This window comes from Nocardia sp. NPDC059228 (assembly GCF_042754245.1).
Classification (GTDB): Bacteria; Actinomycetota; Actinomycetes; order Mycobacteriales; family Mycobacteriaceae; genus Nocardia.
On record NZ_JBHZAL010000010.1, the window covers coordinates 1 to 56,046 of the forward strand.

The 56,046-nt window shown below is 69.3% G+C and carries 57 protein-coding genes (1 of these 57 only partly in view); 25 read left to right on the top strand and 32 right to left on the bottom strand.

Translation table 11 applies throughout. The features are described 5' to 3' along the window. The 4 genes from ACFXKA_RS17455 to ACFXKA_RS17470 all read left to right on the top strand — a co-directional run. The coding region (locus ACFXKA_RS17455; RefSeq protein WP_379427996.1) for a hypothetical protein at positions 1-265 on the top strand (265 nt) is incomplete at its 5' end. An 80-nt stretch (positions 266-345) separates the two neighbouring features. Then, entirely contained in the window at positions 346-903 is a 558-nt protein-coding gene (locus tag ACFXKA_RS17460; protein ID WP_379427997.1) for a hypothetical protein, read from the top strand. Next, entirely contained in the window at positions 900-1,154 is a 255-nt protein-coding gene (locus ACFXKA_RS17465) for a BON domain-containing protein (protein ID WP_354846520.1), read from the top strand. Before ACFXKA_RS17460 ends, ACFXKA_RS17465 begins: the two co-directional genes overlap by 4 nt. 21 nt (positions 1,155-1,175) lie before the next feature. Beyond that, positions 1,176-1,925 (top strand): metallophosphoesterase, encoded by a 750-nt coding sequence (locus ACFXKA_RS17470; RefSeq protein ID WP_379427998.1) that lies wholly within the window; start codon positions 1,176-1,178, stop codon positions 1,923-1,925. A 9-nt stretch (positions 1,926-1,934) separates the two neighbouring features. Here ACFXKA_RS17470 and ACFXKA_RS17475 read toward each other — a convergent pair whose 3' ends face one another. From ACFXKA_RS17475 to ACFXKA_RS17485, 3 genes are all read right to left on the bottom strand, one after another. Then, a complete protein-coding gene (locus ACFXKA_RS17475; protein ID WP_354846536.1) occupies positions 1,935-3,800 on the bottom strand; it encodes a KUP/HAK/KT family potassium transporter in 1,866 nt (621 codons plus the stop codon). A 131-nt stretch (positions 3,801-3,931) separates the two neighbouring features. Further along, positions 3,932-4,459, bottom strand: coding sequence for an ATP-binding protein (locus ACFXKA_RS17480; RefSeq protein ID WP_379427999.1), 528 nt, complete (start codon positions 4,457-4,459; stop codon positions 3,932-3,934). Positions 4,460-4,611: 152 nt separating this feature from the next. Beyond that, complete coding sequence (locus ACFXKA_RS17485) at positions 4,612-4,995, bottom strand: STAS domain-containing protein (RefSeq protein WP_379428000.1); 384 nt, start codon at positions 4,993-4,995, stop codon at positions 4,612-4,614. 258 nt (positions 4,996-5,253) lie between these two features. On the opposite strand from ACFXKA_RS17485, the gene ACFXKA_RS17490 reads away from it, so the two are divergent. Beyond that, the gene (locus tag ACFXKA_RS17490; RefSeq protein WP_379428001.1) at positions 5,254-5,583 is read left to right on the top strand and encodes a plasmid stabilization protein; all 330 of its coding nucleotides are present in this window, start codon (positions 5,254-5,256) and stop codon (positions 5,581-5,583) included. Between the two features lie 89 nt (positions 5,584-5,672). After that, positions 5,673-6,215: a hypothetical protein gene (locus ACFXKA_RS17495; RefSeq protein WP_379428002.1), complete on the top strand. Its 543-nt coding sequence runs from the start codon at positions 5,673-5,675 to the stop codon at positions 6,213-6,215. Positions 6,216-6,410: 195 nt separating this feature from the next. Here ACFXKA_RS17495 and ACFXKA_RS17500 read toward each other — a convergent pair whose 3' ends face one another. Beyond that, on the bottom strand, positions 6,411-6,605 hold the full coding sequence (locus ACFXKA_RS17500) for a LysR family transcriptional regulator (RefSeq protein ID WP_379428003.1): 195 nt from the start codon (positions 6,603-6,605) through the stop codon (positions 6,411-6,413). A gap of 24 nt (positions 6,606-6,629) precedes the next feature. Here ACFXKA_RS17500 and ACFXKA_RS17505 point away from each other — a divergent pair, with 24 nt between their 5' ends. The 5 genes from ACFXKA_RS17505 (at position 6,630) to ACFXKA_RS17525 (ending at position 11,049) form a co-directional block, all read left to right on the top strand. Then, positions 6,630-6,806, top strand: a complete 177-nt coding sequence (locus ACFXKA_RS17505) for a hypothetical protein (RefSeq protein WP_379428004.1) — start codon at positions 6,630-6,632, stop codon at positions 6,804-6,806. Positions 6,807-7,116: 310 nt separating this feature from the next. Further along, positions 7,117-7,614, top strand: a complete 498-nt coding sequence (locus ACFXKA_RS17510) for a response regulator (RefSeq protein WP_354846498.1) — start codon at positions 7,117-7,119, stop codon at positions 7,612-7,614. 353 nt (positions 7,615-7,967) lie between these two features. Beyond that, entirely contained in the window at positions 7,968-8,747 is a 780-nt protein-coding gene (locus tag ACFXKA_RS17515) for a M50 family metallopeptidase (protein ID WP_354846495.1), read from the top strand. Positions 8,748-8,918: 171 nt separating this feature from the next. Continuing rightward, complete coding sequence (locus ACFXKA_RS17520; protein WP_379428005.1) at positions 8,919-9,728, top strand: SAM-dependent methyltransferase; 810 nt, start codon at positions 8,919-8,921, stop codon at positions 9,726-9,728. A 34-nt stretch (positions 9,729-9,762) separates the two neighbouring features. Beyond that, positions 9,763-11,049, top strand: coding sequence for a diguanylate cyclase domain-containing protein (locus ACFXKA_RS17525; RefSeq protein ID WP_379428006.1), 1,287 nt, complete (start codon positions 9,763-9,765; stop codon positions 11,047-11,049). Here ACFXKA_RS17525 and ACFXKA_RS17530 read toward each other — a convergent pair. Next, positions 11,042-11,833: a 3-oxo-5-alpha-steroid 4-dehydrogenase gene (locus ACFXKA_RS17530; protein ID WP_379428007.1), complete on the bottom strand. Its 792-nt coding sequence runs from the start codon at positions 11,831-11,833 to the stop codon at positions 11,042-11,044. The two genes, ACFXKA_RS17525 and ACFXKA_RS17530, sit on opposite strands and share 8 nt — an antisense overlap. Positions 11,834-11,957: 124 nt before the next feature. Between ACFXKA_RS17530 and ACFXKA_RS17535 the strand changes: the two genes are divergently transcribed. After that, positions 11,958-12,962: a hypothetical protein gene (locus ACFXKA_RS17535; RefSeq protein WP_354846483.1), complete on the top strand. Its 1,005-nt coding sequence runs from the start codon at positions 11,958-11,960 to the stop codon at positions 12,960-12,962. Between the two features lie 35 nt (positions 12,963-12,997). Here the strand turns inward: ACFXKA_RS17535 and ACFXKA_RS17540 are convergent, their stop codons facing one another. Beyond that, positions 12,998-14,416: a cytochrome P450 gene (locus ACFXKA_RS17540; protein WP_379428008.1), complete on the bottom strand. Its 1,419-nt coding sequence runs from the start codon at positions 14,414-14,416 to the stop codon at positions 12,998-13,000. A gap of 70 nt (positions 14,417-14,486) precedes the next feature. On the opposite strand from ACFXKA_RS17540, the gene ACFXKA_RS17545 reads away from it, so the two are divergent. Further along, a complete protein-coding gene (locus ACFXKA_RS17545; RefSeq protein WP_379428009.1) occupies positions 14,487-15,134 on the top strand; it encodes a TetR/AcrR family transcriptional regulator in 648 nt (215 codons plus the stop codon). A 15-nt stretch (positions 15,135-15,149) separates the two neighbouring features. On the opposite strand, the gene ACFXKA_RS17550 is transcribed toward ACFXKA_RS17545, so the two are convergent. Beyond that, positions 15,150-16,460 carry a phytoene desaturase family protein gene (locus ACFXKA_RS17550; protein WP_379428010.1) on the bottom strand — a complete coding sequence of 437 codons (1,311 nt, stop codon included), beginning with the start codon at positions 16,458-16,460 and terminating at the stop codon, positions 15,150-15,152. Between the two features lie 21 nt (positions 16,461-16,481). Next, positions 16,482-17,345, bottom strand: a complete 864-nt coding sequence (locus tag ACFXKA_RS17555; RefSeq protein ID WP_379428011.1) for an SDR family oxidoreductase — start codon at positions 17,343-17,345, stop codon at positions 16,482-16,484. Between the two features lie 114 nt (positions 17,346-17,459). Here ACFXKA_RS17555 and ACFXKA_RS17560 point away from each other — a divergent pair, with 114 nt between their 5' ends. Then, positions 17,460-18,455, top strand: a complete 996-nt coding sequence (locus ACFXKA_RS17560) for a pyridoxal-phosphate dependent enzyme (RefSeq protein ID WP_354846468.1) — start codon at positions 17,460-17,462, stop codon at positions 18,453-18,455. Between the two features lie 24 nt (positions 18,456-18,479). On the opposite strand, the gene ACFXKA_RS17565 is transcribed toward ACFXKA_RS17560, so the two are convergent. Next, positions 18,480-19,271: an SDR family oxidoreductase gene (locus ACFXKA_RS17565; RefSeq protein WP_379428012.1), complete on the bottom strand. Its 792-nt coding sequence runs from the start codon at positions 19,269-19,271 to the stop codon at positions 18,480-18,482. A 125-nt stretch (positions 19,272-19,396) separates the two neighbouring features. Here ACFXKA_RS17565 and ACFXKA_RS17570 point away from each other — a divergent pair, with 125 nt between their 5' ends. Beyond that, positions 19,397-20,272, top strand: a complete 876-nt coding sequence (locus ACFXKA_RS17570; protein ID WP_379428013.1) for an NAD-dependent protein deacetylase — start codon at positions 19,397-19,399, stop codon at positions 20,270-20,272. Here ACFXKA_RS17570 and ACFXKA_RS17575 read toward each other — a convergent pair. After that, positions 20,269-20,865, bottom strand: a complete 597-nt coding sequence (locus ACFXKA_RS17575; protein WP_354846460.1) for a TetR family transcriptional regulator — start codon at positions 20,863-20,865, stop codon at positions 20,269-20,271. The genes ACFXKA_RS17570 and ACFXKA_RS17575 overlap by 4 nt on opposite strands. A 104-nt stretch (positions 20,866-20,969) precedes the next feature. On the opposite strand from ACFXKA_RS17575, the gene ilvD reads away from it, so the two are divergent. Then, entirely contained in the window at positions 20,970-22,823 is a 1,854-nt protein-coding gene (gene ilvD / locus ACFXKA_RS17580) for a dihydroxy-acid dehydratase (RefSeq protein WP_379428014.1), read from the top strand. Between the two features lie 81 nt (positions 22,824-22,904). Here the strand turns inward: ilvD and ACFXKA_RS17585 are convergent, their stop codons facing one another. From ACFXKA_RS17585 to ACFXKA_RS17680, 20 genes are all read right to left on the bottom strand, one after another. Next, positions 22,905-24,128 (bottom strand): acetyl-CoA acetyltransferase, encoded by a 1,224-nt coding sequence (locus ACFXKA_RS17585; protein ID WP_379428015.1) that lies wholly within the window; start codon positions 24,126-24,128, stop codon positions 22,905-22,907. Positions 24,129-24,154: 26 nt separating this feature from the next. After that, entirely contained in the window at positions 24,155-25,879 is a 1,725-nt protein-coding gene (locus ACFXKA_RS17590) for a class I adenylate-forming enzyme family protein (protein ID WP_379428016.1), read from the bottom strand. A gap of 68 nt (positions 25,880-25,947) precedes the next feature. Then, a complete protein-coding gene (locus ACFXKA_RS17595) occupies positions 25,948-27,132 on the bottom strand; it encodes an acetyl-CoA C-acyltransferase (RefSeq protein WP_354846448.1) in 1,185 nt (394 codons plus the stop codon). Continuing rightward, positions 27,125-28,333, bottom strand: a complete 1,209-nt coding sequence (locus ACFXKA_RS17600) for an LLM class flavin-dependent oxidoreductase (RefSeq protein ID WP_379428017.1) — start codon at positions 28,331-28,333, stop codon at positions 27,125-27,127. The genes ACFXKA_RS17595 and ACFXKA_RS17600 overlap by 8 nt, the downstream gene beginning before the upstream one ends. 14 nt (positions 28,334-28,347) lie before the next feature. Then, positions 28,348-29,808, bottom strand: coding sequence for a carotenoid oxygenase family protein (locus ACFXKA_RS17605; RefSeq protein ID WP_379428018.1), 1,461 nt, complete (start codon positions 29,806-29,808; stop codon positions 28,348-28,350). 69 nt (positions 29,809-29,877) lie between these two features. Then, complete coding sequence (locus ACFXKA_RS17610) at positions 29,878-30,792, bottom strand: winged helix-turn-helix transcriptional regulator (protein ID WP_379428019.1); 915 nt, start codon at positions 30,790-30,792, stop codon at positions 29,878-29,880. Positions 30,793-30,836: 44 nt separating this feature from the next. Beyond that, entirely contained in the window at positions 30,837-32,789 is a 1,953-nt protein-coding gene (locus ACFXKA_RS17615; protein WP_379428020.1) for an MFS transporter, read from the bottom strand. A gap of 204 nt (positions 32,790-32,993) precedes the next feature. After that, positions 32,994-34,397, bottom strand: coding sequence for an FAD-dependent monooxygenase (locus ACFXKA_RS17620; RefSeq protein ID WP_379428021.1), 1,404 nt, complete (start codon positions 34,395-34,397; stop codon positions 32,994-32,996). After that, positions 34,394-34,999 (bottom strand): TetR/AcrR family transcriptional regulator, encoded by a 606-nt coding sequence (locus ACFXKA_RS17625; RefSeq protein ID WP_379428022.1) that lies wholly within the window; start codon positions 34,997-34,999, stop codon positions 34,394-34,396. The genes ACFXKA_RS17620 and ACFXKA_RS17625 overlap by 4 nt, the downstream gene beginning before the upstream one ends. Further along, positions 34,996-35,805, bottom strand: a complete 810-nt coding sequence (locus tag ACFXKA_RS17630) for an alpha/beta hydrolase fold domain-containing protein (RefSeq protein ID WP_379428023.1) — start codon at positions 35,803-35,805, stop codon at positions 34,996-34,998. Before ACFXKA_RS17630 ends, ACFXKA_RS17625 begins: the two co-directional genes overlap by 4 nt. Before the next feature lie 317 nt (positions 35,806-36,122). After that, on the bottom strand, positions 36,123-37,274 hold the full coding sequence (locus ACFXKA_RS17635) for a serine hydrolase domain-containing protein (protein WP_379428024.1): 1,152 nt from the start codon (positions 37,272-37,274) through the stop codon (positions 36,123-36,125). Positions 37,275-37,381: 107 nt separating this feature from the next. Beyond that, a complete protein-coding gene (locus tag ACFXKA_RS17640; protein ID WP_379428025.1) occupies positions 37,382-38,884 on the bottom strand; it encodes a hypothetical protein in 1,503 nt (500 codons plus the stop codon). Positions 38,885-39,036: 152 nt separating this feature from the next. Continuing rightward, entirely contained in the window at positions 39,037-40,902 is a 1,866-nt protein-coding gene (gene iolD / locus ACFXKA_RS17645) for a 3D-(3,5/4)-trihydroxycyclohexane-1,2-dione acylhydrolase (decyclizing) (protein ID WP_379428026.1), read from the bottom strand. Then, the gene (gene iolB, locus ACFXKA_RS17650; RefSeq protein WP_379428027.1) at positions 40,899-41,801 is read right to left on the bottom strand and encodes a 5-deoxy-glucuronate isomerase; all 903 of its coding nucleotides are present in this window, start codon (positions 41,799-41,801) and stop codon (positions 40,899-40,901) included. The genes iolD and iolB overlap by 4 nt, the downstream gene beginning before the upstream one ends. Beyond that, entirely contained in the window at positions 41,798-42,691 is an 894-nt protein-coding gene (locus ACFXKA_RS17655; protein WP_354846415.1) for an aldolase, read from the bottom strand. Before ACFXKA_RS17655 ends, iolB begins: the two co-directional genes overlap by 4 nt. Continuing rightward, positions 42,682-43,620, bottom strand: a complete 939-nt coding sequence (gene iolC / locus ACFXKA_RS17660; RefSeq protein WP_379428028.1) for a 5-dehydro-2-deoxygluconokinase — start codon at positions 43,618-43,620, stop codon at positions 42,682-42,684. The genes ACFXKA_RS17655 and iolC overlap by 10 nt, the downstream gene beginning before the upstream one ends. After that, on the bottom strand, positions 43,617-44,429 hold the full coding sequence (locus ACFXKA_RS17665) for an ATP-binding cassette domain-containing protein (RefSeq protein ID WP_379428029.1): 813 nt from the start codon (positions 44,427-44,429) through the stop codon (positions 43,617-43,619). Before ACFXKA_RS17665 ends, iolC begins: the two co-directional genes overlap by 4 nt. After that, positions 44,426-45,481, bottom strand: coding sequence for an ABC transporter permease (locus ACFXKA_RS17670; RefSeq protein ID WP_379428030.1), 1,056 nt, complete (start codon positions 45,479-45,481; stop codon positions 44,426-44,428). Before ACFXKA_RS17670 ends, ACFXKA_RS17665 begins: the two co-directional genes overlap by 4 nt. A gap of 20 nt (positions 45,482-45,501) precedes the next feature. Continuing rightward, positions 45,502-46,497, bottom strand: a complete 996-nt coding sequence (locus tag ACFXKA_RS17675; RefSeq protein WP_379428031.1) for a sugar ABC transporter substrate-binding protein — start codon at positions 46,495-46,497, stop codon at positions 45,502-45,504. 18 nt (positions 46,498-46,515) lie between these two features. Beyond that, positions 46,516-47,433 carry a TIM barrel protein gene (locus ACFXKA_RS17680; protein ID WP_379428032.1) on the bottom strand — a complete coding sequence of 306 codons (918 nt, stop codon included), beginning with the start codon at positions 47,431-47,433 and terminating at the stop codon, positions 46,516-46,518. Between the two features lie 252 nt (positions 47,434-47,685). Between ACFXKA_RS17680 and ACFXKA_RS17685 the strand changes: the two genes are divergently transcribed. From ACFXKA_RS17685 to ACFXKA_RS17695, 3 genes are all read left to right on the top strand, one after another. After that, positions 47,686-48,690: a LacI family DNA-binding transcriptional regulator gene (locus ACFXKA_RS17685; protein ID WP_379428033.1), complete on the top strand. Its 1,005-nt coding sequence runs from the start codon at positions 47,686-47,688 to the stop codon at positions 48,688-48,690. A 14-nt stretch (positions 48,691-48,704) separates the two neighbouring features. After that, positions 48,705-49,715, top strand: a complete 1,011-nt coding sequence (locus ACFXKA_RS17690; protein ID WP_379428034.1) for a Gfo/Idh/MocA family oxidoreductase — start codon at positions 48,705-48,707, stop codon at positions 49,713-49,715. Positions 49,716-49,799: 84 nt separating this feature from the next. Beyond that, positions 49,800-50,612: a hypothetical protein gene (locus ACFXKA_RS17695; protein WP_379428035.1), complete on the top strand. Its 813-nt coding sequence runs from the start codon at positions 49,800-49,802 to the stop codon at positions 50,610-50,612. Positions 50,613-50,665: 53 nt separating this feature from the next. Here the strand turns inward: ACFXKA_RS17695 and ACFXKA_RS17700 are convergent, their stop codons facing one another. Then, on the bottom strand, positions 50,666-51,283 hold the full coding sequence (locus ACFXKA_RS17700; protein ID WP_379428036.1) for a LysE/ArgO family amino acid transporter: 618 nt from the start codon (positions 51,281-51,283) through the stop codon (positions 50,666-50,668). A gap of 73 nt (positions 51,284-51,356) precedes the next feature. Here ACFXKA_RS17700 and ACFXKA_RS17705 point away from each other — a divergent pair, with 73 nt between their 5' ends. From ACFXKA_RS17705 to ACFXKA_RS17720, 4 genes are all read left to right on the top strand, one after another. Continuing rightward, positions 51,357-52,235, top strand: a complete 879-nt coding sequence (locus tag ACFXKA_RS17705; RefSeq protein WP_379428037.1) for a LysR family transcriptional regulator ArgP — start codon at positions 51,357-51,359, stop codon at positions 52,233-52,235. Between the two features lie 122 nt (positions 52,236-52,357). Then, complete coding sequence (locus ACFXKA_RS17710; RefSeq protein ID WP_379428038.1) at positions 52,358-53,443, top strand: S-(hydroxymethyl)mycothiol dehydrogenase; 1,086 nt, start codon at positions 52,358-52,360, stop codon at positions 53,441-53,443. After that, complete coding sequence (locus tag ACFXKA_RS17715; RefSeq protein WP_379428039.1) at positions 53,443-54,069, top strand: MBL fold metallo-hydrolase; 627 nt, start codon at positions 53,443-53,445, stop codon at positions 54,067-54,069. The genes ACFXKA_RS17710 and ACFXKA_RS17715 overlap by 1 nt, the downstream gene beginning before the upstream one ends. 168 nt (positions 54,070-54,237) lie before the next feature. After that, complete coding sequence (locus ACFXKA_RS17720; RefSeq protein WP_379428040.1) at positions 54,238-54,777, top strand: DUF4333 domain-containing protein; 540 nt, start codon at positions 54,238-54,240, stop codon at positions 54,775-54,777. A 9-nt stretch (positions 54,778-54,786) separates the two neighbouring features. Here the strand turns inward: ACFXKA_RS17720 and ACFXKA_RS17725 are convergent, their stop codons facing one another. After that, positions 54,787-55,098: a hypothetical protein gene (locus ACFXKA_RS17725; RefSeq protein ID WP_379428041.1), complete on the bottom strand. Its 312-nt coding sequence runs from the start codon at positions 55,096-55,098 to the stop codon at positions 54,787-54,789. 181 nt (positions 55,099-55,279) lie between these two features. Between ACFXKA_RS17725 and ACFXKA_RS17730 the strand changes: the two genes are divergently transcribed. Beyond that, positions 55,280-55,615, top strand: a complete 336-nt coding sequence (locus ACFXKA_RS17730) for a TfoX/Sxy family protein (protein WP_379428042.1) — start codon at positions 55,280-55,282, stop codon at positions 55,613-55,615. A gap of 152 nt (positions 55,616-55,767) precedes the next feature. Beyond that, positions 55,768-56,046: the start of an amino acid-binding protein gene (locus ACFXKA_RS17735; RefSeq protein ID WP_379428043.1), read on the top strand. Its footprint extends 525 nt past the window's final position; 279 of the gene's 804 nt are visible here — the first part of the coding sequence; its start codon is at positions 55,768-55,770; its stop codon lies off the right edge, out of view.

The following is a 56,046-nucleotide window of genomic DNA, read 5'->3' on the forward strand; positions in this document are numbered from 1 at the left end:
CCTCGGGGCCTGCGAGCAGGCGAAAGAGGCCGTCAACAAGGGCGGCAACACCCCGTGCAGCGAATTCATGGCACAGGACCAGAGCAAGCAGCGGGGCACCGTCCGCAAATACCTCGAGCACGACACGAAGGTGACACCGACGGCGGATCCGGACACCGTCGACGCATCCATCGCGGCCATCACACTCATGTGCCGAGCCCAGCGCAACCCGGACACCCCGATCCGGGACGCCGACCTGACCGGCATCCTCGTACCGAAGAAATAGCGTCGATCGTCCTCCCACTCGCGCGGGATACGGACGCACCCGCAGCGATTGATCGAGGCCGCAGCGGGTACCGCGCCAGTATGGCGACCTCCGTCGACAAACTGCTGCACACGCTGACCAGGGCGGTGAACACGCTCGCGCAGACCGATATCCGATTCGCGGTGGCCGGCGGGTGCGCGGTGTACGCCCGCGGCGGTCCGGGATCCGAACACGATGTGGATCTGTTCATCAAGCCCGCCGATGTCTCCCGGGCCCGCAGCGCCCTGGTCGCGGGCGGTTTGCGCATCGCCGACGCCCCGGAGGACTGGCTCACCAAGGCATACGACGGAGACGTCCTGATCGACCTGATCTTCCGCCCCAGCGATCGCGAGGTCACCGACGAGATGCTGGATCGCGCCGAGGTCATGCGCGTCGGGTCCGCAGTGGCGCCGGTCATCAGCGGAACCGATCTGATGATCGACAAGATGCTGGTGTTCGACGCGCACCGGCTGGATCTGGCGCCGCTGCTCCGGATCGCCCGGGACCTGCGTGAGCAGGTCGACTGGGCCGAGGTGCGCACGCAGACCCGGCACTCGCCCTACGCCCGCGCATTCCTCGGCCTGCTGGCCGACCTCGAGGTGATCGGAGTGCCGTCATGAGCGAATTCCCGCAATATGACACGGCGCACGTACATCGAGCGCTGGCCGAGGATCCCCGCACCTCCGAACTCGGCGTCCAGGTGCGGCTCCAGGCGGGCATCGTGGTGCTGACCGGCACGGTGGCCACCGAGGAGCGCCGGCGGCAGGTGGAACTCGTTGTACGCGAACAACTTCCCGAATCCCGAATCCGCAACGAGGTCCGCGTGACCCCGCCGAGGACACCCGGGACCGCCGAAACGCTCGGGACGTGACCCGGGAAAGGACAGTGGCACATGCGGATAGCGGCCGTTGGCGATGTACACGTGGGCACCGATTCCCAGGGCCTGTACCGTCCCGCGCTCGAGGACCTGCACCGGCACGCGGATGTCCTGCTCCTCGCCGGGGATCTGACGAAGTGCGGCACCGTGGCCGAGGCCCAGGTCGCCGCGCGCGAGTTCTCCGGGCTCGGCATCCCGGTTGCGGCGGTACTCGGCAACCACGACTATCACGGGGATGCGGCGGAGGAGGTCGCCGCCGTCCTCGCGGATGCCGGAATCGTGGTGCTCGAGGGCACGGGCGTCGCTTTCAGCATCGACGGGACAGTGCTCGGCGTCGCCGGTACGAAAGGCTTCGGCGGCGGCTTCGCGGGCCGGTGCGCGAGCGTCTTCGGCGAACCCCTGATGCGGGAATTCGCCTCGCACACCGTTGATCTCGCCAACGCACTGCACACGGCGCTGAGTGCGCTCGACACCGATATCCGCATCGCCCTGACCCACTACTCGCCCATCGAGGCCACCCTCGCCGGCGAGCCCCGCGAGATCTATCCCTTCCTCGGTTCCTACCTGCTCGGCGAGGCCATGGACACGGCCGGCGCCGACCTCGCCCTGCACGGCCACGCCCACGCGGGCACCGAGCACGGCGAGACGCCCGGTGGGATACCGGTCCGCAATGTGGCCCAGCCCGTGCTGGGCACCGCATACGCGGTCTACGAGCTCCATCCGGCCCCGCCCGTGCCCGCCACCCGCTTCCGCGCATCCAGCTGACCCCCGGCGTCACACCTCGATCCGCTCGCCCAGGACCACCGTGCGGTGGCGGGGCAGCCGGAAGTAGTCGGCGACGTCGGCCGAGATATAGCTGATGGCGATGAAAAGCCTTGTGCGCCATCGGGACATGATGGGCTTCGCCGCGGCGCGCAACTCGATCTCGGACAGGAAGTAGGATGCCCGGTCGAGGTCGAGTTCGCCTTCTGTCTCGTCCGAATCCAGCCCGGCCAGCGCCGCCGGGACATCGGGGTGTTCCATATAGCCGACCCGCACGGTCACGTGGACGATGCCGTCGTCGCGGTAGCCGAGGTGATCGACCCGCACGCGGTCGTCCGGTGGAACGCGTGGCACCGGCTCGGTGTCGACCGACACGATGACGGTCTGGCGATGTCGGACACCGTTGTGCTCGACATTGGCGCGCAGGGCCAGCGGCACGGTTTCCTTGCTGCGGTTGAGGAATACCGCCGTCCGGTCGATGATCGTCAACCGCGACCTGTCGTGCCACAGCTCGTCGACGAACTCACGCAGCGAACCTTCCATCCGGTCCCGTTCGTCGGCGACCACCTCGCGTCCACGCTGCCAGGTCGTCATGACCGTGAACGCGGCGAGTCCGATCAGCAGGGGCAGCCAGGCCCCGTGCACCAGCTTGGTGAGATTGGCCGCGACGAACAGCAGGTCCACCGCGAGCAGCGGCGTCCAGACCACGGCGACCAGCCACAGCGGCAGTCGCCATTTCGCGTGCGCGAGGTAACCGAGCAGCAGGGTCGTGATGGTGATCGTGCACGTCACCGCCATGCCGAACGCGAAGGCCAGCGCGGTCGAACTGCGGAAGGCGAAGACCAGCGTGAGCACCGAGACCAGCAGCAGCCAATTGATCCACGGCACGTAGATCTGCCCGGGCGTCGACTCCGAGGTATGTGCGATGCGCAGCCGCGGCAGATACCCGATCCGGGCGGCCTGCGAGGCCACCGAGTACGCGCCGGTGATCACCGCCTGGGAGGCGATCACCGTCGCCGCGGTGGCCAGCGCGACCATCGGAAGCCGCCCCCAGCCCGGGACCAGCAGGAAGAATGGGCTCGCGACGTGCCCGTGGTTCCCGAGCACCAGGGCGGCCTGCCCGAAGTAGCTGAGCAGACAGGCGGGCAGCACCAGGAAAAGCCAAGCGGTAGTGATGGATCGGCGACCGAAGTGCCCCAGATCCGCGTACAGCGCCTCCGCCCCGGTGACCGCCAGCACGATGGCGGCCAGTGCGAAGAAGGCGATGGCGAAGTGGCCGGCGAGGAAGCCGAGCGCATAGCCCGGCCACAACGCCTTCAGGATTCCCGGCTGCTGCCGGATTCCACCGATGCCGCACGCTCCGATCGCGAGGAACCACACCACCATGACCGGACCGAACAACCGGCCCACCGACGCCGTCCCGCGATGCTGAAACACGAACAGCAGCACGATGATCAGTGCGGTGATCGGCACGACGGCCTTCGCCAGCGGCGGTTCCACCACCTCGATTCCCTCGACCGCGGACAGCACCGAGATGGCCGGGGTGATCATGCTGTCGCCGAAGAACAGTGCCGCGCCGAAGATTCCGAGCGCCGCCAGCACGGCCGCCGGGTGCCGGCCGCGCGCGGCCCAGCGCCGCACCAGCGTGATCAGCGCCATGATCCCGCCCTCGCCGTCATTGTCGGCCCGCATCGCCAGCAGCACATAGGTCACCGTCACGATGATCAGCACCGACCAGAACACCAGTGACACGACGCCGTACACATTGACAGGATCCACCGGGACCGGGTGCGGATCCGACGGATCGAACACCGTTCGCAGGGTATAGATCGGGCTGGTCCCGATGTCCCCGAACACCACCCCCAGCGCCCCGATCACCAGACCCGGGCGGACGACGTCCCGCGCGCTGAAACCGTTGTCGGTCGGCGCGCCGGACTGCCCGGCTGACCCTTCGTCATCCGAGATCGTCGAATCGTGGCGCTGGGACACCGAACGAATTCCTGCCCTTGCTATCCCGGGCGCGCTTCCCCACGGAGCCGGGTGAGCTCCACGACGACCGGGTACCCGCACTGCACCACGTCGAATTCCGCACTGCTCACCGCGATCGAATCGGTCAGTGTTTCCACGAAATGCCAGCCGAAACTGTGCTCGATCAATCCGGCGTCGCTCCCGGTCACCGCGCCCACGCGCACCCGGACCCGCTGCTCGTCGAACCGGAATTCACACTCGATCGAGGCGTCCGGCACGGCGGCCGCGATCAACGTCGTCGCCACCTCGTCCAGTGCGACCCGCACATCGGTCACCACGTCGATCGTGAAATCGGCTGTGAGCATGATGGTTTCGGCGAGCGCACGCAGCATCGCCAGTTGTCCGGCGTCGGCCGGGATTCGCAGCGCCACCCGACCGGCCGGAGCGGGCGACTCCAGCGACGCGGAGTCGGTGAACCGGTGCGCCTTACCGTTGTTCTGCCGGTCGGTGAATACCGGGCTCGGCGTTCGGCCGTCCCCGATCCTGTCACCCTGTGGCGATTCACTCATCGGTCACCACCCCATCGAATCAATCCCGTTTTGCGATCGGACCCCGTTTCGTTCATCGCGTACCCCGCGAAGCGGTCGGGAAACCGGCGGAATTCATCAATCGGGTATTTGCTCGTGCGCGGTCGAGAGCAGGACCGGGCCGGATCTGCCGATCAGTTGCTCGACAGGTCCTGCTCGCGATGGACCAGGGTCCTGACCCCGGTCACGTCGAGTACTCGTTCGACGGCGCGCGGCGCGTTCGGTACGAGAATGCCGACACCACACCGGGTGGCACGCTGAACGGCATCGAGCAGCACGACCGCATTGCGCACGCTCAGAAATCGCGCACGACGCAGATCCACGATCACCGCGGGCGGCGCGGCATCGACGGCGACGGACAGCGCGGTCCGGAACGCGGGCAACCCGTTCATGTCGAGTTCGCCCGTGACCGCGATGATGAGGCAATCGGTGATTCCGGTCCCATCGGGCGTGCGGCGCGAGCGGCGGCCGGGCATCTCATTCGCAACATGGCTATGTGCGAGGGACACCGTTGACATGACATACCTCCCAGCAGGGAGTGGCCGATCCGCCTCGACGAGAGAGCGTCCGAGCGCAGGTCGTATCGACGACACGCTCGAACTGCGAGAAGGCATGGGGGGATCGGGATCGGCTGGAGTCTCAACCTGCACTCAGTCTGCCACCTGACCGCCGGGGTGGCTACTCCCAGCCCGTTTCACCACGCCCTGTCCGGGTATCGCGGCATCGAATGGACCGACGAAACCGATGGCCCCCTCCCCTGACCGAAAGGCGGAATCATGCCCAAGGAATGGACCGGCAAAGAGGAACGTCAGTACGAACACATCCGCGATTCCGCCGAGGACCGCGGCGCATCGCCCAAGCGCGCCAAAGAGATCGGTGCTCGTACCGTGAACAAGAACCGCGCCCGCGCCGGCAAGACCGCGACCGCGAGCCGGACGTCGCTCGAGGGCAAGTCCCCGCAGCAGCGTGGAGGCCAGCGCTCGGGGCGCCGCGGTCCCAAGGGACTCACCCGGGACCAGCTCTACAACGAGGCCAAGCAGCGCAATATCAAGGGCCGATCCGGCATGTCCAAGGCTCAGCTCGCGCACGCTCTCGGCCGCGACTGATCCATCGAAGGAGGCGAACGACGATGCCGCGCTCGGCGTCGCTACCCGTTCGGATCCACCGGAACGCGCCGTGGAGCCGCAATCGGCTGATGCGTTCCTCGGACCGTCTGCAGGCGGCCTGGCGGCTGGTCGCGGTGCTCGTGGCCGTGGCCTCCATTCCGCTGGCGGTCGTCGTGGGAATCTCGGCCGCCACCACCACCGGCGCGCACATCCGCGCCGAGAACGCCGCCAAAACCGCGGTGACGGCCACGGTCGTCTCCGATCCCCTCCGCATCGCGGTTCCGGTCGGCCAGGGGGTGGTGGCGTCCGGACCGCCGCAGGCCACCGTGGCGTGGAATTTCCACGGCCGCAACGATATCGCCGTGGTCGTCGTCCCGAACTCGGCGAAGCGGGGCAGCACGGTGACCCAGTGGCTGGACTCCTCGGGCCGGGCCACCACCGCGCCGCGGCCCACGTCCGACGCGGTGGTCCAGGGCATCGACACCGCCATCCTGACAGTGATCGCAACCTGCTGCGGCGCAACCGTTCTGGTCTGGTGTGCCGACCGCATCCTCCTGCACCGCCACCACACCGCCTGGGCGCGCGAATGGCGAGACTTCGCCCCGGGGATCGGACACAACAAACCGTCCTGACGGCGGCACTCCCGCGAGCCGACACCGAAATGAGGCCCCCCGCACCGGTTCCCGCGCTCCGGACAGACGTCAGCCCACAGCGGCAGTGCGGAGGGCGGCAGCGAGACGCGCAGCCGGGTCGGGCATGGATGCGGGCGGCGTCCATCTGGTCGATCACCGCGGCCGCGCGCCGCGCCACCACCTGACCGGCGGGCGTCAGCCGAACCCCGTCGTGGCGCCGCTGCAGCAGCGCGGTGCCCGCCGCCCGCTCCAGCGCCGCGATACCGCCGACTGGGTGTACCCGAGCGCGGTCGCCGCGGCGGTGAGCGTTCCGCGTTCGGCCACCTCCCGGAAGACACGCAGCGCGGTCAGGGACGCATCACCGAAGGCCACGACATTCACGCGTACCACGTCCGAGGGATTCTCGCCGGCCACATGCCCGGGCCCTTTCCCACCTCGGCGCTCTGGTGGGACGTCACCCGCGCACCCACTCCGGCGCAGGCCGCCGCACAGCTACTCGACCTCGCGTGGAAATCAGCCGAGCCGCAGCACTACGGGCAATTGATCCGCTACGGCAGCGTTGTGCCGTGGTTCCCCGGCGAGAGCAGATAATCCCGCCGATTCCGGTCCTGAGCGGGCGATCCGCTTCTGGCCTTCACCATTACACCTGGTCACAAAGCCAACTGGGCAGTGAATTTGAAGTGTACGGTAAGTGAACGGCCAGTGGCCGAGCCCAGAAGACTTCAGCGATCATTTGGCAAATTCTTGCATTTTCCTGGCATAACGGACGGGCAACGAGATAGCGTCGGGTTCCGTCGATTGCACAAAGGGCAAAGTCGGAACGAATTGCCCACGTGGTGATGTTTCGCTCGACGGTTGACGGCATGGGTCGGGGGATCCCGCCGAGCGGAGGACCGCAATCATGAACAGAGTTCAGAAATCGACAACTACGGCACATGCGCGTTCACCACAGAGTGAGCGAGCCACCGCGCCGGCGAAGATCCTGGTGGTGGAGAGCAATCCGGCCGTCGCCGAGATCACGGTGCTGGTGCTCGCCGCGGCGGGCTACCACACCTTCCAGACGGCCAGCGGACGGCAGGCCCTGCGCACCCAGGACCGCCTGAAACCCGATGTCATCCTGCTGGACCGGGCGGTGCCCGATGTCGCGGCGGCCGAGCTGTGCCGCGATCTGCGCGCGCGGACCACCGCGCCCATCATCGCGCTCAGCACCGACCACAACCCCGAATTTCTGGAAACGATCCTGGCCGCAGGCGCTTCGGAATGCCTGCTCCTGCCGGTCCACACCCGCGAACTGCTGGAATGCATCGCCTTCCGGCTGCGCGCCCACCGGGCACCGGGCGCGAGCGCCGACGCCAAGCACGAAACCACGCCGGATCCGAGGCCCTACGCCGCGGCCTGAACCGCGGCCGGCGAAACCGACAGACCCCTGCCCGGCGATGCCGCCGGAGCAGGGGATGGGATTCCGGCGGCATCAACTATTCGGGGACCATGCCTCGGGATACCGACGAGACCCACCCGGGCAGTACCGGACGGGCACCCGGTGTCACTGCCGATATGCAGAGTAGTCCCCAAAACGGCTGTGCGCGTTGATATCCGCCGTCCGGAACCTGACATCTTCGTGAACTGAATCCACCTGTGCCGCTGCTGCTCCGCGGCGCCGCGACCCGGCGGATCCGCACCGGTGCGCCGCCGGGCCGGCCGGCCGGGCCGCGAGCTGTGGTCGCTCCCGGCCCGAGTCGATAGGGTGCGGCGGTGAATACAGCGGAATTCGTTCAGCGGGGCAGCACGGTCGTGGATCGGCTGTCCACCACACAGTCACCGCCGCCGTGGCAACTGGTGGTCGGGACCGGAGTGGTGGCGCTGCTGCTGGTGGCGTTCCGGCCGACGTGGCGGATTCTGCGCAATGCGGTGACCATCGCCCACGAGGGCGGGCACGCGTTCACGGCGCTGCTCACCGGGCGGCGGCTCAACGGCATCCGATTGCATTCGGACACTTCCGGACTCACGGTGTCGAGCGGGAAACCCTATGGGCTCGGCATGATCCTGACGACCGCGGCCGGCTACCCCGCGCCCGCGCTGCTGGGACTGGCCTACGCGGCGCTGCTGGGCGCGCATCGCCTCACGCTCATGCTGTGGCTGACCATCGCGCTGCTGCTGGTGCTGCTGGTGAAGGTGCGCAACTGGTACGGTCTGCTGTCGATCCTGGTGACCGGCGGCGTGGTGTTCGCGGTGTCCTGGTTCGGCAGCGACACCACCCAGGCGGCGCTGGCGTATCTGGCGGCCTGGTTCCTGCTGCTGGCGGCGGTGCGGCCGGTGATCGAGCTGCAGCGCAATCGCGCACACGAGCCGAACTCCGACGCCGACCAGCTGGCCCACCTGACCCGGATCCCGGGCCTGCTGTGGGTGCTGGCCTTCGGCGCGATCGCGCTGTGCTCACTGGCCTTCGGCGCGCGGCTGCTGCTCGCGGATGTGACCGGGGTCTGTGTTCCCCCGCTCACGCACAGCACCTGCGCGGCGTCAACCGCCGGGTGAGCATTCTCCCACCTCAGGGCGAGAGTGGTATCGCTGCAAGGTTTCTGGTGAACGGGGACTAACATTCGCCCTACACCGTCCGGGTGATCCCGAACACCGGATTTGCCCGGATCTTTGGCCCGCCCGCACCGCCGGCGGGCGCTCCATCGTTGCGGCAAGGAGGGATTCGGGATGGAACGACCGGCATGGGCCCCGGAGGGCGTGGATATGACCCGGCCCAGCCCCGCGCGCATGTACGACGCGCTACTGGGCGGCTCCCACAATTTCGAGGTCGACCGGCAGGCCGCCGCGGCGGGCAAGTCGCTGGTCCCCGACCTGCCGCGGCTGGCGCTGAGCAATCGGGCCTTCCTGCGGCGCGCGGTCCGCTTCCTGGTGGATTCGGGTGTACGGCAGTTCCTCGACATCGGTTCCGGCATTCCGACCGCGGGCAATGTGCACGAGGTGGCGCACGCCATCGATCCGGAGTGCCGGGTGCTCTACGTCGATATCGATCCGGTGGCCGTGGCCCACTCCCGTGCCATCCTGCGGGGAAACGACCGGGCGGCCGCCATCGAGGCCGACCTACGCGAGCCCGCGGCGCTGCTGGAGCAGGCGCGGGGCACCGGCATCATTGACTTCGACCAACCCGTCGGCATCCTTCTCATTGCGGTCCTGCACCTGATGAGCGACGACTACGCCCCCATCGACAAGGTCAACGCCCTCCACGACGCCGTGCCCGTCGGCAGCTACGTCGCGATTTCGCATCTCACCTCGGCCACGCGCCCCGACGACGCGGCGAAGCTGGTGGAGAACTCGCACAATGTCAGCAAGATAGGACTGCAGTTCCGCAGCCGCGACGAGATCGCCGCGCTGTTCGGCAAGTGGGAGCCGATCGAGCCCGGTGTGGTGGAATTGCCGCTGTGGCGGCCGGAATCCGACCGTGACCAGCATGAGGCGCCGGGCCGTTCGCTAGGTCTGGCGGGTGTGGGCCGCAAGGCCTGAGTGGTTCGGACGAGTCAGGGGCAGGGGGTCACCGGTGGCAGCACACGAGTTGGCGGTCCGATGGGCCGACGCTCTCGATGGCGCGGTCGCGCCGACGCTCACCCGGGCCCAGGTGGAGGAGCTGCTCGACGGTTTCGGTGACCGCCTGATCGCGGCCGTGCGCGGCACCGGGGACATGTCGGTGGCGCGGGAGGCCGCCGTCGCCCTGGTGGCCGCCAACTACCGCGACCCGCTGGCCGTGCACCGCTCGGTGCTGGTGCTGTGCAAGGACCTGGTGACCGACGCCTGCCCCGACCCCGGCTGCGCGGACTACGGGCCGGTCCGCGATCGCGCCATCGAACTGGCCGCGGAATTCGCCGCCGAGTTCACCGCCGGGCTGCGCAATGTGGCGCTGGCCGAACAGGAGACGACGCTCGGCGCCGCCCTCACCGCGGTCCAGGAGGCCGAGGCGCGGCGCCAGCTGTCGGAGGCGCGGTTCCAGGCCATCTTCGAGGGGGCGTCGGTGGGCATCGGCACCGTCGATGCCGCCACCGGCAAGGTGGTCGACGTCAACAACGCCTTCGCCGAGACCCTGGGCGTGCCCGCCGAATCCATGCCCGGCCGCACCGTGTCCGACATTCTCGGCCCCGAGAACATCGGTGAGGCGTTCTCCCTGTTCCAGCGCCTGCTCTCCGGTGAGATCGACCGCTTCCGCTTCGAGACCCGGCACACCAAGCCGGACGGCACGCACACCGTCATCGACCTGTCCATGACGGTGGTCCGCGACAGCGAGGGTAAGCCGCGCTTCCTGATCGGCGTCACCGTCGATGTCACCGACCGCAAGCAGCTGGCCGATCAGCTCTGGTACGACGCCCACCACGATTCACTCACCGGCCTGCCCAACCGCCTGCTGTTCTTCGACCGTCTCGCCGCGGCCACGGGCCAGGTCGGGGTCTGCTACCTGGATCTGGACGGCTTCAAGGAGATCAACGACCGCCGCGGCCACACCGCCGGCGACCGGGTGCTGTGCGAGGTGGGCCAGCGGCTGCGCCGGGCCCTGCCGCCGAATGGGGTGGCGGCGCGGCTGGGCGGCGACGAGTTCATCGTCCTGGTCGAAAACTGCACAGGTCAGGACGAATTGGACACCGTCGCGGACGGCCTGCTGGCCGCGCTGCGCGATCCGTTCGACGTGGCGGGGCTGCTGGTGCAGGTGGGCGCGAGCATCGGCACCGCGCTGGTGGACACCGATTCCACCGCCATCGACGAGCTCATGCACGCCGTGGACGTCGCCATGTACCGTGACAAGGCGCTGCGCCACGGCGTGCTCGGCGACCCTAGATGACGAATGGCACCAGCGCTTTTCGCTCCGCCGGGTAGTCCTCGAACTTCTCCCGGTACCAGGTGTGGGTGGCGAAGGCGCGCGGCACCAGATTGCCGAAGGTGATCAGGAAGATGACCACGCCGGGCAGCGCCCAGGTGAGAATGGCGAATCCGGCCCAGGCGACCAGTTCGCCGAGATAGGTGGGGCTGGTGACGAATCGGAATCCCAGACCGTACGGGATCTTGTATTCCGTTGCCCCCGGGTTGTTCTTGTCGCGCAGATTCCGGACGATCCACTCCGAGCTCACCAGCAGCGCGAAACCGCAGAGGTAGACGATCAGCCCGATGATGAAGCGCGGGTCGGTCAGCCAATTCGTGTCGTACTGCCCGAGATAATCGTGGCTGAAGAGCGCACCATTGAGGTAGCCGTGCAGCGCGGTCACGAACATGCCCATGCCGAGCACGGAAACATTGAAACTGCTGGTCTTGCCGGGCACTTGGCGAATGGAGAGGGGGAAGAACCAGCCGCGGTTGCCGTAGTGCAGAATCCAGATGGCCGCCAGCACCAGGGAAGTCGGCTCGAAGCGGCGCGGACCGCTGAGGTACGCGACGGCGAAGACCACGGTGGCCGGAATCTCCATCAACCACCAGCCGAGCTTCGGATTGAGATTGAGTCCGAGTTTGGCGGTGGCGAAGCGGCCGTAGGGACTCTGCCCGAAGAGGCCGCCGATCAGCACGAAAGCTGCGAACGCGAAAGCGATCGTGAGCACGGTGTCGTAGACGGTATTGCCGGTGTACCAGTTCATTCGCGGTCCTTCAGGTCGAAAAACTAGAACAGGTTCTACCACAGTGCACGGCCTGGCCGGTACTTACCGGGGGGCGCGAACGGTGTCCGGCGGGTAGTTTGGCGAGAACCCGGAGGGAGGCAAGGTGGGTTCGCAGGGATGGGATGTGCTGATCGAATGGATGCCGTTTTTTCTCGAGGAGGACGAGGACGCCGACGAGTCCGGACTCGGATGGAACCCGCGCTTCGTTCAGGTTCGTGACGAACTCACCGGCCGCCGTGTGCATTTCGCGCAGCAGGGCACCGAGATCGAGGTGCTGATCGCCGTCCCCGACGACGCCGCCGAGGCCGAAGCGCTGCTGACGGTGCTGCGCGCGCAGCCCGACGGCACCTGGGATCCGGTGCCGCTGCCCTCGGAATCCGATGCCACCGCACCGGATCCGCAGTGGCGGGCCATGCAGCGGGTGCACCAGCAGCCGCGGCTGGCACGCGAATGGAGCACCGGATGGCAGCGCGGGGAGTCGGTCGATCATCGGCGCGGCGTGGCCGAATCCGTGGTGGCGGTATTGCGCGACGGGCTCGACATGGACGGGGACCGGCTGCGTTTCGCCACCTGGAGCATGGACGCGCCCGGCAGCGGCAGCTACGGCCTGCCCGCCGACCGCCCGAGCGAGCGCGACGCGCCGGTGGCGTGTTCGAACTGGGCCGACTTCGAGGACAGGCTGAGCTGGGCGCTGACCACGCTGCCCTGGGACGGGGTGATCAACCTCAGCACTCCGCACCCCGGACCGGACCCGTGCTTCGTCCAATTCCTGCACGGCAGGCAGCTTTTCAACGAGGCCAGCGGCTGGGATGTGGCCGGACTGGGCGCGGGCGAGTTCGACCGGCGCATGCGCGAGCTGGGCTGGAGTTTCGCCCCGCACAGCGTGCCCGGCGGGGCGGCGCTCATCTGGGAGGGGCCGCTGGCCAAGACCGGGTTCAATCCCAGCCTGGAGGGCGCGCCGCGGCGGACGGTGGCCACCTTCACCGAGGTGTTCACCGTCGGGCATCCGCAGGATCTGGTGTTCCGCGCGTTCCGCAACGGCCGCCGCCGCGATCCGGAATTGCGCTATCTGGATATCGAACTCGGGATTCCGCGCGACGTCCGGTGACCCGCCATTCGGCGGTCGCCGGGCGCGGGTGAGCCTCAGAGCCGGCGCAGGCGGATCGGCAGGCCGTCCGCCGGCGTCGGGCCGGTACCGGCGACCAGGGGCACCTGGTAGCCGTCCGGCACACTCCAGCGGTAGTTCAGCAGCATGCGGTGCATGGTGGCCTTGACGGTCATGCCGCCGAAGTACCGGCCGATGCACTTGTGCGCGCCGCCGCCGAAGGGCGGCCAGGCGTAGCGGTGCGACTTGTCCTCGGCGCGTGCGGGATCGAAGCGTTCCGGATCGAACACGTCCGGGTCGTGCCAGTACTCCTCGCTGCGCATCATCGAGTACGAGCCGACCATGATCAGCGCGCCCTTGGGGATGAAGTACCCGGCGATCTCGGTGTCCTCCAGCGCTTCTCGCACCATCTGGCCGACCGGGGCGTACATGCGCAGGGTTTCGCGGAAGGCCATCTCCAGGGCGGGCAGCCGGTCCAGGTCGGCGTAATCGAGGGTGGGTTTGCCCAGCGCCCGCGATTCCTCGCGCAGCCGCTGCTGCCATTCCGGGTGCCGGGCCAGTTCGTAGGCCAGCATGGAGATGGCCAGGGTGCTGGTGTCGTGGGCGGCCATCATGACGAAGATCATGTGGTCGACGATGTCGGCGTCGGTGAAGGATTCGCCGTCCTCGGTCTCGGCGTGGCAGAGGACGCTGAACAGGTCCTCGCCGTCGCCGGCGCGCTTGGCGGGCAGTTCCCGGCGGAAGTAGTCCTCGAGCAGCCGGCGGCCGCGCAGGCCCCGATTCCACACGCCGCCGGGCATATTGGTGCGGATGATGGCCTTGCCGCCGTGCACAGCGTCCTCGAAGGCCTGGGACAGGCGCGTGCCCTCGGGACCGAGTTCCGCGCCCGCGAAGACCACGGTGGCCTGTTCCAGCAGCATGCGCTTGACATGGTCGTAGAGCGGGAAATCGGGGGCGGGCTGCCAGGAGTCGACGCCGCGCACGATGCGCGGCGTGGTGAGGTTGAGGTAGCCGATGAGCCGCGGGCGGGTGAAGGCCTGCTGCAGGATACGGCGGTGGTAGGCGTGATCGTCGAAGTCGCGCAGCAGGATTCCGCCGCGGAAGAACGGGCCGATGAGGAATTCCCAGCCCTGTTGCGCGGAGAGCACGTGCTTGCGGTCCAGCAGCACCTCCTCCACGGCGGCCGGGCTGCCGATGCCCACCACCTGCCGCCCGAAGACGCCCATCCACTGCACGGGGCCGTAGCGGCGCATCCGGTCGCGGCCGAAGGTGAGGGGGTCGGCGAGAGTGCTCACCACGTGGCCGATGCCGGGCGGGCCGTAGTCACCCATCACCGGTTTGAGCCCGCTGCCCGGCGGCGGTGTCGCGAGTGCCCGCGGCACGCTGGGATAGCGCTCCAGTACCCCGGCGGCGCGGCACTGAATTCGATGGTTCACCACGGCTTTTCGCACAGCCATGCCTCAACGGTAGCGGAAACGATAGTTTCCGTAAACGGTCGTTTCCCGATTTCTGTGCCAAGCTGTCAGGGTGACGCGAGCTTTCAACGGGACCTATCGCGGCACCACGACCGACGAGCGTCGGGAGCAGCGCCGGCGGCGGCTGCTGGACGCGGCCCTCGAGATCGTCGGCACGCAGGGGCTGGCCGCGCTGACCGTGCGCGGGGTGTGCGAACAGGCGAAGGTGGGGCCGCGCTTCTTCTACGAATCCTTCACCGGCCTGGACGCGCTGGCCTCCGCGCTGCTGGACGAGGTGCAGGGCGCGGCCCTCGAGCAGGCTCGCACGGCCATGACCGAGACCCCCGGCGGGCCCGAGGAGAAGCTGCGGGCCGGGGTCGCGGCGCTCATCATCACGGTGACCGACGATCCGCGCCGGGCGAACATCGCCTTCGCGCAGGCCTACGGCAGCGAGTTGCTCATGCGCCGCCGCTTCGAGGGCATGCGCCGGGTGGCGCAGCTGCTCATCGAGCAGACGCGGGTGCTGCTCGATATTCCCGAGGGCGACGACACCGCCCTGACCGCACTGGCCCAGCTGATCACCGGCGGCGCGGCCGAGCTGATCCTGGTGTGGCTCGACGGCGGCCTGAAGGTGGAGCGGCCCGTGCTGATCGGGATCGTCGCGGATTACGTTGTGGCCATGGTGGACCGGCTCCCCGGAATCACCGAGAAGCTCGGCTGAGCGGGTCCGCAGGACTCAGGACGCGCGGCGTCCGATGCCGCTGGCGATGATCTCGTCGACGACGATCTTCGCGGTCTCGGTGCAGGCGGTGATGCCGCCGTTGGCGTACTCCTTGACCGCGTCGCCGACGTTCCAGAGATTGGCGATCGGGGTGTCGTGGGGCAGGTCGTAGCCGGCGACCGTGCGCTGGGGTGGCCAGTCGTCGCGGGTGACGGCGATGGACAGGATGCGGGCCGTGTCGAAGCCCGGGATCTCCTCGCGCAGATCCTGGAGCACGAGCGCGGTTTCGGCCTCGGAGTCGAAGTCGCCCACCGACGGCTTGGGCACCCCGGTGCCGACGTAGAGGTGCCAGCCCTCGGGGGCCATCTCCGGGCAGGTGGCGGTGAAGTTGGCGACGTAGCACAGCCGCCTGGTGCGGGCGAAGCTGAGCAGGCCGGGCGCGTCGATGAGCGGTTCCCGGCTGGCGAAGTTGACCGAGATCATGGCGCACGGCAGATCGCGTTGCAGCACCGAGCCGACATAGTCGGACGGAAAGTGTTCGGGGCCAACGAGATCCAGTGTGGCCGACGGCCCGATGTCGCTGACCGCGAAAGCACAGGAGACATCGGAGGTTTCACCCCCGCGCCGGATGCGCGCCCCGACAACGCGATCGTCCTCGACGAGCAGCTGCTGCACCTCGCTGCCCATGCGCACCTGTCCCCCATTGCGTTCCACCACCTCCGCCAGGGCCTTCCAGAGGCCGATGGTGCCCTCCGGGCAGAAGCCGAGCTTCTTGAACGCCGACGCACGGGTGAAGTAGGTGAGGAACACGCGCGCGGGGAGCTCCTCCGAGCCGACCGCGAAGATCGAGCCGCACATATTGCGGAAGATTCCTTGTACCGCATCGTTTTTGGTGTACCGCCGCACCCAGTCGGCGGTGGACAGCTCCCGGTCGGACAGCCCGCCGTCGGTGCGGGTCGCGCCGATTCCGGTGAGCAGCTTGGCCCCCTGGCGGGTCAGCTGGGAGATGAGCAGCCCCCAGCCGCCGCTGGTGACATCCACGTCACGGCCGTTGATGCGGTACAGGATCGGCGGATCCGCCGGGCGCACTTCGAATTTCGCGCCCACCTCCTCGAAGGTCCGTTCGGTGATGCCGCCGAGTTCGACGACGACCGCGCCGGTGTTGACGATGAAACCGTCGAGTTCGGTGGTGGAGGCTCGTCCGCCGATCCGGTCCAGGCGTTCGACCACCAGGGTGCGGTAGCCGTGGTGCGAGAGCCGGGCGGCCGCGCACAGCCCGCCCGCTCCGGCTCCGACAACCAGTGCGTCCCACGTGTTCTCGCTCATGGCGAGCCCCCTCGAGCAGGCTCAGCCCGCTGGGTTCACCCCGGGCCGAGCGTCGGACATATCGGTAATACGACTCCAATTCTCTCGCACCTGGTCCATCGTCGGGACCTCACTGAAGAAGACGGGCTGGTTGGCGAACAGCTGGGTCCGGTGCACCGAGCCGCCGCCGACCACCAGCACCATGCCGGAGTCGGTGCAGTCCTCGCTCATCAGGTGGCCGACGATGGGCGCGACCTGGGCCGGCGGCAGCTTCTCGAGCATCTCGGCCGAGGCGATGTCGGCGGTCATGCGGGTGGCGGCGATGGGCGCGACGGCATTGACGCCGATATCGTATTTGCGGCCCTCGATGGCGAGGGTGTTCATCATGCCGACCATGCCGAGTTTGGCTGCGCCGTAATTGGCCTGGCCGAAGTTGCCGTACAGGCCGGAGGTGGAGGTGGCCATGACGACGCGGCCGAATCCTTGCTCGCGGAAGTGCGGCCAGGCGGCGTGGGTGACGTAGAACGAGCCGAACAGGTGCACGCGCTGCACGGCCTCGAAGGCCTCGGGGGTCATCTTGACGAAGCTCATGTCGCGCAGGATGCCCGCGTTGTTGACCACGCCGTGCACCGCACCGAAGCTGTCGATCGCGGTCTGGACCAGCGCCTTCGCACCCTCCTCGGTGGCGACGCTGTCGTAGTTGGCGACCGCGGTGCCGCCGGCCGCGCGGATCTCCTCGACCACGGCGTCGGCCATATTGTGCCCGGATCCGGAGCCGTCGCGCGCACCGCCGAGGTCGTTGACGACGACCAGCGCGCCCTCGCGGGCGAGCAACAATGCGTACTCCCGGCCCAGTCCGCCACCGGCTCCGGTGACAATGACGACGCGATCGGTTACACCAGGCATGAACTCTCCTTGCCGAAGTTGATGACAGTTCGGAACGTAGCAGGAGCGAATTCGGCGCCCGTGTGCTGCCTGCCACACTCGTCGAAAAACTGGACAGTCGATATGGTTGGCGTGATGACCCCGCACCTGCATCGCCACTATCCCGAGCTCCAGCGGACCCTGCCCCATGTGAGGCTGGGGACCGGCCCGACGCCGGTGCGGAGACTGGAGGCGCTCGACACGGCGGGCGCGGACATCTGGCTCAAGGACGACAGCGCTTTCGGTGACGGCGGCTGGGGCGGCAACAAGGTCCGGAAGCTGGAATGGCTGCTGCCCGACGCACTGCGCCGGCGGCGGACCACCATCGTGACGGTGGGCGGGCTGGGCACCAACTGGGGACTGGCGACCGCGCTGTACGGGCGCGAACACGGGCTGAAAACCGTGCTGGCGCTGGTGGATCAGCCGGTCGACGAGCATGTGCGGGCGCAACTCGAGCGATTGCGGGCCTCGGGCGCCGAGCTGCACTTCACCCACTCCAAGGCGCGCACCATCCTGAGTGCTCCGTACCTGCTGGGCCGGCATTTCACCGGCCTGCGACCGCCCTATTTCCTGCCCGCGGGCGGGTCGTCGCCGGTGGGTGCGCTCGGATATGTCGAGGCCGCACTGGAATTGGCGGATCAGGTGAGCATCGGGGCGCTCCCGGAACCGGGCCACATCGTGATCCCGGTCGGGTCGGGCGGGACGGCGGCGGGGCTGTCACTCGGCTTGCGGCTGGCCGGATTGCGCACTCGGGTGGTCTGTGTGGTCGTGAACGACACGCTGCGCCTCGACGAACCGGCGCTCGCCAAGCTGGCGGGCCGTGCCGAGCGGCTGCTGCGGGCCCGCGGCGCGCGGTTACCCGAGAACCTCTCCCCCACCGCCAATCTGGATATCGTCACCGATTACCTCGGTCCCGGATACGGCTATCCGATGCCGGAAGCAGCTACGGCACAGGCGCTTTCGGAGGATCGGGAGCACATGCGGCTGGAGCCGGTCTACACCGCGAAGGCCATGGCCGCGCTGCTGGACATGAACGCGCACGGCCGGTTCGACGGTCCGGTGGTGTACCTCAACACCAACGGACCGCGCTGACACCGGTTTCCGCACGTCGTCCGCTCACGCGGCCGCGAACTTGGCGGCCAGGAATTCCTCCCAGGTGCGGCCGCCGACGGCGTGCTCCGGGGTGAGGTTGCCGCCCGCGGCGTAGGCGCGGGCCGCCTTGCCCGGGGCCTTCATGGTGAAGACCGGGCGATGGCGACCGGTGGCCTCCAGGTAGCTGCGCTCGAGTTCCTTCATGGTGTAGACGCGCGGGCCGCCGATCTCGTCGACCAGGCCCGCGGGCTCACCCAGGGCCAGTTCCACCAATCGTGCTGCCACCTCGGCGGTTTCGATGGGTTGGAAGCGGAAGTCGAAGACCGGCACCAGCGGCATCCTGCCCAGCGCCGAGACCATGGTGAAGAGCAGGTCGTGGAACTGGGTGGCGCGCAGGGTGGTCCACGGCAGGCCCGAATTCTCCACCACCAGTTCGGCTTCCCGCTTCGATGCCATGTAGGCCATGGTCTGGCGGTCGATGGCGCTCTCGACCGGGATCCGGTCCGCGCCGACCACCGAGATGTAGATCAGGTGCGGGAACACGCCCGCGGCCTGGATGGCCTCGACCAGAATGCGCGCCTTCTCACCGTCGCCCTTGGTGGTGCCCGCCAGATGCAGGACGGTGTCGACGCCGGCGACCGCCTCGGCGATACCCGCGCCGGTCTGCAGGTCGCCGGCCACGTACTCGATGCCGTCCTGCGCCGCCCGCGCGGTGCGGCTCAGCACGCGCAGGTGCACGCCGGCCTCCCGCAGCAGCGGCGTGACCAGGCTGCCCAGGGTGCCGGTGCCGCCGGTGACCAGAACCGTCTTCGCCATGATGACCATCTCCTTCGTCTCGCGCCGCCGCTGTGGTGGCATCCTGCCAAGCTGACGACGCAGCGCCGGCGGATGTGACACGACGTGACCGGCGGCACCCGACGGATGCGTCGTAGGCTGGCCGCATGCCCGATTCCGGTTCCGCGCAGCAGCTCGATCGCCTGCTCGACCTGGTCTCCGGGCGCCGGGTCGCGGTGCTCACCGGTGCGGGCATCTCCACCGACAGCGGGATCCCCGACTACCGCAGCCCCGGCGCACCGCCCCGGACACCCATGACGTATCAGCAGTTCGTCGGCGATCCCGTGTTCCGCCAACGCTATTGGGCCCGCAATCATGTGGGCTGGCGGCGAATGGACGCGGCCCGGCCGAATCCGTCGCATCGCGCGCTGGCCCATCTGGAACGGGCGGGCATCGTCACCGGGTTGCTCACCCAGAACGTGGATCTGCTGCACACCAAGGCCGGTCATCGCCGGGTGATCGACCTGCACGGCGTCTACGCCCGGGTCCGCTGCCTCACCTGCGACGCGCTCACCTCCCGCATGGCATTGGCCGAACGGCTCGAGGCCGCCAATCCCGGCTTCGCCGAATCGGTTCCCCTCGACGGTCTCGAGGTGGCGCCCGACGCCGACGCGGTCGTGGCCGACACCGGCTCATTCCGGATGGTCGACTGCCTGCACTGCGGCGGCCTCCTCAAACCGGACATCGTCTACTTCGGGGAGTCCGTCCCCAAGCCCCGTGTCGCCGCCGCGTTCGACCTGGTCGATGCCGCCGACGTCCTGCTGGTCGTCGGCTCCTCGCTGACGGTCATGTCGGGACTGCGCTTCGCCCGCCGCACTGCCAAGTCGGGACGTCCGGTCGTCATCGTCAACCGCGGCCGCACCCGCGCTCACGATCTTGCCGCCCTCACGCTCGACACCGGCTGCGCGCCGGTTCTCACCGCTCTCGCGGATGCGCTCGCGTCCGGCGAGGCCGGAGCCTCGAGGGCATTGGCGCGGCGCTAGTCCCGTACCTCGAGTCGGCGCACCAGGGTGACGAGCGCTGCCCGCAGGGCGTCGGGATTATCGGTGTCCGCGCCCAGGATCATCCGGACCACCTGCGGGGCGGCGAACCACCAGGCGGCCAGGGCCGCGACCGCGTACAGCAGATAGCCGGGCGCGACGTCGCCGGGGAGGGTCCCGGCCCGCTGTGCGGCCGCCAGCGCGGCGACCTTGTCCGCGTAGTGCGAGGCGCGGGCGGACTCACCCGGCAGCTGACCGTCCTGCGGTTGCAGCCCTTCCCAGTACATGAGGCGCAGGAACTGCGGGTGGGTGCGGTGGAAGTCGAAGACGTGCCCGGCGTACTCGGCCAGGTCGCCGGCCTTGTCGGCGGTCAGCGGGCTGGCGGCGGCGAGCTGCTCGAGCTGATCGGTGAGCACGGCCTCGAACAGGCCGCGCTTGTCGCCGAAGTACTGGTAGATGCGTTCCTTGTTGATCCCGGCACGGGCCGCGATGGCGTTCACCCGGGCGCCGTCGAGTCCGCGTTCGGCGAACTCGAGTACCGCCGCCTCGAGCAGCAGCCGTCTGGTCCTCTCGGTATCCCACGCCATGGCGTCCATCCAACCATCTCCAACCACACGGTTGCGTTTGGGCCCACGGTCGTGGCAAACTCCAACCACACGGTTGCAACCATCCGGTTGCGGATTGAGGAGGAGGTGGCATCGTGCCCGAGTTGCGCTCCCGTACGGTCACGCACGGACGGAACATGGCCGGGGCCCGCGCCCTCATGCGGGCCAGCGGCGTGCCCTCGGCGGATATCGGCCGCAAGCCCGTCATCGCGATCGCGAACAGCTTCACGGAGTTCGTGCCGGGCCACACCCACCTCCAGCCGGTCGGCCGCATGGTCTCCGAGGCGGTGCGGGCGGCGGGCGGTATCGCGCGGGAGTTCAACACCATCGCGGTCGATGACGGAATCGCCATGGGGCACAGCGGCATGCTGTACTCGCTGCCGTCCCGGGACCTGATCGCGGATTCGATCGAGTACATGGTGAACGCGCATTGCGCCGACGCACTGGTGTGCATCTCCAACTGCGACAAGATCACTCCGGGCATGCTCATGGCGGCCCTGCGACTGAACATCCCGACCGTGTTCGTCTCCGGCGGACCGATGGAGGGCGGCACCGCGGTGCTGGTCGACGGCACGGTGCGCAGCCGGCTCGACCTCATCGTCACCATGGCCGAGGCGGTCTCGCCCGAGGTGTCCGACGCGGATCTGGAGCGCATCGAAGAGAACGCCTGCCCGACCTGCGGCTCGTGCGCGGGCATGTTCACCGCCAACTCCATGAACTGCCTCACCGAGGCGCTGGGCCTGGCGCTGCCGGGCAACGGCACCACGCTGGCCACCCACACCGCACGGGCCGAGCTGTACCGGGCGGCGGGACGCACGGTCATGGAGCTGGCGCGCCGCTACTACGACGAGGACGATGCCTCGGTCCTGCCCCGGAATATCGCCTCCCACCAGGCCTTCGACAATGCGATGGCCCTGGACCTGGCCATGGGCGGATCCACCAACACGGTGCTGCATCTGCTCGCGGCGGCGCAGGAGGCCGGGCTGGACTACACGCTCACCGAGATCGAGAAGATGTCGTTGCAGGTGCCGTGTCTGTGCAAAGTGGCGCCCAACGGCGACTATCTGATCGAGGACGTGCACCGCGCGGGCGGCATCCCGGCCCTGCTCGGCGAGCTGAACCGGGCCGGACTGCTGCACCGCGATGTGCATGCGGTGCACGCGGATTCACTCGGCGCCTGGCTGGCCGAGTGGGACGTGCGCGCCGAGCGCCCCTCCGCGGCGGCGCGGGAGCTGTTCCACGCCGCTCCCGGCGGCAAGCGGTCGGCCAGCGCCTTCTCCCAGTCCGAGCGCTGGCACACCCTCGATCTGGATGCCGCGGCGGGCTGTATTCGCGATGTCGCCCATGCCCATTCGCGCGACGGCGGTCTCGCGGTGCTGCGCGGCAACCTGTCTCCCGACGGAGCGGTGGTGAAGTCCGCGGGCGTGGCCGCGCACATGCACACCTTCACCGGTCCCGCCGTGGTGGTGGAGTCGCAGGAGGATGCGGTCGAGGCGATCCTGTCCGGCCGGATCAAGGCCGGCGACGTGCTGGTCATCCGCTACGAGGGTCCGCGCGGCGGGCCGGGCATGCAGGAAATGCTGTATCCGACTTCATATCTCAAGGGCCTGGGCCTGGCCCGGGAGTGCGCGCTGATCACCGACGGCCGCTTCTCGGGCGGTTCCTCCGGCTGCTCCATCGGCCACATCTCCCCAGAGGCAGCGGCGGGTGGCCCGCTGGCGCTCGTCGAGGACGGCGACACCATCACCATCGACATCCCGTCGCGCTCCCTCACTCTCCACGTCGACGACGCCGAATTGGCCATCCGCCGCACAGAATTGGAGTCGAACGGCGGCTACCGGCCGCGCCACCGCGAGCGTGAGATCTCGCTCGCATTGAAAACCTATGCTCTGCTCGCCACCTCGGCCGATAGGGGCGCGGTGCGCGACCCCGCCAAACTCGCCGGATGAGAGCCGAACTCGCCGGGTGAGAGGTAACCCTGGTTCGCACGGCTCGCGTCCGGCGCAGCGGCGATTCCGGGCCGTCCCGGGTCAGCCGGCCACGGATTCGACGATGAAACTCGCGACCGTGGTGGTGCTGCCGCCGATGTTCACGGTGCCGTAGCGGGTGACGCCGGGGAGCTGGCAGTCGCCCGCCCGGCCGGTGACCTGCTGGTACGCGTCGAGGAGCATGCGGACGCCGGTCGCTCCGACCGGGTGGCCGATGCCGATCAGCCCGCCGCCGGGGTTGATCGGCAGGCTGCCGGTGCGGGTGATGTCACCGGATTCCACGGCCTTCCAGCTCTCGCCGGGCGCCGTGAGGCCGAGGTGGTCGATGGCCACGTACTCCGACATGGAGAAGCAGTCGTGGACCTCGAGACCGCCGAGCTGGTGGATATCGGCCAGACCGGCGCGGGACAGCGCGTCGAGGACCGCGGTGCGCAGGTGCGGGAAGACATACGGTTCGGCGGCGGAGGCGCGGAACTTCGCGTCGAGCGAAAGGCCGACCGTGCGGTGGCCCCAGCCCGAGATCAGCGCGGTGGTGTCGGGGCGGATGGGGCTGTGCCGCTGCAGGAACCGGTCCGAGACCAGTATCACGGCCGCCGCGCCGTCGGTCATCTGGCTGCAGTCCTGGCGGCGCAGGACGCCGGCCACCGGTGGGTTGGCGGTGTCGTCGGCGGTGAAGCTCGCGTCGGTGTAGGACCAACTCCTGGTCTGGGCACGGGGATTCGAGCGGGCATTCGCGATATTGAGCGCGCTGATGGCGCGCAGGTGCGCGGGATCGAGGCCGTAGCGGCGGTCGTATTCGGCCGCGATGGCGGCGAACTGGGTCGGCCACACCAGATCGGTGTCCTGCGTCTCGTGACCCGCCCAGGCCGCCGCGCCCATGTAGGCGGCCGCCTGCCCGCCCGGGACGGTCTTCTCCAGCTCCGCGCCGATCACGAGTGCGCAGTCGTAGCGGCCGGATTCGAGATCGGCCATGGCGGCGAGGGCTGCCATGCTGCCGGAAGCGCAGGCGGCTTCGTGGCGGGCGGCCGGAATGCCCCACAGCTCCGGATGGATGGTGGCGGGCATGCCGCCGAGCTGGCCCTGGCCGGTGAACAATTGGCCGAAGGCATTGCCGACGTGGATCACCTCGATCGCGGTGGCGTCGAGGCGGACGGCGGCGAGCGTCTCGTCCAGGACGGCGCGGATCAGGGCGTCGAAGCCGAGGCCGACGCGGTGCCAGTTGACGGCGAAATCGGTTTGGCCGCCGCCCAGAATGTGCACGGACACGGGGTCCTCCTGCGATCGAAGAGTGGTCAGAGCCGGGCGCGTAGTTCCCGGCGCAGCAGTTTGCCGACCGGATTGCGCGGGAGCGTGTCGGTGAGCTCCAGGCGCTCGGGCAGTTTGAACGAGGCGACCTCGCGGGCCCGCAGATGCTCGACCAGGTCGGTGAGGGTCACGGTGGCGCCGGGCGCGGGAACGACCACGGCACAGCATTTTTCGCCGAGCACCGCGTCGGGGTAGCCGACCACGGCGACATCCGCGATCGCGGGATGGTCGATGAGCAGGCCCTCGATCTCGGCGGGCGCGATGTTCATGCCGCCGCGGATGATGATCTCCTTCACGCGGTCGACGAAGCGCAGGTACCGGCCGCCGTCGCCGCATCGTTCGAAAACGTCACCGCTGCACAGGTATCCCTCGTCGTCGAAGGGTTCGGCGGTGGCGGTGCCGGGCAGGTAGCCGCCGAAGACGGCCGGGCCGCGCAGGCGCAGTTCGCCGCGTCCGCCGATCTCGGTGACCGTCGCCCCGGTGGTGACGTCGACCAGTTTCACCGCCGTCCGGTCCGCCAGTCTGGTGGACCAGCGCACGCCTGCCGCACCGTAATACGGCAGATGCTGGGCGCGCAGGGTGGGATCCGGTAGATCGGCCGGTGCGCCCAGCAGGCTCACGCCCTCGTTGGATCCGAAGAAGTTGATCACCTGGATACCCAGTTCCTCCTGCCAGCGGCGTACCACCGGCGGCGGCAGCGGCGCGCCGCCGGAGCCGACCGTGCGTAGCGAGGACAGGTCGGCCCGGGCACGCAGGGCGTCGTTCTGCAGCAGCATGGTGAGCAGCGCGGGCGGCATGCTCGTGTGGGTGACCCGGTGCTCGGCGAGCTGCCGGAAGAACACGGGCAGATCCAGCGGGTGATGCTGGACCAGATGCCCGCCCGCCAGCAGCCACGGCAGGAACGAGCCCGCGAATCCGGCCATGTTCACCATCGGAAAGGGGTTGAGCACCACCGAATCCGGGGTCATGCCGAGCCCGTCCTGGACGCCGCCCGCCACGGCGAGCCAGTCGCCGTGGCAGCGCGGGATGCCCTTGGGCGCGGCCTCGGTGCCGCTGGTCCAGCAGATGGTGATGCGATCGTTGACGGTGACGGGGAGCGTGCTGGTGTAGTCGCGCACCCGCTTGCGGGCAGCTGCGCCGACCGGGCCGTCGAGGGCGGTCGCCTGCTCGGGGACTCCCGGCCCGAAGGCGAAGACAGCGCCGTGCCCGCCGAGAATGGTCAGGGCCTCCGCCGCGAGTGCCCGATCTCCCAGCGCCCCAACGGTAATGACGGCCTCGGCCGCGGTCGCCGCGACAATGCCCGACAGCTCGTGCCGCCGGAACGACGCGGGCATCGGCGTGGCCACCGCGCCCAGCCGCCACAGGGCGAGGTACACGGCGGTCAGGGCGATCGAGTTGGGCAGTTGGATCGCGACGGTGGACCCCTGGCGAATCCCGTTGGCCAGCAGGACCGCCGCGATATCGGTGACGTGGTCGTCGAGTTCGCGCCAGGTGAGGGTGCGTGGGTGCGCGCCGGTCAGGTCCGCCAGGTTGGCCGGGTCGGTGATGGCGGGCGCGTCGGGGGCCTCGGTGACGCGGTGGCGGAAGACGTCGGGAATCGTCTCGGGCTGCCACCAGCCGCGCTCGAGGTAGGTGCGCACGGTGTCCGCCGGATGGCAGACGTGCACCGGGCGGGCGGGGGACGTCGTTGCGGAGGAGGAGATTTCGACCATCGGAGTTCCCTGGTGATGAGTTGGTCCGGTGACGGCGCAGCTGGTCCGGTGACAGTGCGGGCGGTGGGTCAGGTCATGCGGCGCAGCACCACGGCCGAGCCGAGCCCGAGCGCGGCGGGAATGGCGACCAGCGCGTGCTCGCCGTCGCGGCGGCGCAGTTCGTCCAGCGCCTGGGCGATGAGGATCCCGCCGGTCGCGCCGAGTGGATGCCCGACCGCCACCGCACCGCCGGACGGATTCACCCGCGCCGCGTCCACTCCGAGCTCACGCATGAGCACCAGCGGTGTGACGGCGAAGGATTCGTTGACCTCGATCACATCCAGCTGTGCGGGCGAGATGCCCGCCCGCTGCAGGGCCACCCGGGCCGCACTGGTCGGCGCGGTCAGCAGCGGTGAGCGGACGGCCGTCTGGGCCGTACCCACGATCTGCGCCACCGGCGGCCGCCCGAGCATGTGCTCGGCGCGCCGATTGCCCAGCAGCAGCGCCGAAGCCCCGTCGGCCAGTTGCGGCGCGGTGGCAATGGTGTGCAGGCCGGCGACGGGCCGCCGCGCCTGCGGCGTCCGGCGGGCCACCCGCTCCCAGGACGGATCGGCTCCGAACAGGGTGGGCAGCGCGGCGAAGGCCGACGCGCACGCGTCCGGCCGCGCCCCCTCGTCGGCGGCGAGGAGCACGGTGCCGCCCTTGCGTGCCGGGATCACCGACGCCGATGTGGCTGCGCTGCTGGCCTTTCGATGTGACCGCACCGCGAAGGCGTCCAGCTCCGGCCGGGTGATGCCGTACTCGGCCGCCGTGAGATCGGCCGACACCCCAATGGTGACGAACCCGGTCCGCTCCCCCAGATCGGCGTCCCCGGCGATGGCCGGCCGATCCGCCAGCATCGGCACCCGCGACATCGACTCCACCCCGCCCGCGACGATCACATCCGCGAATCCGGCCGCCACCCGCGCCGCCGCGCCCTCCACCGCGTCCAGACCGGAACAGCAGAGTCGCGAAACCACCGCCCCCGGTACGGAATCCGGCCATCCCGCCCACAACACCGCGGCCCGGGCCACATTCGCACCCTGCTCCCCCACCGCGGTACTCACCCCGACCAGCACGTCGTCGACCGCCGCGGGCGGACAGCCCCGCTCCTCCAGTGCCGCCAGCAACTGCCCGAACAACTCGTACGGCGGAACCTCCGCCAAGGTGCCCCCACCCTTGCGCACCCGCCCCCGCGGCAACCGCACCGCGTCATAGACGAACGCCTCACTCATCGATATGCCTCCGCTTTTCTGCCGACTCCGGGTCGGACTCTTCTCCGCCAGTCTCCGGCACTCCGGGGCCCGAACCCGTAGCGATCCCGGTGAGCGCGTCGAGGGTCCGATATCCGGCCGGGTCGTCGGCGGTCGTCACCGGCACGATAACCACCTCGTCGGCCCCCGCGTCCCCGTACTCGCCGAGGCGTGCAGCCACTGTTCGCGTATCGCCGAACATACCTACGGCCGCGGGCAATTCATCCGGAATGGCCGCCAGCACCTCACGCGGATGGGCTCCGCCGTGCGCCAGCCGGACCACGTCTGCGAACCCGGCCTCGGTGAACATGGCGTCATACCCGGGGGCGCGCAGGTATCCGACGACACCCTGCCGGACGGTCGTGTACATGTCCGGGTCGGGATCCGCGGCCGCGATCACCCACACCGAGACCGGCGGCGCCGCGCGCCCGGCCCGCGCGGCGAATTCGCCTATCGCGGTGACACATCGGGCAACCTGGGCCGGGGTCACCAGATTCAGCACCACCCGGTCGGCGCAGCGCGCGGCGACCTCCAGCGCCCGCTCGCCGAAGGCCGCGACAATGATCTCGCCGCCGGCCGACGGGCCGACCGTGAGGACCCGCGACCGATGTTCTCGGGCATGGCCGTTCGAGGACGCCCGGCCGTGCTCGGATCCCACACTGGGCCAGCCGACCTCGGCCGACCCATCCGGTCCGTACCCGCTGCGGGCCGGGGTCGAGCGCAGGGCGGGCAGGCGGAGGCGGAATCCTCGTATGCGTTCGATCAGGCCGTCGTATTCGACCTTCTCCCCGGCCAGCAGAGCCCGCACGATACGGGTCGTCTCCTCCAGATGCCGTGCGGTGCGGTGCCTTCGGCGGCCGTGCCAGTCGCGGACCACCACCGTGCTGGAGGCGCCGAGGGCGATGTCGACCGGGCGGCCGGTGAGGGCGGCGACGGTGGCCGTCCCCATGGCGATGGTCGCGGGGCTGCGGACGCCGACGGCGAGCGGGCCGAGGCACAGCGGGATCCGGCCCGGGGCCCGGCCGATGGCGGTGGCCAGGGCGAAAGCGTCGAAGGTCGCCATCTCGCCGACCCAGAGACGGTGGAAGCCGAGCTTGTCGGCGGCCTCGGCCACCAGCAGGGCGTCCAGGGGTTCGCGGTTCTGCCAGTACGGGAGGCTGACACTCAGATGCGGAAGGGGCACGCGGGCAACCTTTTTCAGGAGAGCGGGCGGGCGGCGGCGCGCATGCGGTCCCCACTGACCCAGGTGGCGTGGAAGCCGAGCGGCACCTGGACCGGCAGGCCGAGGCGGCACGCGGGGCCCGCGGTGAGGTCGGCGGCGTCGTAGATCCACACCTCGCCGAGACCGGTGTGATTGTTGTGGGCGAACATGGTGAGCCAGGCGTCGTCCTCGGCGGTGCCGCCGGGGCGCGGGACCACGGTGAGCTCACTGCCGAAGATGCCGTCGCCGAAGGGCGCGGTCTGCTTTGCGCCCGTGCGGATGTCGTATTTGATGACGGCGTCGAAGATCATGGTGCGATCGACCGACAGCCGCATCTGATACGAGTAGCGGCCCGCGCGGCCGGTGCGGCCCTGATCGATGGCGGGGAACTCGGTGTTGACGTCGTCCATGACCTCCTCGCTGGTGGCGCCCGTGCGGAGGTTGAAGCGGTACCTGTGCAGCTTGGCTTCCGGGCGCAGATAGGCCAGCAGCTGGGCCAGGGGGTGAGCGCGGTCGGACACCGGGCTGGGTTCGGAGACCCGGCAGACCACCAGGACGATCTCCTCGCCCTCCTCCCACGAATTGACGGTGTGGTAGATGTAGCCGGATTCGGCCTCGAACCACTTCGCCTGCGCCCCTTCGCCATACCGCGGCAACACCGCGAACCGGCTGGGCAGCGTGCGGTCGAAGAAGATCTTGAAGCGCCCGGCCGCGGCCGCGCGCGGATCGTTGTAGAGCGGCAGATCCATGAGGATCGAATGGTTCTCGGTGATCGCCATGTCGTGCGGCAGGCGCGGGCCGGGTAGTTCCAGCCCGGTGAAATGCGTGACGGTGCCGCCCGGGTCGGCCACCCCGTAGCGCAGATACGGCGAATGGATGCCGTAATCGAAGAACAGCAGTTCCTCGGTGCGCTCGTCCACCTTGGCGTGCGCCGACACCTCGCCGTGCAGAGTGCCCCCGAAGGTGTCGACGCCGCGGGTCTCGAGGCTGACCGGGTCGAGCGCGTAGGGCTTGCCCGCCCGGTACCACAGGGCCAGCAGATTGCCGTGGTGGTAGACGACATCGGTATTGGCCGCATTGCGTTCGCGGCGGTCACCGGGCGGATTGTGGTCCCAGGGTTCGATCACGCCGCGCCACAACGCGGTTCCCGCCGCGTGCTCGGCATCGAACTCGCCCGTGCGGATGAAGCGGTTGCGGTAGGTGGCCCGGCCGTTCTCGAAGTGGACCGCGTGCAGCATGCCGTCGCCGTCGAACCAGTGGTAGCGGCCGATCGGGGCGAACTGCGGATTGGGGCCGTTGCGGACATAGACGCCGTCGAGGTCGGCCGGCAGTTCCCCGTGCAGCACAGTCAGATTCGTGGCCGTGGTCTCCTGCGCGCAGGGCGCGTAGGGGCCTTCCAGATACGGGTTGGTGAGCGCCTCGGCGGCGGGCGCGACGAGTTCTTCGTTGAGCGGCATGCGAAGCCTCCAGCAACCGGGAGTCGACACCCGGCGAGATTCACTACAGTTAATGAAGTGATACGCGTCTCACTGAGGGCTGTCAAGAGCCGGGCGCTCGGCCGGCGGCTCGAAGCGCACGTCCCGCCGGCCGAGCACGGCCGCGCAGCCCCGGCAGCGCAGCGCGGGTACCAGCACCGCGCCGCATTCCTTGTGCCGGAGGCTCAGCCCCGGTTCCGGGGTTTCCGGATGTGCGCGCTGGGACCAGGCCAGCAGGAAGGCGAAGACCCCGAACAGCGCCCGCCCGCGCGGGGTCAGCCGATAGTCGCGCCCGTCCGGCTCGGGCCGCTGCAGGATGCCCGCGTCCACCAGGCGCGCCAGCCGTTCGGTGAGTGTGGTCGGCGAGATGCCCAGTGCCGCACGGAAATCCGAGAACCGCCGCGCCCCGGCCAGGGCCAGCCCGGTGACGGCCGCGCTCCACCGGTCGCCGATGGCCTCCATGATCTCGTCGAAACGCGCGTCGCCGCGGGCGAGCGCGGCCGCCCGCACCGAGCGCCGGCGGCCGGAGGTGAGGCGCCACAGCGCATCCCGATCCAGTTCCACCTCGGTGTCGTGGGCGGTGACGTCGCGGCCGCAGCCCCGGCACATGACGACCGGCGGGCCGCGATGCCCGCACCGGGTGTGCGTGAACTCCGGCAGCAGCGCCCACTCGGCCGTCCACTCCCGCTGCCACGACCAGACGCACACCAGGATCTCCCAGGTCGCCAAACCCAGGTCGGTGAGCCGGTATTCGTAGCGATCGGCCGAGCCCGGCCGCGGCGTGCGCACCAGCACCCCGGCATCGACGAGCGCCGCCAGCCGGGCGGAGAGCACGGCGGGCGGCGCTGCGGTGCGATCGGCCCACTGGGTGAACCGGCGCGCATGGTCGACGAAGGCGTGCCGCAAGATCGTCAGCGTCAGGCGATCACCGAGCAGATCGAAGGTCGCGGCTACCGGATTCGTCACTTCAATAACTGTACTTCATGGGCGGGGACCTGCACGGTTTCCGCCTACTCGGTCATGGTCGCCAGCTCACGCTCCACGGCCGCGTCGTGCTCGGCCGCCTCCTCGGCCGCCTTCTTCGGGCTCCAGTGTCCGGCCATGATGAACACGAACGGGATGAAGCAGATCTGCGCGACCAGGCAGATCCACCACCAGCGCTTCCACTGCTTGGGCGAGTCGATCTGGGCCTGCTTCACGTCCTGGCCGTGCGCGGACAGATAGGCGAGATCGTCGGCGGGTATGGCGCTCACAGCCTCGAGCTTGGCGCTCGCCGCCGTCAGGGCCGGTCCGGTCTGAGACGCCACCGCGAGCTGATCGACCGGAACCTTCTGCGCGGCGGCGATCCGGGCGATGGCCTGATCCGGCGGGATATTGAACTTCTTCGCGACCTGGCCGACCGCGGTCGCCGCGCTCGCCTGATCGTTCGGGTTCGTCATCAGCTTCACCAGGACCTGCGTGTCGATCGCCTGGAGCGTGGCCAGCTCGTCCGGGTACTTGGCATTGAGTTCGACGGTGGTCTTCACATCCGAGGCGGAATCGCCCGTCAGCTTCACCAGCGCGGCGACCTGTGCCGCTTCGTCGTTCGGATTCTTACCCAGGGCCGTGAGCGTATCCGCGCCGACGGTCTGGATGGTGGCGATCTCCTCGTGGTACTTGGCATTGATGGTCTGCAGCCGCGGTCCGTAGTTCACCAGCGTGCCTGCGGCGGTGACCACGAACAGCAGACCCAGCAGCACGAACGTCACCACGGTCCGCAGCACGCCGCCCCACACCGCGAGCCCGACCGCCGTGGCCGCCGGATTCCGTTTCTCCACCGTCTCGGTGAAACTCGCCATCCAGGTGGAGTAGGCGATGCCGGTGCCGACGGCGGTGAAGCTCATGACTGCCGCGAAGGTGTAGTAGTCGGTGCCCGGTTTGTCGGTGTAGCTGAGGAACAGGTAGCAACCGATGATGCTGATGATCGCGCCGAAGACCATGAACGGTTTGCGCACCTTCATCGCGTCGGACACGATGCCGGTCAGCACCAGTGAGATGGCGGAGGCGATCCAGTACCAGTTGCCCAGCGAATTGGCCTGTGCGGCGGTGAAGCCGAAGTTGGTCGCCATATAGACCGGCAGGAACGAGACGATGGTGTAGAAGAACGCCAGGAAGATCGAGATGGCCAGCGCCGAGCCGACGATGTCGAGATGCATCATCTGCTTCCACTGATTGCGTTCCAGCGCCTCGACATCCAGTCCGCGCGCCCGTGCCTCGATCAGCGCCTTGTCGCGCAGCGACACCATGATCTGGTCGCGCAGTCTCGGACTGAGCTCACGCAACCCGATCAGGCCGAACACCGAGATCACCGTGCAGATCACTCCGGCCAGCCGGTAGTGGAACTGCCAGTCCGGGTGGGCGTCGAGGGTGTGCGTCGAGATCTCGGTGGTGACCAGCGCGCCCAGCACCGGGCCGAGGGTCCAGAACCCCATGGCGGAGGCGCGATCCAGCTGCGGCGAGAAGTCGCGCACCAGCGCGGGCGTGGCCACCAGCACCGCGCCCTCGACGATGCTGATCATGCAGTAGACGGCCAGGTATGCCTCTTTGGTCGTGCACTGCGGTTGCGCGAACAGCGTGAGCAGCGAGGTGATCACCGTGCCGTAGGCGACGATATTGGCCCGCCCCCACCGGTCGAGCACCCCGGTCACCACCGAGGCCACGGCCCCGAAGGCCGCGCCGATGATGAAGATGCCGACGAAGTACCGGAAGCTCAGATTGAAGTAGGCGATCAGCTGGTTGCCGACCGCGCCGGACACGAACAGCTGGTAGTACAGCGCGACCGACACGACGACAACGAGGAACAGATACCAGGATCGGGCGGGCGTTTCCGGATAGTGCGGCAGCTTGCGCCGCCACAGCCCGGTGACCAGCGTCGGCGGGGGAAAGTCCGCGGCCGGGTGTACCGCGGTCGATGTGCTACTCATGTTCGAGACGCCTTTCTCTCCACGGCGTTTCGTGCAGCCGAAATGCCCTTCGCGACGCAGCACGAGCAGCCGGGTGAAAACAGGGTAGCGGTCATGAGTGACTTGAATCACTGTTACCGAAATCCGCACTGGACAGTTGCGACAAATTGCGTGTTCCAGGCACTCGCAGCGAAGGTGCCGAGTGGCCCGGAAACGCCCCCGAAGTCAGCGCCGCAGGTATTTCCCGATGACTTCGGCGGATTCGCTGATCGCGCCGACATAGCCGTCGGGGCGAACCAGGACGTAGGTGCCGGGTGCCACGTCGTAGCCCTCGCCTACCGGCACCGCGATCGCGGGGACGCCGAGGTCGGGGGTGGGGGCGTCGAAGGCCAGCAGGGTGTGATGCGGTCCGCGGAAGGCGTCGAAAAGCCTTGTGCCGGAGGAGGAGAGTCCGTCGGGGGCACGGTCCCCGGCGCGGAGCTCGCCCGGTTCGCTGCGGTCGTCGAGCGCCAGCGGACCGTTGCGGTAGGTGATGTCGAGCTGGTGGATGGCCGGTGCCCCGCCGCCGTGGAAGTCCTGCCGGTGCAGCTGTGTGGTCAGGCCCAGCACGGCCAACGCGACCGGCATTCGTTCGGCCGTATAGGTGTCCAGCAGTTGCGGGTCCGCACCGGCCTGCACGGCCGCGAGTTTCCAGCCGAGGTTGTAGGCGTCCTGCACCCCGGTGTTGAGGCCCTGTCCCCCGGCCGAGGAATGCACGTGGGCGGCGTCGCCCGCCAGCAGCACCCGGCCCACCCGATACCGGTCGACCATGCGGACGCTCACCCGGTACAGCGAGATCCATCGCAGATCGTGCAGGTGGATGTCGGTGCGGCCGGAGCGGTCCGCGCACAGCCGGCGCACCCCGTCCAGGGTCAGGTCCGGCACCTGGTCGGCGGGCATCGAGGCGACGAACTGGTAGTGGTCGCTGTCCGGCAGGTTCCACAGCGAGAAGCGGTCGCCCACCGCGCCGTTCCCGGTCAGGATGTGACAGAACCGGCCGTCCAGGCCGTCGGCGCGGACGTCACCGATCAGGGTGCGTTCGGTCTCGAAGGTGTCGCCCGCGAAACCGACGCCGAGCGCCTTCCGTACGGTGCTGTGTCCGCCGTCCGCGGCGACGAGATAGTCGGCGCGAATCTCACCGTCCGCAGTGTGCGCTGTGACGCCGGTGGAATCCTGTGTGACACCGATGATTTCGGTGTTCCACTCGACCTGCCCGCCGAGTTCGGTCAGGTGGGCGTGCAGGATTTCCTCGGTCCGCCATTGCGGAATGAGCCAGGTGTCGGGATAGGGCACCGCCGGTGAGGCAGTGAGGCGGGGGGAGCCGAGCATCTCGGAGACCGTGCGCTCCCACACCACCTCCCGCCCGTGGTACAGGCGGAATTTCGGGAAGGGCTCGCCGCCGGCCTGGATGGCGTCGAGCACGCCGAGGTCCTCGAACACCTCGAGGGTGCGCGGTTGCAGACCCTTGGCCCGGGAACCGGGGAAGACTCCGGCGGCCTTGTCGACGATGCGGAACGGGACGTGATGGCGGGCCAGGTCGCAGGACAGGGTGAGCCCGGTCGGGCCGGCGCCGACGATCAGAACGGTCACTGCGTGGTTCCTCGATGCTGGAGTAGGACGAGTAGGACGTCGTCGACGAGGCGGTCGATGAAGGCGGTATCGAAGGGGGCGCCGATCTGCAACTGGCGCATGATCATTGCCTCGGCCACGTCGTGGATGAGTTCGGTATCGGTGTCCCCGGGTAGCTCGCCACGGGCGATCGCGCGGTGCAGCGCGTCGTGGAACGGGGACAGTTCCTCGTTCTCGGTGTGCTCCCGGAGCGCGGCGGCCAGCTCCGGATCATGACGCATGGCGGCGATCAGGCCTTCGATCATCGCGGCGATCTGGTCGGACGCCTTGTCGCGCAATGTTTCCAGCACCGCCACCAGATCGCCGCGCAGGCTGCCGGTATCCGGGATGTCGGCATTCTGCCGGGCGTCGTGGGCGTCCAGCGCCGCCTTGATCAGCTCGGCCTTGTTGCGCCAGCGGCGATAGATGGTCGCCTTGCTGGCATTGGCCCGCGCGGCCACCGCGTCCATGGTCAATGCCGGGTAGCCGCGCTCGGCGACCAGGTCCACGGTTGCCGCCAAGATCGCGTCGACACGCTGTTGTCCTCGAACCACGACTGAAGAGTACGACACGGTTTCGTTCATTCCGCTGATCCCGGCACCCGTGACAGGCCCCGATCGATCCCGCCGGCACCGACGACGAAGGCGGCGATCTCGTCGAGCGCCCGCCGCGCCTCCGGAATCGGGAACAGCGGCCAGACGTGCGGCATCCCCGGATACTCGTGCCAGGTCAGCGGAAAGCCCAACGCTGTCGCCTTCGACCAGAGCCGATGGGCGTCGGCGCCGAGGATCTCGCGCGTCCCGCTGAAGAGGGCGATCGGGGGCAGGCCGTCCAGACTCCCGAACAGCGGGCTGACCACGGGGTCGCTCAGGTCGAGATGACCGGCGAACATCCGAGTCAGTACGCGTAGCCCGCGGGCGGGGATGATCGGGTCGATCCGGTCGAGTTCGTCGATCCGCGGATCACTGACGGTCGCGTCCACCAGCGGCGAGAGCAGGACCAGCCGCGCCGGTGCGGGGAGTCCGCGGTCGCGGGCCTGCATCGCCAGGGACAGTGCGAGGTTGCCGCCCGAGGAATCGCCCATGAGCGTCAGCTCGTCGCCGGATGCCCGGTCGGCATAGAGGGATATCAGCCACGCGAAGATCTCCCGGGCGTTGTGCTCGGGTGCCAGCGGATACATCGGAACAGTGACCGAACAGTCCAGCAGCTCCACCAGTTTCGCGATCGTCTCCCAGTGCGGGTCGGTGATCGGCCGCACCCACCCGCCCCCGTGCAGGTACAGCACTCGCCGCCGAGGCTGCCCGGATCGCGGACCCAGGACATAGACGCCGTGTCCCCCGAACTCCCCCTCCCGCACGTCCAGCCGCGCCCGGAGCGCGGCCGATGGCACGGCGGGACCCTTCCGCCGATCCGCCGCGATCGACCGCCGAATCCGCTCGTCTCCGTCGAGACGACGCCGAACACACAGCGCTCGCATCGCGCACATCATCAGATGCGCTCTAACACTGGACATTTCAGCCCTCCCCGCACTGCCGATCATCAGGACCCCAGAAGTGTACGAAACCGTTTCGTACACTTCAACCCCATACGCACTTTGCTGCTCAACAGGTGCTCGGCGCGCATCGAGACTTCCTGACGGAGTGCCCGGACCGCGCCGCGCGCAGGGGCGCCGGATGGCTTATGCCATCCGGCATCCGGGCCTGCCGGCTACAGGGCGCTGTAGGTGGCGGCGACCAGGTCGTGGGCGCGGCGATCGCCAGAGAGCCAGTCGCGGCGCAGGTTCGGGGTAAAGGCGATCGCGACACGGTTGTCGAGGTCGCCGAGGCCGAGTGCGCCGCCCGCGCCCGGGTGGCCGAACGCCGAGGACCGGGCAGGCCCGGGGAGGATGAAGTTCTCACACGGGAGCATATAGCCGAGCCCGAAGGCGCTCTCCAGCAACAACACCGAGTCGGGACCGCGCACCTGCTCACGCACCGCGTCGCGCAGCACGGCCGTGGGCAGCAGCGTGCCGCTCACCAGGTCGCTGTAGAAGCGGGCCAGCGCGCGAGCGGTGGCGACCAGGCCGGAGGCGGGCCAGCCGCCCGCCAGGACCTCCGGCTTGTTGTACGAGCCAACGGGATTCGTGGAGGCGCGCATCGCGAGTGAGCCGGGGTCGCGGTAGGCGGCGGCCATCCTGGTGACGGTATCCGCGTCGATCGGCCCGGGGTCGGTCCAGGCCATCTCCCGAGCGGGCGGGAAGGCGGTGCGCGCGGACCGCTGCGCGATGTGGGGCGGCGCGCCGATCCACAGCTCCGCGCCGAAGTGACGGCGCACGTAGTCGCCGACCGTGGATTCCGTGTGCCTGCGGACGAATTCGCCGACCAGCCACCCGAAGGTCAGCGCGTGGTAGCCGTGTTCGGCGCCGGGCGACCAGATCGGCTCCTGCGCCGCCAGCAGCGCCGCCATGGCCGCCGGATCCGCGGCCTCCTCGACCGAGACCGGGCGGTCGAAGGCCGGCAGGCCGGCGCGGTGGGCCAGTAGGTCGGCGAGCGTCGTCGATTCCTTGCCCGCCGCACCGTATTCCGGCCACCAGGTCGTCACCGGTTCGTTCCAGCCGATTCCCCGGTCGTGGGCCACGGCGAGGGCGGCCGTGGCGGTGAGGGCCTTGGTGCAGGAGAAGGTCACCACGGGGGTGTCCCGCTCCCAGGGCCGGTTCGCCCGCGCATCCGCCACGCCGCCCCACAGATCGACGACCGCCTGCCCGTCCACGAAAACGGCGAGCGCCGCCCCCGCGTTCCGCCCGTCGGCGAAGCTCGATTCGAACACCTCGCGCACAGCCCGGAAGGCGGGATCGACCTCGCCCTTCACGAATCCGTTCATGACCGAATTAGAACATGTTCTAGTTTTGCAAACCAGTGCCCAGCACGACATGCACCGGCACCGGGTACCTCGTGGAGATATCCGGTGGGGTGGCGAACAGCTCGCGACTACTCGTCGGCGCCGCGGAAATACAGGATGTTGGAGCCGTGCGAGGCGAGCGGCCCGGCCTCGGCGGCCTGGCGGATACCACTGCCGGGCAGGCAGGTGAGTTTGGTGAACATGGTGGTATTACCGAACGCGGAGCGGACCTGGGTCTCGGAGGCGTAGTCCGCGCCGTAGTCGGACAGGGCCTTGAAATCCAAGGGGGCCAGCGGCTTTTCGAGCGGCGCCTGGGCCGCGGGAAGACCGAGGGCCGCGTACTGGGTGGCGGCGCCGCCTTCGTACCAGCACAGCTCGTAGGACATCTGCTCGGTGGTGGTGACGCTGACGACCGGCCACTCCCGCGACAGCCGCAGCGCCAGCGGGTGGCGGCCGACCGGAGCCACCTCCCAGTTCAGGCTCTTCACCGAGACCCAGTGCTCGGAGACCTTCTCGATCAGCACCACGTCCCCGCCCAGTCGTTCGGCGCGGTTGGACTCGGGTTCGGGTGTGCTCCAGTGCTTTTCGTCGACACCGAGATACGCCGAGCTGGGCACCGGTTGCGCGCCGTCGGCGGTGTAGGCGGCGAGGATGGCCGCGCGCACCAGGGTGACGGCATTGCGCGAGGAGCAGCGCACGCTCAGCGCGCCGAAGGAGGTGCTGATCTCCACCGGTTTGGACGGCTGGTCCGGCAGCGCGCCCGCGGCGATCGGCTTGAGGCCGACCAGCGCCAGCTGCCAGTTGATCTCCTCGATGGTGGCCAGATCACCGGCCGTCTGATAGAGGATCTGCTGCTGGGTCAGGTAGCCCGCGCGTTCGAGGGTGGCGCACTCCAGCTTGCGCAGGGCGGTGACGGTCTTGCTGGTGAATCCGATGTCCTCGACCCGGATTTCGCGCAGCCGCTGCGTCATGGCCGGGGTGGTGACACCCGCGTAGCACTCGCGGTACATGGCCAGCGCCTGCTTGCGCTGGCGGCCCACCATGAGGGTGCGCAGCAGGGTGTTCAACGAGGCGAGGTAGCGGTTGGCCTGCTCCGGGTCGGCGGCGAAGAGCCCGGCGCGGATGCGCACCGCGTCCTCCCCCGCCGCGACCGCGGCCTTGGGGTCCAGCCGGCACAGCCACACGCTGCACTTGGACAGCGCGTCCGCGGACGCGCCCGCCGCGAGCGGATAGTTCTGCGCCACATGCCGATACGCCTGGCAGGCATTGCGGATGGTGGAGGTGGCCAGCTCCCGGTGCCCGATGGTGCGGGCGGCCTGCTCGAACAACCGCAGCGCCTCGGTCACCTCGGCGGCGAAGGGCGCGGTGACATGCCCGGCGGTGAGCCAGCGCAGCCGGATGAGCACCGCCTCCTGTGCGGGCTCCAGAGCCGACGCCGACCGATCCCGCTGGGCCGGGTCGTTCTTGGTGGCCATGAGCGCGCGGGCGAGCTCGCACAGCGAGGTGGCCAGTGCCAGCTCGGTTTCGGGCGTCCGGTCCCGCGCGGCCCCGCGATCCGCGGCCACCTGGCGCTCGATGGCGCTGAGATCCATTGCGACCTTCAAACTCCCGTAACCCGTGCACGCGCCTTCCCGATCGGCGACCGTCCGCGTGTTTGCGCCGAGTCTGCCATATATTCGGCGCGCGGGTCGCCCCAACCGGCGGGATGCCCGGAGTTCCGAGCGCCCGGGCGTGGCGGCGTCGATCATCCGGAACGTGTGTAGCGCAGTTGCCCGGGCTTGTTCCGGTCGTATTCGGCACGGCCCGAGAGATGCTGCGGCACACCGACTTCCCACCACGCGCCGGCCTCGGTCCAGGTCGACGGGCGGGTGCGGACCACTACGACCGCGGGCCGCTGCCCGGTGCGGGCGGCGTCGCGCGCGCCGGTGTAGGCGTCGCGGAACTCGCCGAGTTCGCTCGCGGTGAACACCGCGCAACCCAATGCCCGCGCGTGCGCGGCGAAGTCGACCCGGGGCGGGGTGGCGTGATTGGTGCGGCAATCCGCGTAGAAGTTGTTGAAGGGCTCGGCCCCCTGTCCCCGCTGCAGTCGCGCGATGACCGCGTACCCGTCGTTGTCGCAGACCACCGCGACCAGCGGATGCCCGGCGAAGGCGGCGGAGAAGAGCTCGGAATTGAGCATCAGGTAGGAGCCGTCCCCGAGCAGGGTGGTGACCAGACCCTCCGGTTCCGCGGCGCCGGATTGCACCCGGGCCAGCGCCGCACCCCAGGCGCCGGCGAGCTCGTATCCCATGCAGGAGAAGCCGTATTCGACATCCATGGTCGGTACGCCGCCGGCCGCACGCCAGCCGCCCACCAGCTCGCCGGGCAACCCGCCGGAGGCGGTCATGACGTAGTCGGAGGCGCCGCTGAGATCGTTCACGGCGCCGACGATCTGCGCATAGCTGGGCGTCCCCGGCGTCGGCGCGCGCAGTTTGTCGATGTGCGCGTCCCAGTCCGCCCGGACCGCGGCGGCCCGTGCCGTCCAGTCCGGGTCGGCGAGCCACTCGCCGACTTCGGGTTCCAGATCGCGCAGGGTGGCGTCGGCATCGCCGACCACGGCCAGCGCGCCGTGCTTCACGGCGTCGAAGCGGGCGGTATTGATGTGGACCAGACGGACTTCCGGCGCGAAGACGGTCCAGGACGCGGTGGTGAAGTCCTGCAGGCGGGTGCCGACCGCCAGCACCACGTCCGCCGCCGCCGCGAGGGTATTGGCCGACGCCGCCCCGGTGATGCCCAGCGGTCCCGCGTACAACGGATGGTCGTGCGGGACCAGGGTGCGGCCCGCGGTCGTCTCGGTAACCGGAATCCCGTGGCGCTGAGCGAATTCCAGCGCCTGCCCGCCCGCACCGGAGTACCGGACGCCACCGCCGAGGACGAGCAGGGGGCGCTTCGCGTCGCGCAGGACACGGGCGGCCTTGGTGATGCCGCGCCGATCCGGCCGCGGACGCGGCACGTGATGGACGACCGGCACGAACAGAGCGTCCGGAAAATCGTAGGTCTCGGCCTGCACGTCCTGCGGCAGGGCCAGCACCACGGGCCCGGCCTCGGCGGGGTCGGTGAGGATCCGCGCCGCCTGCGGCAGGGTCGCGAGCAGTTGCTCGGGCCGGGTGATCCGGTCGAAATAACGGCTCACCGGGCGAAACGCGTCGTTGACCGTGACGGTCGGGTCGCCGAAGTGCTCGACCTGCTGCAGCACCGGATCGGGCGCGCGGCTGACGAAGGTGTCCCCGGGGAGCAGCAGCACGGGCAGCCGATTCGCGTGTGCCACACCGGCGGCCGTCACCATGTTCAGCGCGCCCGGCCCGATCGAGGAGGTGGCGATCCCGACCTGCCGCCGCTGCGTGGCCTTGGCCAGCCCGACCGCCGCCAGGGCCATGCCCTCCTCGGTGTGCCCGCGCCACAGCGGCAGCTCGTCGCGATGCTCGGCCAGCGCGGTCCCGAGGCCGAGCACATTGCCGTGCCCGAAGATGCCGAAAGCCGCGGGGAACAGCGGCACTTCGTCGCCCTCGAGGGTTTCCGAGCGCTGGGCGATCAGCCAGGTCACCAGGGCCTGCGCGGTCGTGAGCTTCATGCGAGCCGTCCTTCGTGGGAGGTGACCGGGCACCGCGGATCCGCCGCCTGGCTCGCCCATGCCGCCCGTATCCAGGCGTGCGCGGGGTCGTCGCAGAAGGCCATGGATCGCTCGGGCGCGGGCCCGGCCAGCACGTTCAGGTAGTACATGGGGTATCCGGGCGCGGCCGTGCACGGACCGTGATAGCCGTGCGGCACCAGGAACACATCGCCGTCCCGGACCGCCACGGTCTCGTCGAGTGAGCCGTCGGCGGTGTAGATGTGGTGCATCCCGAAACCCTCGGGCCCCGTGGCGATTCCGTCGCGCCCCGCAATGCGGAAGTAATAGATCTCCTCGTTGACGACCTCGCACTCGGAGGCCTCGTCATGCTTGTGCGGCGGATACGAGGACCAGTTCCCGTCGGGCGTGAGCAGCTCGCACGCGTTCAGCTTGTCGGCGTGCGTCCACGCGCCCGGCGTCCCGAAGTTGGTGACCTGCCGCGTCGCCCGCCCCGCCCCGCGGACCTCGACCGGAACCCGCTCGGCCGGACCGTATTTCGGGTCCAGCCGTTTCGTGCAGCGCGCCATCGGCAGCGCCAGCTCGATCCCCTCCACGGTCGTCAGCTCCACCTCCGCGTCGCGCGGCACATAGGCGAAGTCGGTCACGCGGGTGAAAACCGAATCCCGCCCGGCGAGTTCGAACACCAGCCCGTCCACCCGCACGGTGCACGCCCCGGCCAGCGGCACCACGAACGCCTCGAAGTCCCCGGTCCTCACCACCCGCCGCTCCCCCGCCGCCAGCCGCAGCACCCGCAACCCGGCGTAGGCCCAGCCCGCGTCCTCCGGAGTCAGCAGCACGGGATCGCCCGAATCCACCAGCGTTCCGGCTGGTCGATGCAGGTCCTTCGGCGTCGAGCTCATCGTGCCGCCTCCAGCACCTGGGCGGCGGCCTGCACCGCGCCGGCGACATCCCCGTCCGGTGGGTAGAGCAGGCTGCGGCCCACCACCAGGCCGCGCGCGACATCGTGGCGCAGGGCCGCGCCCCAGGAGGCGAGATCGGATTCCGGGTCGCCGGAGGGCGCACCGCCGAGGATGACGACGGGGAGTGTGGTGGCGTCGAGCACCGAGACGTCGTCGGGCGCAGGTATTTTCAGCCAGGTGTAGGCGGAGGTGACCCCGAGGCCGGAGGCGACGGTAATGGCTCGCTGCAGTGAGGCGGAGTCCTTGTGCATGGTCAGCGCACCGTCGGCGTCGCGGGCGTAGGGCAGGGGTTCCACCATGGCCATGAGCCCGTGTTCGGCCAGTTCGGAGACCGCGCGGGCGCAGGCCTCCAGGGTCGGGATGGTGCCGGGATCCGAATCGACCAGGCGCAGTAGCATTTTCCCGCCGTCGAGGCGGTACTTCACCAGCGCTTCGGCGTCGTACCCGGTGAAGCGGTCGTCGATCTCCCAGTCGGCGCCCGCCAGCCCGCCGCGGTTCATGGAGCCGATGACGATCTTCTCGTGTACGGCGTCGAGCAGCAGCAACTCCTCCACGATGTCGGGCGAGCCGAGCACGCCATCGACGGCGGGGTTGGCCAGCGCGATGAGCAGCCGTTCCAGCAGGGTGCGGCGGTCGGCCATGGCGGTGCGGTCGGCACCGACGCCGAGCGCGCCGCGGGCCGGGTGGTCGGCCGCCACCAGGAACAGGGTTCCCCGGTCCGACAGCAGGTTCGCACGTCGCCGCCGGTCGGCGTAGGCGCGCCGGACGGCCTCGGGGTCCGTGGCGCGGGTGTGCAGCAGTTCGTACCACCGCGCATCGTTCAGGTGCACAGCATCTCCTCGATCTCGGCATCGGTCGGCATGGCATCGGCGCAGGCCAGCCGCGATGCCACCAGCGCGCCGGCGGCATTGGCGTAGGCGGCCAGGCGATGCGGAGCCCAGCCGGACAGCAGCCCGTGGATGAGCGCGCCCCCGAATCCGTCGCCCGCGCCCAGCCCGCACAGCACCTCCACCCGGCAGGGCGGCACCGTCCAGCGCTCGGACTCGGTGGCGATGAGCACGCCCTCCGCGCCGCGTTTGACCACGGCCAGCCGGACTCCGCGGGCCAGCAGCCGGTCCGCGGCCGCGTCGGGATCGGCGGTGCCGACCGCCACCTCCACCTCGGTCCGGTTGCCCACCACCACATTCACGTGATCGACCATCCAGCCGATCTCGGCGCGCGCGGTCGCCGCATCGGGCCAGAACATGGGCCGGTAGTCCAGATCCAGCACGGTGTGCCCGCGCCGGGCCCGGCGTTCCAGGATGGCCCGCTGGGTGGTGCGGCCGGGTTCGGCGCTCACCCCGGTCCCGGTCACCCACAGCAGCGGCACGGAATCGACCACGTCCCAGGGGACCTCGTCCCCGGTGAGGGTGAGGTCCGGCGCGATGGGCGCGCGATAGAACAGCAGCGGCGGGTCCGCGGGCGGCTTCAGTTCGCAGAACACCACCGGCGTCTGCAGTCCCGCCGCCGTCCCCACGTACCGTGCCGACACCCCGAATCCTTCGAGGGCGTCGCGCACGAAATCTCCGAACCCGTCCGGCCCCACCTTGGTCAGCACCGCGGCGCGGCGGCCCAGCCGCGCCGCCGCCACCGCCACATTGGTGGCCGTGCCGCCCAGGAATTTCGCGAAGGTCGTCACCTCGGCGAGCGGCACCCCGCTCTGCTCGGGGTAGAGGTCGACGCCGACCCGGCCGATCGTCAGCACCTCCAGCTCGGTCACGGCACCACCCGCTCCAATTCGTGTTGCAGCACCTCGAGTTCGGCGCCGCCGGCCATCTGCCGGGTCAGCTCGGTGAGGTCGATCGCGGACTTCTCGTAGCTGCCGAGCGTGGCGCCCCGTTTGAGGAGCAGGAAGCGGTCGCCGACCGGGTAGGCGTGATGCGGGTTGTGGGTGATGAGCACGACGCCCAGTCCGCGATCGCGGGCCTGCACGACATATCGCAGCACCACACCGGCCTGCTTCACGCCCAGGGCCGCGGTCGGCTCGTCGAGGATGAGGACTTTGGCCCCGTAGTGCACCGCCCGCGCGATGGCCACGCACTGGCGCTGACCGCCGGACAGCGTGCCGACCGGCTGCTCCAGATCGGGGATGTCGATCCCCATGTCCGCCAGACCTTTTCGCGCGATGTCCTGTGCCTGCCCGCGGTCCAGCAGCTCGAGCGGGCCATAGCGCTTGACCGGTTCGGAGCCGAGCACGAAGTTGCGCCACACGCTCATCAGCGGCACCACCGCCAGATCCTGGTAGACGGTGGCGATGCCGAGGTCCAGCGCCGCACGCGGCGAGGACAGCCGCATCGATTGCCCCTCGATGCGCAGCTCCCCGGTGTCGTGCTGGTGCACGCCCGCCAGGATCTTGATCAGCGTCGATTTGCCCGCGCCGTTGTCGCCCAGCACGCAGGTGACCTCACCGGCTTTCACCACCGTCGACACGTCGCGCAGCGCCACCACGCCGCCGTAGCTCTTTCCGATGCCGGCCGTTTCGATGAGCGGCACCGCGGTCCCGGCGCTGTCGTTGTCCGTCGCGGTCATCGGCGTACCCTTTCCGCCCGCTTCTTGAATGCGTTGTTGACCAGCACGGCCGAGAACAGCAGCACGCCGAGGAACAGCATGAACCAGTCGCTGTTCCAGCCCGCCAGCACGATGCCCTGCCGCGCCATGCCGAAGATGAGCGCCCCGATGGCCGCGCCCACCACCGAACCGAACCCGCCGGTGAGCAGGCAGCCGCCGATCACCGCGGCGATGATGTACTGGAATTCCAGTCCCACACCTTGATTGGCCTGCACGCCGGCGAACCGCAGCAGGTTGCACGCGCCGACGATCCAGCCCGCGAACGCGGTGGTCATGAACAGCAGGATCTTGGTGCGGGTGGCCGGCACGCCCACCGCGCGGGCGGTGGGCAGCGAGCCGCCGACCGCGAAGATCCAGTTGCCGAAGCGGGTGCGCGCCAGCACGATCGCCGCGATGGCAGTGACCACGATCCACCACACGACCGATGCCTGGATGCTGGCATTGCCGATCTTGGTGGTGGAGGCGAAAACCCAACCGGCGGACTGATATCCGTCCGCGCCGCGCACGCCCGACACCTGCACGGTGCCGGTGGCCCAGCGCGTCACACCGAGATTCAGGCCCTGCAGTGCCAGGAAGGTGCCCAGCGTGACGATGAAGCTCGGCAATCCGGTGCGCATCACCACCCACCCGTTGAGCGCACCCACCGTGAGCGCGAAGGCCAGCGAAACCACCAGCGCGAGCCAGACATTCCAGCCCGCGTGCACCGCCAGCAGCCCGGTGATCAACGCGGTGGAGGCGGTCATCACACCGGTGGACAGGTCGAATTCGCCGCCGATCATGAGCATGGCCACCGCCACCGCCATGATGCCGAGCGTGGAGGCGTCGTCCAGCCAGGTCGAAATACCCAGTGGCTTCAGGAATTTCGTGGTGACGAGACCGAAGAACACGAAGACCACCACCGCGCCCAGCAGCGCGCCCACCTCGGGGCGCGCTACCAGCCGGTTGAGAATGGCCAGCCGATCCGGCGGCGGCGCGACCGTCGTGGTCTCGGATGTCGTTGTCGTCGTTGTCATCTCATCGTCTCCCGGCCGGTTCACCGCGTGCCCTGGCCGACCAGCGCGGCGACGGCATCGACATTGCTCTTGTCCACGAACGCGGGGCCGGTCTGCACCGGATGGCCGCCGCCCACGGTGTTCAGGTTCGATTTGTAGAGCTTCAGCATCACCACCGGCAGATAGCCCTGCTCGTACTGCTGCTGATCCACCGCGAACAGCAGTGTCCCGGCCCGGATCGCGTTCACCACATCGGAATTCAGGTCGAAGGTGGCCACCGTCGCCTTCGAGGCGGACTCCCGCACCGCGTCCACGGCGCGGGCGGCGATCTGCGAATTCAGCGTCAGCACCGCGTCGATGGAGCGATCGGCCTCCAGCGCGCCCTTGATGCGCGACTGGACATCGGTCGGGTTGTTGATATCCACCTGCAGCGTGGTCGCGGCCCCGAAGCCCTGGGTGGCGCCGGCGCAGCGTTCGTTCGCGCCGACATTCCCGGCCTCGTGGATCACGCACAGCATCTTGTGTTTTCCGGCGTCGGCCAGCCGCTTCCCGGCCGATTCACCGGCCAAGCGCTCGCTCTGGCCGACGTGGCCGATGGCCCCGAACGGGACACTCTCGGCCTCGCCGGAGTTGATGGTCACCACGGGAATCCCGGCGGCGACGGCCTTCTCGACCGACGGCTTCAGCGCGTCCGGGTTGGCCATGGACACCACCAGCCCGTCCACGCCCTGGGCCACGGCATTGTCGATGAGCTTGGCCTGCTGGGTCGGATCGCCCGAGGAGTTGTACTCGACCCGGACGCCGAGGTCCTTCCCGGCGGCTTCCGCACCGTTCTTGACCACGTTCCAGAAGGCGTCACCGGGCGAGCCGTGGGTCACCACCGCCACCGAATTCAGGGTGCCCACCGCGACCGGGGCCTGGGCGGGTCCGGTGACATCGGCGCCGGGGCCGCTGCAGGCGGCGAGTACGGCAGCCGCCGCGAGCCAGGGAGACAGGCGCAGCCGGCGGGGGCGGCGCGATCGGGAGATTGCGGACATCGTCGTCGTCACCTCCCACTAGATCCGAGCCGAGGCGAGACCAGCACCGATCTCGGCCAGGTGTCGCAGACTTCGCCGAGCGTCACCCGTCGGGCCCTCGGCGGTGGCGCCGGGACGCAATGCGGTGTCCTGCTCGATCACATACCAGCCCCGGTATCCCCCAGCGTGCGCCGCGCGGACCAGGGCCGCGATATCGACATCTCCGGTACCCAGCGGAACGTAGAGCCCCTGCCGGACGGCTTCGCTGTATTCCATACTGCCGCTGCGTACTTCGGCGGCCACGGCCGCGCGGACATCCTTGAGGTGGATGTGCCCGAGGCGATCCGCGTGACGGCGGACCAGATCGACCGGGTCGGTGCCGCCGATGAGCAGGTGCCCGGTGTCCGCACACAGGTCCAGCCCGGAGTCGGCGAGAAAGCGATCGACCTCGGCGGCCGTCTCGACGTGGGTGCCCACGTGCGGGTGCAGGGCGACGCGCAGGCCGTGGGTGGCGGCGATCTCGCCGACCGCGGCCGCGGTGTCGATGAGGGTCCGCCATTCACGATCACCGAGGGGTGTCCGGGTGTCGTACCCGTCCTGTCCGGTGGCCGCGGCCAGCACCAGGATCTCGGCGCCGGCTGTCGCGAACCGCTCGGCCGCGGCGCGGGCGGCGGTGACGGCCCGGTCGGGTTCGCGGTGCAGCACCAGGGCGAGGAAGCCGCCGATCGGCGCAATACCGTAGGTGCTCAGGGTCTTTCGCAGCTCGACGGGGTCGTCGGGTAGGTAGCCGGGCGGGCCGAACTCGGTGGCGGTGAGGCCGAGGCCGGCCATCTCGGCCAGGACGATGTCCGGTTCCAGGACATGCCCCCAGCCGGGGACCTCGCAGACCCCCCAGGAGATCGGCGCGGCGGCGATGCGCAGGGGGGTGATACGCAGTGGATGGAGCGGTTCGGTCATCGGCACTTCCCAGACCCGTCGTTGGCCATCGGTGAGGCTCGTTGGAGCGCTCCAACAATGTAACCTGGCTCACTCTGGTGTCAAGGGTTCGACATGTGCCGAAAAGTAGTGCCTAATCACGGAAAACGCTGCCTTCCAGGCGAAATGGCACCGAACACAGGTGTCCAGAATATCCGATTAGAGCGCTCCATTGCCCCGGGCCACGGCAACGCTGTAGCGTGCGACACACATCGATAACGACGGGAGGCGACCATGACCAGACCGACCATGGAGGACGTCGCCGCCCGCGCCGGCGTCTCCCGGGCGCTGGTCTCGCTGGTCATGCGGAACTCCCCCAAGGTCAGCGAGCACCGCCGCCGCGCGGTGCTCACCGCGGCCGCCGAACTCGGCTACCAACCACACGCCATGGCGCGGTCGCTGGCCAGCCGCACCTCCAATATCGTCGGAGTCATGGTGTCCGACCTGCGCAATCCCTTCTTCGCCGATGTGGTCGAGGGCATGGACGAGGCGGCGCGGCGGGCCGGGCTGGAGCTCATCCTCAATACCGGACGCCGCAGCGCGACGCGAGAACGGACCGCACTGGAGAGCCTGCTGGGCTTCCGCCCGGGCGGGGTCATCCTGCTCTCCCCGGTGCTGCCGGCCTCCGCCATTCGCGACGCGGCGGCGCGCTGCCCGGTCGTCCTGGTCTCGCGCACCTCCACCAGCCCGGCCGTGGACACCGTCAACGACGACGGCGAGCTCGGCGCGGCACTGGCTGTGAATCACCTTGTCGCCCTGGGGCATCGGCGCATCGTGCACCTCGACGGCGGCGCGGCCTTCGCGGCGCCGCCACGGCGCAAGGGCTACACCGCCGCCATGGCCCGCTACCACCTCGAACCCATGGTGATCCCCAGCGAGCACACCGATGAGGCGGGCGCGGCCGCCGTCCGCACCCTGTTGAACATCTTCTCCCCCAGCACTTTTCCCACCGCACTGGTGTGCGGCAACGATTTCAATGCCGTGGGCGCGATGGCCGCGCTCGAACAGGCGGGACTGCGTGTGCCCGAGGACGTTTCGGTCGTCGGGTACGACAACACCTCGCTGGCGGCGCTGCGGCACGTCGCGCTCACCACCGTCGACCAGCCGCGCACCCGCATCGGCGGGCTGGCCGTGGAGGCCCTCACCGAGCGACTGCGCGCCGACCGCACCGACCCGGTGCGCAAACGCCTGGAGCCGTCACTGGTCGTCCGCTCGACCACCGCCCCACCCCGCGACTGACAGGAGCCATCGCCATGTCCCCGATCACAGTGGGCCTCGCCGGCACCGGCCGCATCGGCACCTCCCACGCCGAAACCCTCAGGGCCCTACCGGGTGTGAGCGCGGTCGTCGTCACCGACACCGATGCCGAACGCGCCCGCGCCGCAGCCGACAAGCTCGAGGTGGAGTACGCGCCCGATATCGAGGCGCTGTTCGCCGCCGGTATCGACGGCCTCGTCATCACCACCGCCACCGACTCCCACCCGGCCCTCATCACCGCCGCCGTCGACCGCGGCATCCCGGTCTTCTGCGAAAAGCCCATCGCCGCCGACATTCTGGGCACGCTGCAGGTGGTCGAACGCGTGGAGCGCTCGACCGTGCCGGTCCAGATCGGCTTCCAGCGCCGCTTCGACGCCGGGTACCGGGCCGCGCGCGCCGCGGTCGCCGCCGGGGACCTGGGCTGGATCCACACCCTGCGCGCCACCACCCTCGACCCCGCGCCACCGCCCGCCGAGTACATTCCGCGCTCGGGCGGGCTGTTCCGCGATTGCGGCGTCCACGATTTCGACATCATCCGCTGGGTCAGCGGCCGCGAGGTGGTGGAGGTCTACGCCACCGGATCCAATCGCGGAGACCGGGTCTTCGCCGAGGCGGGCGATGTCGACACCGCCGCGGTGGTGCTGCGCCTCGACGACGGCTCACTGGCCACTGTCGCGCTCAGCCGCTACAACGGCGCGGGCTACGACGTGCGGCTGGAAGTGCTGGGCTCCAAGGGCAATGCCATCGTCGGACTCGACGAGCGCGCCCCGCTGCACTCGGTCGAACCCGGCCAATCGCCCTCGGGCCTGCCCGCCTATCCGGGTTTCATGGACCGTTTCCACGGCGCCTACACCGAGGAGCTGACCACCTTCCTGGGCGTGATCACCGGCCGGCTGGCCAATCCGTGCCCGCCGGCCGACGCTCTGGAGGCCTTCTACATCGCCGAGGCCTGCGAGCTGTCCCGGCATCAGGGCAGGCCGGTGCGGCTGGCCGACATTCGCCGATAAATCCCGGCTACCGCGCGGCAGGATCGCCGTTTATCCTCCGGGGTGCCCGGTGATGACAGCGGGATCCGAACGAGAGCTATTGGGATGAACGGCAATTCGATACCACCGGGCTATCATCCACAGGACGAGCTGTGGACGCAGGACACCGTCGTGTTCGACGCGGTGCGCGACGACCACGACGGGCGGCAGGCCGGGCCCGGCGGCGCCCGGCCGCGGAATTCGCAGGCCAGCCGGTACGTGATCATCGGTCTCACGGCCACGATCGTCGTAGCGCTGCTGGCCATCGGCGGCCTGCTCCTGTCCGGTCACGGCAACTGGGACGCGGCCCCGAATGCCACCAAGGGCCCCGCGCCGACGCGAATCGTGCTCACGACCACCACACCGGCGTCACCCATGACGACCGCGCGGGCGGCCGAGGTGACCACGGCGCCCGACACGGCCACCACCACCACGACGACCACCACAACCACCACCACGACGACCACGACGACCAGCGCGGCCGCGGTCAGCGGGACCTGCACCCAGGCCGGTCAGACCGCTGTCGCGGGCGACGGCTCGGTCCTGACCTGCACGGTGTCCGGAGACGACACGCTCCGCTGGCTGTCGGTCAGCACGCCCTCACTCGGATTCCCGTGCAACGCGACCGAGGCCGGGACCTTCGGCTACGCCCCGAACGGCACCCAGCTGCTGTGCTCCCGCCGCGCGGGATCGACGACGCCGACCTATGTGTGGGACAGCCCGGGCCCGGTGACCAGCGGAACGCACGAGCCCGGCACGATCTGCAATCTCAAGAAGGACGTGGTGGCCAAGTCCTCCAGCGGCCGGGCCGTCACCTGCCTGCCCACCAACGGAAACAACAACGGCAACTACGTCGGCGCATGGAAACCCGTGTCCTGAGCGCGATTTCCTGACAGGTGCTATACGACCGGCCGTCACTGTCGTCCAGGGCGTCAGCTCATCAGCAAACCGACAGCGAGACCCGTCATGACGAGGGCGATCACCGAATCCAGCACCCGCCAGGCGCGCGGCTTCGCGAAGACCGGGGCCAGCAGCCGAGCGCCGAAGCCGAGCGAGACGAACCAGATCAGACTGCCCGCAATGGCTCCCGCGGTGAGGAACCAGCGATCCGGGATGGCATAGGTATTGGCGAAGGATCCCAGCAGCACGACCGTGTCCAGATAGGCGTGCGGGTTGAGCCAGGTGACGGCCAGGCAGGTGGCCACGGCCGCGCCCAGCGCGATGGGCGCGCCGCCGCCCGCGGACAGGGCGGAGGCGGAGAACGCGCGCTTGGCGGCGAGGGCGGCGTAGCCCAGCAGGAAGGCCGCCCCCGCGTACCTGGCGATGGTCATGATCGTCGGGGCCGAGTTCACGATCGCCCCGAAGCCCGCGACGCCCAGGGTCATGAGGATCACGTCGGAGCCGATGCACACCGCGACCACCGGCAGGACATGCTCGCGCCGGATCCCCTGACGCAATACGAAGGCGTTCTGCGCGCCGATCGCCACGATGAGCGACAGGCCGAATCCGAGTCCCGAGATGGCCGCCAGGGCCGCCGATGATGCGTTCACACGCTCGAAAGTAGGGCAGGCGTCCAGCACCAGGCCAGCTAAAGATTCTGAGGCACCATTACGATCTCTTACTATGGATCTACAGCTCGACCAACTGCGCGCGCTCGACGCCGTCATCAGCGAGGGCACCTTCGACGCCGCCGCCCGCAGGCTCAGCGTGACACCGTCGGCAATCAGCCAGCGCATCAAGGCGCTGGAGGACGCCGCGGGCCGCATCCTGGTACAGCGCACCAAACCCGTGCAGCCCACCGAATCCGGGCTGACGGTGCTGCGGCTGGCCCGCCAGATCCAGCTGCTCACCGGCGATACCGCGCGCGAACTCGGCGACGTGCACCAGCCCGGCGCCGCCCGGGTGGTCATTCCCATTGCCGTCAATGCCGATTCGCTGCAGACCTGGGTCATTCCGGCGCTCGGCCGCGCCGCCGCCGGGGTGTCGTTCGACGTCCATCGCGAGGACGAGGAACACACCACCCGCCTGCTGCGCGACGGCACCGTCATGGCGGCCATCACCTCCACCGCCGCGCCGGTACAGGGCTGCACGGTGCGGCGGCTGGGAGCCATGCGCTATCGGCCCATGGCACAGCCCGCCTTCGCCCGCACCTGGTTTCCCGACGGCCCGAATGCGAGATCATTCGCACACGCGCCCGTGGTGCTGTTCGACCGCAAGGACGATCTGCAGTTCCGGCTCATGCGTCATTACACCCGCAAACCCGTGGATCCGCCCCGGCATTACATCCCGTCCTCGGCCGGATTCAATGACGCGATATGCGCCGGTATGGGCTGGGGGATGATCCCCGACCTCATGATCCGCCCCGAGGACGAGCTGATCTCGCTGGATGAGAAGGTATTCGTAGATGTCCCGCTCTACTGGCAGCAATGGCGGCTCGATTCCCCGGCCCTGACCCTCGTGGCCGCTACGATCGCCGAAGCCGCCGCGGAATCCCTGTTGTGAAAGGCCACAGGTTGCGATCGGCCACAAGGGGATTCATTTTCCGTCACCCGGGGTAATAGATGACGTGGGCGGGGTCGGATGCGATAGTCGAAGGCATTGCGGTTAGCCAGGAAGGAATTTCGTTGTCCCAAACTGTGCGCGGCGTCATCGCACGCTCGAAGAACGCCCCGGTGGAAGTCACCGACATCGTCATCCCGGACCCGGGTCCGGGTGAGGCCGTGGTGCGGGTGCAGGCCTGCGGGGTGTGCCACACCGATCTGCACTACCGCGAGGGCGGCATCAACGACGAATTCCCGTTCCTGCTCGGGCACGAGGCCGCCGGCATCGTGGAATCGGTGGGCGAGGGCGTCACCGATGTCGAGCCCGGCGATTTCGTCATCCTGAACTGGCGGGCGGTGTGTGGTTCGTGTCGCGCCTGTCGCAAGGGCAAGCCCTGGTACTGCTTCTCGACCTTCAACGCGTCCCAGCCCATGACGCTCACCGAAGGGACCCCGCTCACCCCCGCGCTGGGCATCGGCGCGTTCGCGGAGAAGACCCTGGTCCACGCCGGGCAGTGCACCAAGGTGGACCCGAGCGTGTCCCCCGCCGCGGTGGGGCTGCTGGGCTGCGGTGTCATGGCCGGGCTGGGCGCGGCCATCAATACCGGCGGGGTCGGCCGCGGTGACTCGGTCGCGGTCATCGGCTGCGGCGGGGTCGGCAACGCGGCCATCGCGGGCGCGAAGCTGGCGGGCGCGACCACCGTGATCGCGGTCGACATCGACGAGCGGAAGCTGGAGTGGGCCACCGGATTCGGGGCCACCCACACCGTCAACGCCGCCAAAGAGGATGCGGTGGAACGGGTTCAGGAACTCACCGACGGCTTCGGTGCGGACGTGGTGATCGATGCCGTGGGCCGCCCGGAAACCTGGAAACAGGCGTTCTACGCACGCGATCTGGCGGGCACCGTGGTGCTCGTCGGCGTGCCGACACCGGAGATGACCCTCGAGATGCCGCTCATCGACTTCTTCTCGCGCGGTGGATCGTTGAAGTCCTCCTGGTACGGCGATTGCCTGCCCTCACGCGACTTCCCCTACCTCGTCGAGCTCTACAAGCAGGGCCGCCTGGACCTGGACGGGTTCGTCTCCGAGACCATCGCCCTCGACGAGGTCGAGGCCGCCTTCGCCAAGATGCATCACGGCGACGTACTGCGCTCGGTGGTGGTGTTCTGATGGCGCACATCGACCACGCCGTCACCGTCGGCACCTTCAGCCTCGACAACGAGACCTTCGACGTCGACAACAATGTCTGGGTGGTGGGGGACGACCTGGAGTGCGTCGTCATCGACGCGCCCCACAATGTCGAGGCGATCCTGGATGTCATCGGCACCCGCAAGGTCAAGGCCATCCTGGTCACCCACGCGCACGACGACCACATTCGTGTCGCGCCCGAATTGTCCAGGGCCACCGGCGCTCCCGTGCTCATGCATCCCGACGACCTGGTGCTGTGGCAGCACACGCATCCGGAGACCAGCCCCGACGGCGAGCTGTCCGACGAACAGGTGATCGAGGTCGGCGGGACCGAACTGCACGTGCTGCACACCCCGGGACATGCCCCGGGCGCGGTCTGCTTCCACTCCCCCGACCTGGGCGTGGTGTTCACCGGCGACACCCTGTTCCACGGCGGGCCGGGTGCGACCGGTCGGTCCTACTCGGACTTCGGCACCATCGTCGACTCGATCGCCGACCGCCTGCTCACGCTGCCGCCGGAGACCCTGGTGCACACCGGGCACGGCGAATCCACCACCATCGGCGCGGAATCCCCACAGCTCGAGGAGTGGCGCGCCCGCGTGAACTGACGTATTGCGGCAGCAGGACCGGTCCGGCGGAGGTCGCCGGACCGGTCCCCTGTCAAGTTCCCTAATCCGCCCCGCACCGCGGCGCGCCAGCCCCGGACACGCCGGATTCGCCGCTTTCGCAAGCTCATTCTCAAGATTTTCCCGGCGAACCGGCGCCTAAAGTTGTCCATGAGAAAACTGACAGCCGCTCTGGCCTTGACGTTCGTGCCGCTTCTCGCCCTGGGTTGCGCATCATCGGGTTCGGACTCGGTGAGCAAGAGCGACGTGCAGACGAAGGCCACCAGCTTCTACAAGGACAAGTCGCACGAGGACGCGAAAACCGTGACCTGCGACGGCAGTCTGCCCGCCAAGGTGGACGCCACCCAGACCTGCGCCGCCACGTCCGCCGACGGGCAGACCTGGGCGATCAATGCGAAGGTCACCAAGGTCGACGGCAAGGACGTCTACTACGACCTGACCCTGACCGACGCCTTCGTCGCGCCGGACGACGTGGCTGCCAGTGTCTCGAACTTCTACCAGTCGAAGGTGGGCGCCGCCGCGCAGTCCTCCACCTGCAACGGCCTGCTGCGCGGCGCCACCGGCTCGACCATCCGGTGCGTGGTGACCGAATCCGACGGCACCCGCTGGGGCGTCACCGCCAAGACCACGAACGTGGAGGGCTCGAAGGTCAACTACGACATGATCGTCGACGACCAGCCGATGCCCTGACACCAGGGACTATCGGCACGTATGGAGCGTGGCCTCGGCGAGTTCACCCACCACGTCCGAGAGCTGGCCGCGGGTTCGGAAGGCATCGAGCTGACGCCGCGCCCCGTTGCCGCGCGCCAGGAGCGCGGCCACGGTGTCGGTGACGAAGGCAAGGTCGTCCAACTGATCCAGGGCGGGCCGGATGCGGTCGATGAGCCGGGTCAGCAGGTCCTCGACCGGGACCGTGCGCCCATCGAGCGGATCGATGGCGGCCCCGTCGATGCCCTCGTGCGCCGCCTTCCAATATGCCGCGCGCAGTGTGTCTTCCGCGACGACGGGCACGGAATCGGTTGCGCGGGCGCCAGCAGCGCCGACCCCTCCACGGTGGCGGCACATCGCTGACCCGCACCTCCACCGTCGAAAAGGCGACACCTGCCGGAATGGTCTCTCCGGTCCGCGCCCGGCCGGGCCCCGAGCGCGCCGCGGGCCGGAACTGTCGGTCGGGTGGGTCACAATGCCGGGTATGGCATACGACGAGGAGCTGGCCGACCGGATCCGGGACGCGCTCGGGCCCGAACTGGTCAATGTGGTCGAGAAGAAGATGTTCGGCGGCCTGGCGTTTCTGGTGGGCGGCAATATGGCCGTCGCGGCCAGCGGCAAGGGCGGGCTGATGGTGCGCACCGATCCGGACACCTCCGCGGCGCTGCTGCGGGCGGGCTCGGTCGAGCCGATGGAGATGGGCGGCAAGAAGATGCACGGGTGGTTGCGCGTCACCACCGCGACCGTCGCCGACGACGATGTGCTCGACGAGTGGGTGCGGCGCGGGGTCGATTTCGCCAAGACGCTACCGCCCAAATAGGGGCAATCGATGTGTGCCGGGGCACAGCTCCGGCGCGACTGTGGCCCGCTTCACCGAATGGCCAGCTGCCGCAAGAGGTTTGTCGGGATCCGTCACTCCTTCTTTACACCGCACCACAGTCGGGGAAACCTGCGTCCAGCACTGTGGTGAACATGAGGCAAACCGAGATTCATACGCTGGCCTGCGAAGTCTGCGGTCGTCTGCCCCATCCGAAACGCACCCGCATGGCGCTTGCCAAACTCGCCGCGGTGTTCCCGGTCGAGCTCGCGCTGCACGCCCTGGTCGTCCACCTCGAACTGCCCTATCTGGCAACGGTTTCCGTGCTCGCCGTCGCCGCCACCATCCTCGTCATCTGGGTGGTCGAACCCGGTGCCATGCGCTATCTCGGCCGCTGGCTGCACGCCCCGGAACTGCGCCACCGCCACCGTCTC

Coding starts and splice junctions, on each gene's coding strand:
- ACFXKA_RS17460 (WP_379427997.1), top strand. CDS start 346: ATGGCGACCTCCGTCGACAAACTGCTGCACACGCTGACCAGGGCGGTG.
- ACFXKA_RS17465 (WP_354846520.1), top strand. CDS start 900: ATGAGCGAATTCCCGCAATATGACACGGCGCACGTACATCGAGCGCTG.
- ACFXKA_RS17470 (WP_379427998.1), top strand. CDS start 1,176: ATGCGGATAGCGGCCGTTGGCGATGTACACGTGGGCACCGATTCCCAG.
- ACFXKA_RS17480 (WP_379427999.1), bottom strand. CDS start 4,459: ATGAGTGAATCGCCACAGGGTGACAGGATCGGGGACGGCCGAACGCCG.
- ACFXKA_RS17485 (WP_379428000.1), bottom strand. CDS start 4,995: ATGTCAACGGTGTCCCTCGCACATAGCCATGTTGCGAATGAGATGCCC.
- ACFXKA_RS17490 (WP_379428001.1), top strand. CDS start 5,254: ATGCCCAAGGAATGGACCGGCAAAGAGGAACGTCAGTACGAACACATC.
- ACFXKA_RS17495 (WP_379428002.1), top strand. CDS start 5,673: ATGCGTTCCTCGGACCGTCTGCAGGCGGCCTGGCGGCTGGTCGCGGTG.
- ACFXKA_RS17505 (WP_379428004.1), top strand. CDS start 6,630: ATGCCCGGGCCCTTTCCCACCTCGGCGCTCTGGTGGGACGTCACCCGC.
- ACFXKA_RS17510 (WP_354846498.1), top strand. CDS start 7,117: ATGAACAGAGTTCAGAAATCGACAACTACGGCACATGCGCGTTCACCA.
- ACFXKA_RS17520 (WP_379428005.1), top strand. CDS start 8,919: ATGGAACGACCGGCATGGGCCCCGGAGGGCGTGGATATGACCCGGCCC.
- ACFXKA_RS17530 (WP_379428007.1), bottom strand. CDS start 11,833: ATGAACTGGTACACCGGCAATACCGTCTACGACACCGTGCTCACGATC.
- ACFXKA_RS17540 (WP_379428008.1), bottom strand. CDS start 14,416: ATGGCTGTGCGAAAAGCCGTGGTGAACCATCGAATTCAGTGCCGCGCC.
- ACFXKA_RS17550 (WP_379428010.1), bottom strand. CDS start 16,460: ATGAGCGAGAACACGTGGGACGCACTGGTTGTCGGAGCCGGAGCGGGC.
- ACFXKA_RS17555 (WP_379428011.1), bottom strand. CDS start 17,345: ATGCCTGGTGTAACCGATCGCGTCGTCATTGTCACCGGAGCCGGTGGC.
- ACFXKA_RS17560 (WP_354846468.1), top strand. CDS start 17,460: ATGACCCCGCACCTGCATCGCCACTATCCCGAGCTCCAGCGGACCCTG.
- ACFXKA_RS17565 (WP_379428012.1), bottom strand. CDS start 19,271: ATGGCGAAGACGGTTCTGGTCACCGGCGGCACCGGCACCCTGGGCAGC.
- ACFXKA_RS17570 (WP_379428013.1), top strand. CDS start 19,397: ATGCCCGATTCCGGTTCCGCGCAGCAGCTCGATCGCCTGCTCGACCTG.
- ACFXKA_RS17575 (WP_354846460.1), bottom strand. CDS start 20,865: ATGGACGCCATGGCGTGGGATACCGAGAGGACCAGACGGCTGCTGCTC.
- ACFXKA_RS17590 (WP_379428016.1), bottom strand. CDS start 25,879: ATGGTCGAAATCTCCTCCTCCGCAACGACGTCCCCCGCCCGCCCGGTG.
- ACFXKA_RS17595 (WP_354846448.1), bottom strand. CDS start 27,132: ATGAGTGAGGCGTTCGTCTATGACGCGGTGCGGTTGCCGCGGGGGCGG.
- ACFXKA_RS17605 (WP_379428018.1), bottom strand. CDS start 29,808: ATGCCGCTCAACGAAGAACTCGTCGCGCCCGCCGCCGAGGCGCTCACC.
- ACFXKA_RS17615 (WP_379428020.1), bottom strand. CDS start 32,789: ATGAGTAGCACATCGACCGCGGTACACCCGGCCGCGGACTTTCCCCCG.
- ACFXKA_RS17625 (WP_379428022.1), bottom strand. CDS start 34,999: ATGAACGAAACCGTGTCGTACTCTTCAGTCGTGGTTCGAGGACAACAG.
- ACFXKA_RS17635 (WP_379428024.1), bottom strand. CDS start 37,274: ATGAACGGATTCGTGAAGGGCGAGGTCGATCCCGCCTTCCGGGCTGTG.
- ACFXKA_RS17640 (WP_379428025.1), bottom strand. CDS start 38,884: ATGGATCTCAGCGCCATCGAGCGCCAGGTGGCCGCGGATCGCGGGGCC.
- iolD (WP_379428026.1), bottom strand. CDS start 40,902: ATGAAGCTCACGACCGCGCAGGCCCTGGTGACCTGGCTGATCGCCCAG.
- iolB (WP_379428027.1), bottom strand. CDS start 41,801: ATGAGCTCGACGCCGAAGGACCTGCATCGACCAGCCGGAACGCTGGTG.
- ACFXKA_RS17665 (WP_379428029.1), bottom strand. CDS start 44,429: ATGACCGCGACGGACAACGACAGCGCCGGGACCGCGGTGCCGCTCATC.
- ACFXKA_RS17670 (WP_379428030.1), bottom strand. CDS start 45,481: ATGACAACGACGACAACGACATCCGAGACCACGACGGTCGCGCCGCCG.
- ACFXKA_RS17675 (WP_379428031.1), bottom strand. CDS start 46,497: ATGTCCGCAATCTCCCGATCGCGCCGCCCCCGCCGGCTGCGCCTGTCT.
- ACFXKA_RS17680 (WP_379428032.1), bottom strand. CDS start 47,433: ATGACCGAACCGCTCCATCCACTGCGTATCACCCCCCTGCGCATCGCC.
- ACFXKA_RS17685 (WP_379428033.1), top strand. CDS start 47,686: ATGACCAGACCGACCATGGAGGACGTCGCCGCCCGCGCCGGCGTCTCC.
- ACFXKA_RS17690 (WP_379428034.1), top strand. CDS start 48,705: ATGTCCCCGATCACAGTGGGCCTCGCCGGCACCGGCCGCATCGGCACC.
- ACFXKA_RS17695 (WP_379428035.1), top strand. CDS start 49,800: ATGAACGGCAATTCGATACCACCGGGCTATCATCCACAGGACGAGCTG.
- ACFXKA_RS17705 (WP_379428037.1), top strand. CDS start 51,357: ATGGATCTACAGCTCGACCAACTGCGCGCGCTCGACGCCGTCATCAGC.
- ACFXKA_RS17715 (WP_379428039.1), top strand. CDS start 53,443: ATGGCGCACATCGACCACGCCGTCACCGTCGGCACCTTCAGCCTCGAC.
- ACFXKA_RS17720 (WP_379428040.1), top strand. CDS start 54,238: ATGAGAAAACTGACAGCCGCTCTGGCCTTGACGTTCGTGCCGCTTCTC.
- ACFXKA_RS17730 (WP_379428042.1), top strand. CDS start 55,280: ATGGCATACGACGAGGAGCTGGCCGACCGGATCCGGGACGCGCTCGGG.